The 57,671-nt window shown below is 40.3% G+C and carries 57 protein-coding genes, 1 tRNA gene, 1 rRNA gene and 1 other annotated feature (1 of these 60 running past the window's edge); of the genes, 53 read left to right on the top strand and 6 right to left on the bottom strand.

Going from position 1 to position 57,671, the window contains the following annotated elements:
* On the top strand, positions 1-461 hold the 3' portion of the coding sequence (gene rsmI / locus BK583_RS00355) for a 16S rRNA (cytidine(1402)-2'-O)-methyltransferase (RefSeq protein WP_055737719.1). Its footprint begins 412 nt before the window's first position; the window shows 461 of its 873 coding nt (coding positions 413-873); the start codon falls outside the window, past its left edge; it ends in the stop codon at positions 459-461.
* A 25-nt stretch (positions 462-486) separates the two neighbouring features.
* On the opposite strand, the gene abrB is transcribed toward rsmI, so the two are convergent.
* The gene (gene abrB, locus BK583_RS00350) at positions 487-768 is read right to left on the bottom strand and encodes a transition state genes transcriptional regulator AbrB (RefSeq protein WP_038484845.1); all 282 of its coding nucleotides are present in this window, start codon (positions 766-768) and stop codon (positions 487-489) included.
* A 231-nt stretch (positions 769-999) separates the two neighbouring features.
* Between abrB and BK583_RS00345 the strand changes: the two genes are divergently transcribed.
* The 5 genes from BK583_RS00345 to abc-f all read left to right on the top strand — a co-directional run bounded on the left by BK583_RS00345 (position 1,000) and on the right by abc-f (position 8,108).
* A complete protein-coding gene (locus BK583_RS00345; RefSeq protein WP_055737720.1) occupies positions 1,000-1,953 on the top strand; it encodes a DNA double-strand break repair nuclease NurA in 954 nt (317 codons plus the stop codon).
* Positions 1,954-1,967: 14 nt separating this feature from the next.
* On the top strand, positions 1,968-3,800 hold the full coding sequence (locus tag BK583_RS00340) for an ATP-binding protein (protein WP_055737721.1): 1,833 nt from the start codon (positions 1,968-1,970) through the stop codon (positions 3,798-3,800).
* Positions 3,801-3,846: 46 nt separating this feature from the next.
* Positions 3,847-4,070, top strand: a binding site (T-box leader).
* Between the two features lie 35 nt (positions 4,071-4,105).
* Positions 4,106-6,082 (top strand): methionine--tRNA ligase, encoded by a 1,977-nt coding sequence (gene metG / locus BK583_RS00335; protein WP_055737722.1) that lies wholly within the window; start codon positions 4,106-4,108, stop codon positions 6,080-6,082.
* A gap of 159 nt (positions 6,083-6,241) precedes the next feature.
* Positions 6,242-6,385, top strand: a complete 144-nt coding sequence (locus BK583_RS21355) for an RAxF-45 family protein (protein WP_367576360.1) — start codon at positions 6,242-6,244, stop codon at positions 6,383-6,385.
* Positions 6,386-6,485: 100 nt separating this feature from the next.
* Positions 6,486-8,108: a ribosomal protection-like ABC-F family protein gene (gene abc-f / locus BK583_RS00330; RefSeq protein WP_055737723.1), complete on the top strand. Its 1,623-nt coding sequence runs from the start codon at positions 6,486-6,488 to the stop codon at positions 8,106-8,108.
* Positions 8,109-8,321: 213 nt separating this feature from the next.
* Here the strand turns inward: abc-f and BK583_RS00325 are convergent, their stop codons facing one another.
* Positions 8,322-8,990: an adenine nucleotide alpha hydrolase family protein gene (locus BK583_RS00325; protein ID WP_038484863.1), complete on the bottom strand. Its 669-nt coding sequence runs from the start codon at positions 8,988-8,990 to the stop codon at positions 8,322-8,324.
* 140 nt (positions 8,991-9,130) lie between these two features.
* Between BK583_RS00325 and BK583_RS00320 the strand changes: the two genes are divergently transcribed.
* From BK583_RS00320 to BK583_RS00230, 19 genes are all read left to right on the top strand, one after another.
* Positions 9,131-9,904 (top strand): TatD family hydrolase, encoded by a 774-nt coding sequence (locus BK583_RS00320; RefSeq protein ID WP_055737724.1) that lies wholly within the window; start codon positions 9,131-9,133, stop codon positions 9,902-9,904.
* Between the two features lie 125 nt (positions 9,905-10,029).
* Positions 10,030-11,334, top strand: coding sequence for a resuscitation-promoting factor (locus BK583_RS00315; RefSeq protein ID WP_038484869.1), 1,305 nt, complete (start codon positions 10,030-10,032; stop codon positions 11,332-11,334).
* A gap of 96 nt (positions 11,335-11,430) precedes the next feature.
* Positions 11,431-11,994 (top strand): ribonuclease M5, encoded by a 564-nt coding sequence (rnmV, locus tag BK583_RS00310; protein ID WP_038484873.1) that lies wholly within the window; start codon positions 11,431-11,433, stop codon positions 11,992-11,994.
* A complete protein-coding gene (gene rsmA, locus BK583_RS00305; RefSeq protein ID WP_055737725.1) occupies positions 11,991-12,875 on the top strand; it encodes a 16S rRNA (adenine(1518)-N(6)/adenine(1519)-N(6))-dimethyltransferase RsmA in 885 nt (294 codons plus the stop codon). The genes rnmV and rsmA overlap by 4 nt, the downstream gene beginning before the upstream one ends.
* 55 nt (positions 12,876-12,930) lie before the next feature.
* Positions 12,931-13,812 (top strand): sporulation peptidase YabG, encoded by an 882-nt coding sequence (gene yabG / locus BK583_RS00300; RefSeq protein WP_038484879.1) that lies wholly within the window; start codon positions 12,931-12,933, stop codon positions 13,810-13,812.
* A 373-nt stretch (positions 13,813-14,185) separates the two neighbouring features.
* Complete coding sequence (gene veg / locus BK583_RS00295) at positions 14,186-14,449, top strand: biofilm formation stimulator Veg (RefSeq protein ID WP_038484882.1); 264 nt, start codon at positions 14,186-14,188, stop codon at positions 14,447-14,449.
* A gap of 99 nt (positions 14,450-14,548) precedes the next feature.
* On the top strand, positions 14,549-14,725 hold the full coding sequence (locus tag BK583_RS00290) for a small, acid-soluble spore protein, alpha/beta type (RefSeq protein WP_038484885.1): 177 nt from the start codon (positions 14,549-14,551) through the stop codon (positions 14,723-14,725).
* Positions 14,726-15,043: 318 nt separating this feature from the next.
* Entirely contained in the window at positions 15,044-15,937 is an 894-nt protein-coding gene (ispE, locus tag BK583_RS00285; protein WP_038484888.1) for a 4-(cytidine 5'-diphospho)-2-C-methyl-D-erythritol kinase, read from the top strand.
* Between the two features lie 31 nt (positions 15,938-15,968).
* Positions 15,969-16,796 carry a pur operon repressor gene (purR, locus tag BK583_RS00280; RefSeq protein WP_038484891.1) on the top strand — a complete coding sequence of 276 codons (828 nt, stop codon included), beginning with the start codon at positions 15,969-15,971 and terminating at the stop codon, positions 16,794-16,796.
* A 15-nt stretch (positions 16,797-16,811) separates the two neighbouring features.
* On the top strand, positions 16,812-17,183 hold the full coding sequence (locus BK583_RS00275) for a RidA family protein (protein WP_038484894.1): 372 nt from the start codon (positions 16,812-16,814) through the stop codon (positions 17,181-17,183).
* Between the two features lie 243 nt (positions 17,184-17,426).
* Positions 17,427-17,723, top strand: a complete 297-nt coding sequence (gene spoVG, locus BK583_RS00270) for a septation regulator SpoVG (protein WP_035395108.1) — start codon at positions 17,427-17,429, stop codon at positions 17,721-17,723.
* 149 nt (positions 17,724-17,872) lie between these two features.
* Positions 17,873-19,237 (top strand): bifunctional UDP-N-acetylglucosamine diphosphorylase/glucosamine-1-phosphate N-acetyltransferase GlmU, encoded by a 1,365-nt coding sequence (gene glmU, locus BK583_RS00265; RefSeq protein ID WP_038484897.1) that lies wholly within the window; start codon positions 17,873-17,875, stop codon positions 19,235-19,237.
* A gap of 24 nt (positions 19,238-19,261) precedes the next feature.
* Positions 19,262-20,212: a ribose-phosphate diphosphokinase gene (locus tag BK583_RS00260; protein ID WP_038484901.1), complete on the top strand. Its 951-nt coding sequence runs from the start codon at positions 19,262-19,264 to the stop codon at positions 20,210-20,212.
* A 117-nt stretch (positions 20,213-20,329) separates the two neighbouring features.
* Complete coding sequence (locus tag BK583_RS00255) at positions 20,330-20,986, top strand: 50S ribosomal protein L25/general stress protein Ctc (protein ID WP_038484904.1); 657 nt, start codon at positions 20,330-20,332, stop codon at positions 20,984-20,986.
* Positions 20,987-21,059: 73 nt separating this feature from the next.
* Entirely contained in the window at positions 21,060-21,620 is a 561-nt protein-coding gene (pth, locus tag BK583_RS00250) for an aminoacyl-tRNA hydrolase (RefSeq protein ID WP_055737726.1), read from the top strand.
* A 64-nt stretch (positions 21,621-21,684) separates the two neighbouring features.
* Positions 21,685-21,912: an anti-sigma-F factor Fin gene (locus BK583_RS00245; RefSeq protein ID WP_055737727.1), complete on the top strand. Its 228-nt coding sequence runs from the start codon at positions 21,685-21,687 to the stop codon at positions 21,910-21,912.
* Positions 21,913-22,035: 123 nt separating this feature from the next.
* On the top strand, positions 22,036-25,578 hold the full coding sequence (gene mfd, locus BK583_RS00240) for a transcription-repair coupling factor (protein WP_055737728.1): 3,543 nt from the start codon (positions 22,036-22,038) through the stop codon (positions 25,576-25,578).
* Positions 25,579-25,714: 136 nt separating this feature from the next.
* The gene (spoVT, locus tag BK583_RS00235) at positions 25,715-26,254 is read left to right on the top strand and encodes a stage V sporulation protein T (protein WP_038484916.1); all 540 of its coding nucleotides are present in this window, start codon (positions 25,715-25,717) and stop codon (positions 26,252-26,254) included.
* 94 nt (positions 26,255-26,348) lie between these two features.
* Positions 26,349-26,984: a YIP1 family protein gene (locus BK583_RS00230; RefSeq protein WP_055737729.1), complete on the top strand. Its 636-nt coding sequence runs from the start codon at positions 26,349-26,351 to the stop codon at positions 26,982-26,984.
* Positions 26,985-27,031: 47 nt separating this feature from the next.
* Here BK583_RS00230 and murG read toward each other — a convergent pair whose 3' ends face one another.
* Together murG and BK583_RS00220 are read right to left on the bottom strand one after the other, a co-directional pair.
* Positions 27,032-28,090, bottom strand: a complete 1,059-nt coding sequence (murG, locus tag BK583_RS00225) for an undecaprenyldiphospho-muramoylpentapeptide beta-N-acetylglucosaminyltransferase (RefSeq protein WP_038484921.1) — start codon at positions 28,088-28,090, stop codon at positions 27,032-27,034.
* Positions 28,091-28,116: 26 nt separating this feature from the next.
* Positions 28,117-28,725 (bottom strand): YIP1 family protein, encoded by a 609-nt coding sequence (locus BK583_RS00220; RefSeq protein WP_055737730.1) that lies wholly within the window; start codon positions 28,723-28,725, stop codon positions 28,117-28,119.
* A gap of 178 nt (positions 28,726-28,903) precedes the next feature.
* Between BK583_RS00220 and BK583_RS00215 the strand changes: the two genes are divergently transcribed.
* The 4 genes from BK583_RS00215 to BK583_RS00200 are packed head-to-tail and all read left to right on the top strand — an operon-like array spanning position 28,904 to position 32,856.
* Positions 28,904-30,496, top strand: a complete 1,593-nt coding sequence (locus BK583_RS00215; RefSeq protein ID WP_055737731.1) for a putative polysaccharide biosynthesis protein — start codon at positions 28,904-28,906, stop codon at positions 30,494-30,496.
* Positions 30,497-30,505: 9 nt separating this feature from the next.
* The gene (gene yabN / locus BK583_RS00210) at positions 30,506-31,954 is read left to right on the top strand and encodes a bifunctional methyltransferase/pyrophosphohydrolase YabN (protein ID WP_055737732.1); all 1,449 of its coding nucleotides are present in this window, start codon (positions 30,506-30,508) and stop codon (positions 31,952-31,954) included.
* 18 nt (positions 31,955-31,972) lie between these two features.
* On the top strand, positions 31,973-32,227 hold the full coding sequence (locus BK583_RS00205) for an RNA-binding S4 domain-containing protein (RefSeq protein ID WP_038484929.1): 255 nt from the start codon (positions 31,973-31,975) through the stop codon (positions 32,225-32,227).
* The gene (locus tag BK583_RS00200) at positions 32,227-32,856 is read left to right on the top strand and encodes an HAD family hydrolase (protein ID WP_055737733.1); all 630 of its coding nucleotides are present in this window, start codon (positions 32,227-32,229) and stop codon (positions 32,854-32,856) included. Before BK583_RS00205 ends, BK583_RS00200 begins: the two co-directional genes overlap by 1 nt.
* Positions 32,857-32,903: 47 nt before the next feature.
* On the opposite strand, the gene BK583_RS00195 is transcribed toward BK583_RS00200, so the two are convergent.
* Positions 32,904-33,875, bottom strand: coding sequence for a 2-hydroxyacid dehydrogenase (locus tag BK583_RS00195; protein WP_055737734.1), 972 nt, complete (start codon positions 33,873-33,875; stop codon positions 32,904-32,906).
* 213 nt (positions 33,876-34,088) lie between these two features.
* Between BK583_RS00195 and BK583_RS00190 the strand changes: the two genes are divergently transcribed.
* Positions 34,089-35,138: an NAD(P)/FAD-dependent oxidoreductase gene (locus BK583_RS00190; protein WP_055737744.1), complete on the top strand. Its 1,050-nt coding sequence runs from the start codon at positions 34,089-34,091 to the stop codon at positions 35,136-35,138.
* Positions 35,139-35,176: 38 nt separating this feature from the next.
* Here BK583_RS00190 and BK583_RS00185 read toward each other — a convergent pair whose 3' ends face one another.
* On the bottom strand, positions 35,177-35,662 hold the full coding sequence (locus BK583_RS00185) for a hypothetical protein (RefSeq protein WP_055737735.1): 486 nt from the start codon (positions 35,660-35,662) through the stop codon (positions 35,177-35,179).
* Positions 35,663-35,764: 102 nt separating this feature from the next.
* On the opposite strand from BK583_RS00185, the gene yabP reads away from it, so the two are divergent.
* From yabP to BK583_RS00070, 23 genes are all read left to right on the top strand, one after another.
* On the top strand, positions 35,765-36,079 hold the full coding sequence (gene yabP / locus BK583_RS00180) for a sporulation protein YabP (RefSeq protein WP_078439973.1): 315 nt from the start codon (positions 35,765-35,767) through the stop codon (positions 36,077-36,079).
* Positions 36,079-36,636 carry a spore cortex biosynthesis protein YabQ gene (yabQ, locus tag BK583_RS00175; RefSeq protein WP_055737736.1) on the top strand — a complete coding sequence of 186 codons (558 nt, stop codon included), beginning with the start codon at positions 36,079-36,081 and terminating at the stop codon, positions 36,634-36,636. Before yabP ends, yabQ begins: the two co-directional genes overlap by 1 nt.
* A gap of 2 nt (positions 36,637-36,638) precedes the next feature.
* Positions 36,639-37,025 (top strand): FtsB family cell division protein, encoded by a 387-nt coding sequence (locus BK583_RS00170; RefSeq protein ID WP_038484943.1) that lies wholly within the window; start codon positions 36,639-36,641, stop codon positions 37,023-37,025.
* Between the two features lie 76 nt (positions 37,026-37,101).
* Entirely contained in the window at positions 37,102-37,563 is a 462-nt protein-coding gene (locus tag BK583_RS00165; RefSeq protein ID WP_038484946.1) for a S1 domain-containing RNA-binding protein, read from the top strand.
* A 140-nt stretch (positions 37,564-37,703) separates the two neighbouring features.
* Positions 37,704-37,777: transfer RNA gene (locus tag BK583_RS00160), tRNA-Met, on the top strand.
* Positions 37,778-38,065: 288 nt separating this feature from the next.
* A complete protein-coding gene (gene spoIIE / locus BK583_RS00155; protein WP_055737737.1) occupies positions 38,066-40,588 on the top strand; it encodes a stage II sporulation protein E in 2,523 nt (840 codons plus the stop codon).
* Positions 40,589-40,651: 63 nt separating this feature from the next.
* Positions 40,652-41,377, top strand: a complete 726-nt coding sequence (locus BK583_RS00150; protein ID WP_055737738.1) for a vWA domain-containing protein — start codon at positions 40,652-40,654, stop codon at positions 41,375-41,377.
* Positions 41,352-42,317, top strand: coding sequence for a serine/threonine protein kinase PrkT (gene prkT / locus BK583_RS00145; protein ID WP_038484955.1), 966 nt, complete (start codon positions 41,352-41,354; stop codon positions 42,315-42,317). The genes BK583_RS00150 and prkT overlap by 26 nt, the downstream gene beginning before the upstream one ends.
* Positions 42,318-42,335: 18 nt before the next feature.
* Positions 42,336-43,718, top strand: coding sequence for a tRNA lysidine(34) synthetase TilS (gene tilS / locus BK583_RS00140; protein ID WP_055737739.1), 1,383 nt, complete (start codon positions 42,336-42,338; stop codon positions 43,716-43,718).
* A gap of 41 nt (positions 43,719-43,759) precedes the next feature.
* Positions 43,760-44,299, top strand: coding sequence for a hypoxanthine phosphoribosyltransferase (gene hpt / locus BK583_RS00135; protein WP_176463705.1), 540 nt, complete (start codon positions 43,760-43,762; stop codon positions 44,297-44,299).
* Positions 44,300-44,368: 69 nt separating this feature from the next.
* The gene (ftsH, locus tag BK583_RS00130) at positions 44,369-46,357 is read left to right on the top strand and encodes an ATP-dependent zinc metalloprotease FtsH (RefSeq protein WP_051667709.1); all 1,989 of its coding nucleotides are present in this window, start codon (positions 44,369-44,371) and stop codon (positions 46,355-46,357) included.
* Positions 46,358-46,407: 50 nt separating this feature from the next.
* The gene (locus BK583_RS00125) at positions 46,408-47,175 is read left to right on the top strand and encodes a type III pantothenate kinase (protein WP_038484964.1); all 768 of its coding nucleotides are present in this window, start codon (positions 46,408-46,410) and stop codon (positions 47,173-47,175) included.
* Positions 47,176-47,190: 15 nt separating this feature from the next.
* A complete protein-coding gene (gene hslO / locus BK583_RS00120; protein WP_038484967.1) occupies positions 47,191-48,069 on the top strand; it encodes an Hsp33 family molecular chaperone HslO in 879 nt (292 codons plus the stop codon).
* A gap of 134 nt (positions 48,070-48,203) precedes the next feature.
* Positions 48,204-49,142 (top strand): cysteine synthase A, encoded by a 939-nt coding sequence (cysK, locus tag BK583_RS00115; protein ID WP_055737740.1) that lies wholly within the window; start codon positions 48,204-48,206, stop codon positions 49,140-49,142.
* A gap of 99 nt (positions 49,143-49,241) precedes the next feature.
* A complete protein-coding gene (locus tag BK583_RS00110; RefSeq protein WP_078439972.1) occupies positions 49,242-50,684 on the top strand; it encodes an anthranilate synthase component I family protein in 1,443 nt (480 codons plus the stop codon).
* Complete coding sequence (gene pabA / locus BK583_RS00105) at positions 50,681-51,277, top strand: aminodeoxychorismate/anthranilate synthase component II (RefSeq protein WP_038484973.1); 597 nt, start codon at positions 50,681-50,683, stop codon at positions 51,275-51,277. Before BK583_RS00110 ends, pabA begins: the two co-directional genes overlap by 4 nt.
* Positions 51,262-52,110 (top strand): aminodeoxychorismate lyase, encoded by an 849-nt coding sequence (gene pabC / locus BK583_RS00100; protein WP_038484976.1) that lies wholly within the window; start codon positions 51,262-51,264, stop codon positions 52,108-52,110. Before pabA ends, pabC begins: the two co-directional genes overlap by 16 nt.
* Positions 52,103-52,927: a dihydropteroate synthase gene (gene folP / locus BK583_RS00095; RefSeq protein ID WP_055737741.1), complete on the top strand. Its 825-nt coding sequence runs from the start codon at positions 52,103-52,105 to the stop codon at positions 52,925-52,927. The genes pabC and folP overlap by 8 nt, the downstream gene beginning before the upstream one ends.
* A complete protein-coding gene (folB, locus tag BK583_RS00090; RefSeq protein WP_038484982.1) occupies positions 52,920-53,285 on the top strand; it encodes a dihydroneopterin aldolase in 366 nt (121 codons plus the stop codon). The genes folP and folB overlap by 8 nt, the downstream gene beginning before the upstream one ends.
* A complete protein-coding gene (gene folK, locus BK583_RS00085) occupies positions 53,278-53,808 on the top strand; it encodes a 2-amino-4-hydroxy-6-hydroxymethyldihydropteridine diphosphokinase (RefSeq protein ID WP_055737742.1) in 531 nt (176 codons plus the stop codon). Before folB ends, folK begins: the two co-directional genes overlap by 8 nt.
* The gene (locus BK583_RS00080) at positions 53,760-53,963 is read left to right on the top strand and encodes a helix-turn-helix domain-containing protein (RefSeq protein WP_055737746.1); all 204 of its coding nucleotides are present in this window, start codon (positions 53,760-53,762) and stop codon (positions 53,961-53,963) included. The genes folK and BK583_RS00080 overlap by 49 nt, the downstream gene beginning before the upstream one ends.
* Positions 53,964-54,184: 221 nt before the next feature.
* Positions 54,185-55,684: a lysine--tRNA ligase gene (gene lysS, locus BK583_RS00075; RefSeq protein ID WP_055737743.1), complete on the top strand. Its 1,500-nt coding sequence runs from the start codon at positions 54,185-54,187 to the stop codon at positions 55,682-55,684.
* 321 nt (positions 55,685-56,005) lie between these two features.
* Positions 56,006-57,554, top strand: a 16S ribosomal RNA gene (locus BK583_RS00070).
* Positions 57,555-57,671: the final 117 nt, after the last annotated feature.

The following is a 57,671-nucleotide window of genomic DNA, read 5'->3' as shown; positions in this document are numbered from 1 at the left end:
CTTTTCTGTTTATTGGATTTTTGCCTAGAGGAAAAAAAGAGCGTAAGCTTGAATTAGAACGTTTACAAAAACAAACGGATACGGTTATTTTCTATGAAGCCCCTCATCGGTTAAATCAGACACTTCAAGCGATTTATGATGTATTTGGAAACCGAAACATCGTCCTAGCGAGAGAATTAACGAAGCGCTATGAAGAATATAACCGAGGGACAGTAGAAGAGGCATTAGAGTGGATAAAAACGGGGCAAGTAAAAGGCGAGTTCTGTTTATGTGTAGAAGGATATAATGGAGAAAACCAAGAGGCTGAAACCGAATGGTATGACGCATTAACAGACATTCAACATGTAAAGCATTACGTGGAATTAGGTCTTTCTGAGAAAGAAGCGATCAAACAAGTTGCCAGTGATCGTGGATTAGTCAAACGAGAGCTGTATCAACAGTATCATGAGGCAAAAAAATAAACCCGCCATGGGCAGGTTCAAGTAATTATTTTTTTGTCACATAGTCTTGGAGTTGTTCGAGTACTGCTTCGGCTCCTTGAGGGCTAAGTACGATCTTTCCATTTGCCAATGATAAGTTATCATCAGATACTTCACCTGTAACTTGACATGTCATGTTGGCCTTGTATTTCTTCAAAATGATTCGGTCATTATCAACATAAATTTCAAGCGCATCCTTTTCAGCAATGTCCAACGTACGACGAAGCTCAATCGGAATAACAACGCGACCTAATTCATCGACTTTACGGACGATCCCAGTTGATTTCATTACGTTTCCCCCTTAAATATGAAGCCAGTGTGTAGTCAAGAAGAATTTTATGTCATATTTCGACATAATTCTATAGTAATCTAAGAATAACAATATTTCCAAAACAAGTCAATCGCTTTAAATAAAAAAACTTATATTTTGCGACAATTTATTTTAAGTACCACGAAACCCGGCACAGCAGTATTTGTAGAGAAAAAACATCTATTATAAAAAAGAGAGGAGCGCTTTCAAATGGATATTCATGCAGATGTAATTGTAAAATTGCAAGAATCAAATCAAAGATTAAAAGATACATATGCGCAGAGTCATAGAAACAAAGACCTAATTCGACAAAAATTGACGAAAGAAGCAAATGTTTTTCGACAAATGGAGCGACTATCTACAGATCATCTTGTAAAGACCTTAGCTGGTCGGAAATTAGCAGGAACCGATGGGTCCGTTAATCAGACGAAAGGTGAAGCACCCCATATTATTTATTTGTTTCAAGCCATTTCAAAGGCAACCGACGGTCGTGCCGAATGGACATCTGATTTATTTATTCCTTTATTAGAACATGGCGATGAAGAAGAGGAAGCAATTAGTAAACAACGGGCAAAACGTTTAGCGATTCTAGAGTTAAAGGCGGCGCGCTCTTTAATTGAAAAAGACGATATTGCTGTCATGTTAATGGACGGTGCGCTTTATCACTATCGAATTGATGCGAAAGAGGAGTGGGAAGAACTTCGAGAATCAGCGTTGAAACGAAATACGTTATTAGTGGGTGTATCTGAAGAAATTACAACAGAAAATCTTATTACGTTAGAAAGTTTTGCGACTTATGCGCGAAACCCTTATTCCTATGACCGAGATTTGTTATTTGGCATGCTTGATCAAAACGAAATGATTTATATTGATACGATTCAACATAAAGCAGGTTTACTTTCAACGTGGATGCGACTCGGATCAACCCCAACCATTACAGGCTTTGATCTATTAGAAGAGCAAAGGGATCATTTAAACTGGATTGGTGATTTACTCTGTACGCTTACTCCGTCTGAAGGTCGTGGTATACCACTCTGGCTAGATCATATTGATAAGGAAATTCGCATAACAGACAAGCTTGTTGAAGGGTTAGTAGAACAATATATTGATGAAGACATTCGTCGACAATTCTTTGTGAAATTGCGAACGGAACGGCCGTATTAAAAGGAGGGATCGCTTTGCAAGTTGTTGGAATTACTACTCAACATGAAGTGCATATTGCATCAAAATCACATAAGTTCCGCATGAATGAAATGCTTGTTATTGAAGATAAAGAGCTGAATGAACCTAAAGGTGAAGTTGTAGAAACCTTATCTTATAATCGCTATATACCAATGGGAATGGATAAAGGTTTAGTCGATCGAAATGTGTTAGAGACTCTTGAGGCCATTGGGTATGACATCGGTCAAGATGATATTCATCTTGCAAAGGTGCGTTTATTTGACGAGGCTCAAAAGCCCATTCAAACAGGCGTCCGTGTACGTCATCCAGCATTTAGTGAGATTGAGCATTTGCTTGTTTCAACGTCGAAAGAAAAAGGCATGGTATTAGGGGAAATTAAGTCTACTGATTTTATCGCAGAGTCGTTACCGGCACAGTTACATGACATTTTGCATATGCAAGAACACGGATTGGTGAGAGCACAAAATGGTGTACCGTTTATTTTCGATATTCGTGCTATGCAGCAGTACCCACATATTGGTGTGTTTGGTGGCTCAGGATCAGGTAAATCGTTTGGTTTAAGAGTAATGCTAGAAGAATTGATGAAATTAAAAATTCCTTCTCTTGTATTTGATCCACACTTTGAAATGAATTTTACTGGCAAAACAGAAGCAGATCGTGGGGACGTTAACTATGCTTCTAGGTATGAGGTTGTTCAAATTGGTCGGGACGTCGGTGTTGATTTTTCGGCATTATCAACTCGAGATGTAGAGAGATTGCTTGGAGCGGCAGGTCACCTTACTGAATCAATGATTAATGTTATTCAAACGATTCATAAACGAAAAGACAGTTATCAAACGTTTAGTGATCGAATTGCCAATTTAATAGATGCACTGGATATGGGTAAACAAAGGATCGAAGGCATGCTGCATGATGGTGGCATGACAAAAGATGAAATTAATCGCTATAGTGAATTCAAACGTTTACTCGATCAGTTTGGTAGCTTGCCCCCATCTTCTGTAAAGGGTATCCAATGGCGTGCAAATCGTTTACATCAGTCAGGGCTTTTTCAACAAAACATTCGAGCGATTGAGCACGGCATTCATAACGGCAAACTTGTTGTGATTCAAGGGGCTGTTTGGTTACTACAGGTGTTTGCCAGCTACGTGATAGGAACTCTTTACTTTAAACGTCGCGCTTATAAAGATGCAAAGCTACAACAACAGCAAAGCGAATTCTTTCCACCGTTTGTTGTTGTCACAGATGAGGCACATAACTTTGCACCTAAAGGATATGAAGCACCAGCAAAATCAGTACTGAAAGAAATTGCGCAAGAAGGAAGAAAGTATGGGACGTTTTTGATTTTTGCTACACAACGCCCAACCTTGCTGGATGAAACGATTACGGCACAGCTTAATTCTAAGTTTGTTTTTCGAACGGTTCGAGGAACGGATATTCAAACGATAAAGGAAGAAACAGATTTAACGGCAGAAGAAGGAAAACGGCTTCCGTATTTACAATCTGGGGATGTGTTTGTTTCTTCAGCCATTATCGGTAGAACCGTTGCTGTTCGAATACGGCTCGCTCACTCAACTAGCCCACATACGATGAACCCATTTGATGAGCTTGAACAAATGAATAATGCTGGAAATGAAGAATTAGTTGCAGCACTTGAAGATTTTCTTCCTCTGGCAGAAATGCACGTCATGCAAAAACTTGATGAATTAAATAAACAGTCAGGAAAATCGTGGGATGTATCAGAATGGAAACAATCGTTAGAACAACTGTGTGAAGATGGCCTTTTAACAAAACAAAAAACACCGTTTGCTACTCTTTATGATCGCACTTGACAGATAGATGTATAGTTCGCTATATTTTTGATAAGAATGAACGATATACATTTCTATGAATGGATGAGTATAAAGCAGAACACTTGTACAAGAGAGCCGGGTGAGGTGAAAGCCGGTCAAGTGTTGCTTTAGAAGATGGTCCAGGAGAATTTATCTTCGAGCCTCAATGGTAAGGGGATGACGTTTGCCAGCGTTAGTGGTCTTGAGCCTTGTCTACATAGATGAGGGAATTTTGGGTGGTACCACGTAAGTTAACCTTTCGTCCCGATTGTGGATGAAGGGTTTTTTGTATTTTATTTGAAGGGATGAGAACGTTGACAAAACCATCATTTTACATCACAACACCTATTTATTATCCAAGTGGGAAGCTTCACATTGGGCATACGTACACGACTGTTGCTGGCGATGCAATGGCACGCTATAAGCGTCTTCGTGGTTATGATGTGCGCTATCTAACAGGAACGGATGAGCACGGACAGAAGATTGAACAAAAGGCAGCAGAGAGAAACATTTCACCACAAGAATATACCGATGAAATGGTGAAGCCCATTAAAGAGCTTTGGGGAAAACTAGATATTACCTATGATGATTTCATTCGTACAACAGAAGATCGACACAAAAAAGTAGTGGAGAAAATTTTTAATCAACTTCTTGCCCAAGACGATATTTATTTAGGGGAATACGAAGGTTGGTACTGTGTATCTGATGAAACGTTCTATGGTGAAAGAGAGCTTGTTGACCCTTTAAAAGACGAAGACGGAAACATTATTGGTGGTAAGAGCCCTGATTCTGGTCACCCTGTTGAAAAAGTACGGGAAGAATCTTATTTCTTTAGAATGAGTAAGTATGCTGATCGACTGTTAACGTATTACGAAGAAAATCCTGATTTTATACAGCCGGCATCTAGAAAAAATGAGATGGTTAATAATTTTATTAAGCCAGGCTTGCAAGATTTAGCTGTATCTCGAACATCGTTTACATGGGGCGTAAAAGTGCCATCTAACCCAAAACATGTTGTCTATGTTTGGATCGATGCGTTAACAAACTATATTACCGCACTTGGTTATGGTACGTCACAAGATGAGCTATATAAAAAACATTGGCCGGCAGATGTTCACCTTGTAGGGAAAGATATCCTTCGTTTTCATACAATTTATTGGCCGGTTATGTTAATGGCACTTGATTTACCCTTACCTAAAAAAGTATTTGGTCATGGCTGGTTTTTAACAAAAGACGGAAAAATGTCCAAGTCAAAAGGAAATGTCATTGATCCAGTTCCACTAATCGATCATTTTGGGTTAGATGCCATTCGCTATTATTTGTTGCGCGAAGTACCATTTGGCGCAGATGGGGTTTTTACACCAGAAGCGTTTGTTGAACGTGTGAATTATGACTTAGCGAATGATCTTGGTAATTTATTAAACCGTACGATCGCGATGATTAATAAATATTTTGATGGTTCGATGCCAGCCTATATTAAAAGTGCAACACCTTTTGATCAGGAACTAGTAGATTTAATTGATGCAACGGCAGTAAAAGTAGAAAATGCAATGGAAGAAATGGAATTCTCGATTGCATTAACTGCCATTTGGCAGCTAGTAAGCCGTACGAATAAGTACATTGATGAAACACAGCCATGGATGCTTGCAAAAGACGAAGAGAAACAAGAGCAGCTCGGCTCTGTTATGTATCATTTAGCAGAATCACTCCGTATCATCTCTGTATTCTTACGTCCTTTCCTAACGAGAACCCCAGAGAAAATCTGGGAGCAGCTCGGAATTAGTGAAGAACAAGCACAATGGGAGTCGATTCGCACATTCGGTATCATTAAAGCAGGCACAAAAGTAAGCAAAGGCACACCTGTTTTCCCTCGTTTAGATGTGGAGAAAGAAGTCGAGTATATTGTTGAACTCATGGGAGGAAAAGCAGATCCTGAGCCTGAAGAAATTGAAGATGAAAACCAAATTACCATCGACGATTTTTCAAAGGTAGAATTAAAAGTGGCTGAAGTCATTGGTGCAGAGCCAGTCGAGGGCGCAGATCGTCTGTTAAAAATACAATTAGACTTAGGTAGTGAGAAACGGCAAGTTGTATCTGGTATTGCAAAATTTTATTCACCAGAAGAATTAAAGGGCAAAAAAGTCATCTGTGTCACGAATTTGAAGCCCGTTAAGCTTCGTGGTGAGGTATCACAAGGTATGATTTTAGCTGGATCAAAAGGGAAAAAGCTTCAACTTGCCACAGTAGACGGAAATTTACCAAACGGTGCTCAAGTTAAATAACATCATTACAAGGGAGCGGTGTTAACGAACCGCTCCCTTTTTACATTTCTTTTGTCGAAACGATCCAATAGAATGAACAGAAAAGATCACTTAGAGCTGGTTTAAATTCCTTTACATTTTTTCATTTTTCAGGTAACGTAAAAACAAATAAAGTAGGAGGTGAGTAGATTGAATTCTTTTAATGGTAGCCAGGCAAAACGATTAGCGTATTTATGGATTTGTCAGGCGATTTTTTCGGCGGTAGTTAAAAATTGGATCAGTCTGTCCGTTTTTAAACAACTGTATAGAAAAATAAACCATTAGAAAGAAACACGTCTGTCTACTCGCATACGTAACACATGCAGCAGCGATCTTTCGCTGCTTTTTCGTGTTTGTTTCTTTCTTGACTAAAAAGGAGAAGCAAATGATTGATTTTTACGGAAAAAATATAGCTCAAAATTATGCAGGGAATCAAATTTTTGAGCACGTATCCATTCAACTACATGTAGGGGCGCGCATTGGATTAGTTGGCAGGAACGGGGAGGGAAAATCTACATTAGCTAAGCTAATAGCTGGTATAGAAAAACCCTCAACTGGTGAAGTAGGTTGGCGCAAGGGATTGACGAAAGCCTTGTTAAACCAAACGCCACACTATGAGGGTCTTTCTGTAAAGGATGTGTTAGAACTTCCTTTTTCTTCATTAAAGGAAATAGAAAAAAAGTTGAAAGGCATTGAAGTGAAATTGAGTAAGCCGCAAAATCAGCAAGTGCTGTCCCAGTTGCTAAACGATTATGCCGAACTACAGGAACGATACAGCATAAGTGGAGGATATGACTACCATTCTACTATACGTAAAGTATCTACAGGTTTGGGTCTGCAACCATTGCTAGGTCAGCAGTGGGAGCAGTTAAGTGGCGGAGAACGCTCCAAAGTTGAACTTGCTTGTATGATCGCAAAGAGGCCAGACCTTATTATCCTTGATGAACCTACCAACCATTTGGATCTTCTTGCTGTAGACTGGTTAATTCAGTGGTTGAATCAATATGATGGTAGTCTTGTTCTCATATCCCACGACCGCTTTTTTTTGGATCAAGTGATAACAAAAGTATGGGAAATGGATCAAGGTGTGGTATATGAATATAATGGGAATTACACCAGTTTTATTCAACAGAGAGAAGAGCGATTGCTTACAGCATTTCAGCACTATGAGGATCAGCAAAAGAAAATAAAAAAAATGAAAGAAACCATCAAACGTTTAAAAGAATGGGCAAACCGAGCAAATCCGCCTAATGCAGGTATGCATAGACAAGCAAAAAGCATGGAAAAGGCATTAAATCGAATACAACTTCTACAAAAACCTGTTTATGGAAAGAAGGTAGATTTGAGCTTTACTGAATCTCACCGTAGTGGTGAAGAGGTGTTTCAAATTAAGGACGTCTTCTTTGCTTATCATACTAACGTTATTCTTAAGGAAGCTCACTTTCTTGCACGACATCAAGAACGTATTGCCATAACTGGCCCAAATGGGGAAGGGAAATCGACAATTTTCGAACTATTGCTCGGGAAATATTCTCCGCAAAAAGGGAATGTTAAGGTGGGAGCAAGTGTTTCAGCGGGCTATTTGTCACAGCATATTCCTGAATTAATGAATGAAAAGACCGTTCTAGAGGCTTATCGAGAATATGCCACTATTGATATTGGGGCAGCTCGTTCGAAGCTTGCACAGTTTTTATTTTATGGTATGGATGTTTATAAGAGAACAAAGGACTTAAGTGGAGGAGAACGAATGCGGTTACGGTTAGCGCAACTAATGGAAGAATCTCATAATGTACTTCTATTAGATGAACCTACCAATCACCTTGATATTGAATCGAGAGAAGTGCTAGAAGAAGCAATCGATCACTATGACGGAACGGTTATAACGATCTCTCACGATCGGTATTTTCTTAATAAATATTTTCCTATTACGTACTGGTTACAAGAAGGGGTACTAACACGGTATGAAGGGTCCATTTCATACGCACAAGATGTGAGAGCTAGACAATAATGACGCTTAATGTGGATTTTGAAAAAAAGGAAAAGAGGCTGGGACAAAAGTAGATAGACAGACCAAAATGACGAACATTCCTGAAAATAGGAACGTTCGTCGTTTGTTTTATATGAAAATGAGCAGAAGGATTCTCCTGTAGCGGTGCTACTCAGCATATTTTAGACTATTCGTCTTTTCAACTACTACTTTTCGTTATGTCCCAGCCTCTTTTTAAGAGTGGTCATCCTTTACTTCTTCCTCATCGATGTCGGTTAAACTAACTACTTTCCCATCGTCAACTCGCACTTCTAAAAGTTGGTCTTCTTTTTTTAGGGCGAAGATTCCACTATTAAAATCGGTTTGTAAATGTTTGAAGAAAATACCTTCATATGTTTGTCCATCTAGGTCATCAAAATGAAGAATAAAGGTGCCTTCTTCATCTTCTACTAAATAAGCATGAACACCGCGTTCAAAATTCCAGTCTTCTGTCTCCTCAGCACGTTCTCTCGGAACAACGTGAAGATCAGCAAATGGGGCACCCTCTAATAATTCGTGTACAATTGATCCACCAAGCAACTTCGCCCAAATGCTTTCAATAAACTGACCTATGATAATTTGTGAGACACGTAACTCTTTGGCTTTTGATGTAATGACTTTTGTAATATCGTGATAATGTGACTTTTCCACAAGAAGAGTAGCTTTATATGTATCAGCTAGTTCACGAAAAAAAGTCATATCTACTTCTTTATCATTTTTAAATTCTTCATCAGGTAAAGAATCAAAAACAAGTATAGTTAAAGGAGCGTTTAATTGTTTAGCTAATCCAGCACCTCTCGTAATAAGCTTTTTTCCATTATGTCCATAGTTTACGCAAACGAGTATGTTTTCTTCTGTTGACATGTCTATACACTCCTTCCATTACTAAGCGATATTATTCCCCGTTTCTTAGGGGTTAAACGCGTTTAAAGCACTAAACAGACTCCGAATTTGAAATGCTTCTTTATTTTATTTAAAATGCGAACAGAGAGGTGATAAAAATCATGTTAATTGATACACATGTTCATTTAAATGCAGATCAGTTTGAAGATGATGTAAACGAGACAATTTTGCGCGCAAGAGAAGCGGGTGTTAAGGAAATGATTGTCGTCGGTTTTGATGAGAAAACAATTAATCGAGCGATGGAACTTATTGAAAAAGATGACTATATTTATGCGGCAATCGGTTGGCACCCAGTGGATGCAATCGATATGACTGATGATCATTTAAGTTGGATTGAAGAACTTTCAAAGCATCCGAAAGTAGTGGCAATAGGCGAAATGGGATTGGATTATCATTGGGATAAATCCCCTAAAGATGTGCAAAAGGACGCTTTTCGAAAGCAAATAGCTTTGGCGAAAAAAGTAAATCTTCCGATTATCATCCATAATAGAGATGCGGATCAAGATGTAGTGGAATTATTAGAAGAGGAACACGCAAAAGAAGTGGGTGGCGTCATGCATTGTTTCGGGGGCAGTGTTGAAATTGCTGAACGTTGTATAAAGAATAATTTTTATATTGGTTTAGGAGGACCAGTTACGTTTAAGAATGCAAAGCGGCCAAAAGAAGTCGCTAAACAAATCCCACTGGACCGACTTTTAGTAGAGACAGACGCACCGTTTCTCGCACCTCATCCGTACCGTGGGAAGCGAAATGAACCTGCTTATGTAAAACGAGTAGCAGAGGATATTGCTGATATACGTGAAATGTCATTTGAGGAATTGTGTCAAAAAACAACTGAAAATGCAAAGAATTTATTTGGTTTTAATGAACAATAGAAAACAAATAATGCAGCGACAATGCAAAAGAATGTCAAAGATTACTTAAATGTTACGTTTATGTAACGTCTGTTGACAGTGTACAGGTTGGTCTTTATAATTCAGTCCTTGAGGAGGGGCTGAAAATGGACCAATTGTCAAAACACGTTGATTTAACAAATAATCGACTTCCATTACAAACAAAAACGTTTCTCGTAGTTGGCTTATTTATTGCTCTTATTTTATTTTTTACAGGCCTATACGAGTGGAACAAAAAATCCGTAACCATTAATGTTAACGGTGAAGAGTCGGTTATCACTACACATGCACAATCAATAGAAGAATTACTTCTTGGTTTAGACATAAATGTAACAGAGCATGATTTGGTTGTACCGCACCTTGAGACTGAATTATCTGATGACATGAATATTCTTTATAAGCAAGCCCATGTAGTCACCTTAGAAGTGAACGATGAACAAGTACAAGTACCAACTACGGTGGACACCATCTATGATTTTATAAAGGAACAAGGGTATGACTATCGCTCAGAAGATCAATTAGTACCTCATGGCGACGCTGCTATTGAAGACGGTTTGACTATTACATATAAACCTTCAGTTGAGTTTCATTTTGCATATGATGGAACCGAAGATACTTACTGGAGTGCATCAGCGACTGTCGCTGACTTTTTGAAAGAAGCAAATGTGGAACTAGGTGAAGAAGACCGAGTAGAACCAAGTCTTGATGAAGTTCTTAAAGAAGGGTTATCCATACAGCTAATTAGAGTTGAAAAAGTCACCGATGTCATTGAGGAGTCAACCGCCTACGAGACGATTCGTGAAAATGATGATACGCTTAAGACAGGTGTAGAACGAGTTGTTGAACAAGGCGAGCGCGGAAAGCAAGAGTTGCATTATGAGATTACGTATGAGAACGGCGAAGAAATTAGCCGTAAGGTAATAGATACAAAAATGGTAGCAGAGCCAAAAGAGCGAGTTATTGCCGTAGGAACAAAAGAAGAAGAGGCGAAACAGTTTATTGCCGAAACAAAAACAGCTAACGCCACCGCTACTGCTAGTCAACCGACAAAAACAAGTACGTCAAGTTCTTCAAGTGAAACTAATAAACCGAAAGAAACAAGCCAACCTAAAGCAACCCAGGCAAAAACCATTCAAATGACAGCAACCGCTTATTCAGCTGAATGTAATGGGTGTAGCGGGGTTACGGCAACAGGAATTAATCTTTTAAATGACCGAAACATGAAAGTTGTTGCCGTTGATCCAAGTGTGATTCCATTAGGATCAAGAGTTCATGTAGAAGGTTATGGGGAAGCGATTGCTGGGGATACTGGTGGTGCAATTACTGGCAACAAAATTGATCTTCATGTTCCAACGAGTAGTGAAGCAATGAGTTATGGGCGTAAGACAGTTAATGTCACCATCCTTGATTAATCAATGAAAAGAAGCGGACGCTAGTCGCTTCTTTTTTTTTTGGTATAAAACAGCTAAAATATAAGGAGTATATGAGATACATGAAAGAGGAGCAAAATGAAGATTAAAGAAATAATCGTTGTAGAAGGACGTTCAGATACAGTCGCTATTAAGCGTGCTGTCGATGCAGACACAATTGAAACGAACGGATCTGCCATTGGTGAAGCAGTACTTAAACGTATAGAGCTCGCTTATGAAAGAAGAGGCGTCATTATTTTAACCGATCCAGATTATCCAGGTACCCGTATTAGAAGAATTGTTAGTGAGCGTGTTCCAGGTAGTAAACACGCTTTTATTCCAAAGGAAAAAGCACGGAAAAACAATCGGACTCTTGGTGTGGAGCATGCAAGTGATGAAGCTATACGACAAGCGCTAGAAGAAGTGCGATCAATAGGGAAAGTAAATTATCAATCAGCTATTTCCATTAGTGATTTAATAAAGGCCGGTTTGTTGTCAGGTGCTGGAGCAAAGAAGAAAAGAGAAGCGTTAGGAGAACGACTAGCGATTGGTTATGCCAATGGAAAACAATTAAAAAAAAGACTGGATGCCTTTGAAATTACGGTGGAAGAGTTTACGCAAGCATTGAAGGACATTGAGGTAATGGAGGAATCACGCACGTGAAAAAAGACATTGCGACACCAGCTCGAACGAAAGAAATATTGGCAAAGCATCGCTTTCAATTAAAAAAGAGTCTAGGGCAAAATTTCTTAATTGATTTAAATATATTAAACGGAATCGTTGAAGCGAGTGGATTTACAGAAGAAGATGGGGTCATTGAAATTGGTCCTGGCATCGGTGCTTTAACGGAACAATTGGCGAAAAAAGCAAAAAAAGTCGTAGCGTTTGAAATTGACGATCGGCTTCTCCCTATATTAGAAGATACCCTATCCCCTTATCCAAATGTGGAAGTCATTCATCAAGATGTGTTAAAAGCCGATCTAACAGACATTATCACTTCAAAGTTTAACGATACAGAACATATTCATGTTGTTGCTAATTTGCCTTATTATGTGACCACACCCATCTTAATGAAATTATTAGAGGATCGTTTACCATTAAAAAGCATTACGGTTATGATTCAAGCGGAGGTGGCTGATCGTATTGCTGCTTCTCCATCTTCAAAAGAGTACGGCGCCTTATCCATTGCTGCTCAATATTACTCCGATGCAAAAAAACGTCTGCACGTGCCTGCAAGTGTTTTTGTGCCTGCGCCACGGGTAGATTCTGCAGTGTTAAAATTAACCATTCGAGAAAAACCTCTCGTGCATGTAACAGATGAAGCGTGGTTCTTTAAAGTGTTTCATGCCTGCTTCGCTAATCGTAGAAAAACCATTATAAATAACCTTGTTCACAATTTAGTTGGAAAAGAAAATAAAGCATTGGCGCAACAAGGGTTGGAACGAGCAACGATTGATCCAATGCGAAGAGGAGAAACCTTATCAATTGAAGAATTTGCTGCTTTAAGTAATGAATTAGATCAACTGTTAAACGAAAGCCATTAAAACGAGTCACAGCCCTCTCTATACTCACATAGGCTAGATGAGAGGGGGCAACGTGATGACAGTGAAAACGGGTGATATAGTTGGTCGTCTCTCTTATAAATGTGATCTTTTATTCCGAGTATTGACCATTTCGAATGATGTAGTAACCCTCGTTGGGGAAGAAATGCGTTTACTTGCTGATGCGCCAATGGCTGATTTAAAAGTGATGACGTTAAAGGAACGAGAAGAGGATAAGAATAAAGTGAAAGAGCAAGAAGAAGCCTCTTATCGTTTATTTCGTCAGGACGCTAAGCTCATGAAACGCAGACAAGATTATCAAACACATGCTGGATACGAAGAAACATCACATTTCTTTGAGTTAAGAGGGAGAGTATTACACCTCGATGGTGATGCAAACTATTTAAATCGATGTACAGATATTTACAATAAATTAGGTGTTCCCGTTTACGGTGTTCATCTTGCAGAAAAAGAAATGCCATCCCAATTAGCATCTTTATTAAAAATGGTGCAACCAGATATTTTAGTGGTCACAGGTCATGATGCGTATTCAAAAGCAAAAGGGAATCGCAATGACCTAAAGGCTTATCGTCACACGAAGTATTTCGCTGAATGTGTGCGTATTGCCCGTGACCATACAAAAGACCTCGATCGTTTACTGATCTTTGCTGGCGCCTGCCAGTCCCATTTTGAAACGTTAATACGGGCGGGAGCGAACTTTGCGTCCTCACCAGATCGTGTCAATATCCACGCCTTAGATCCTGTATATATTGCCTCTAAATTAAGTCGAACATCCTTTTCTGATACGGTTAATCTATGGGATATTATCCGAAATACCATTACTGGTCAAAAAGGTCTTGGTGGCATTGAAACAAAAGGCAGCATGAGACTTGGGTTACCTTATAAAGAAGAATACGAAGATGAAATCGATCCTTCTTAGCTAACAGTAAAGCGTACGAAAAAAACAACGTGACCTAAATGTAGGGCGCTGGCCATATTGTACTTTTATAAGCGGGTTTATCACTTAAAGCCGTTGTTAGCTGTTTCCGTGTGCGATTTTAACGTAAGAACGTTCCTTCAAAGCCTTTTAACCGTGGCGAGAGAAATGCTTGTGCATCATGATGGGGTATATTTTTTAAAAAAAATTAATGAAAAGATGTCAATTTCTAATAAAATAGGACACAAAACATATACTATCTACAACATATTACAATATTAGTCATTGACACAGGCATGGAACGTTGTTAAAATTATTTATTTTGACTTTCAAACCATTCCTTGGTATAATGTCTATAGTGAGGTGGTTGTGGAAAATGGCAAAGACGTTAATTGACATTAAGCGAGCACTAGATAGTAACATTGGAAAGAAAATAACAATTAAAGCAAATGGAGGACGTAAAAAATCGTCTGAACAATCAGGTATGATTGAAGAAACGTATCCATCTGTATTTATTGTTAAGCTAGATGAAGATCAAAATTCTGTTGAGCGCGTTTCTTATAGCTATGCAGATGTTCTAACGGAAACGGTACAATTACTATTACCAAGTGACGGCGGTAAGCCCGCAACGCTCATCTAAGAAACGAGACTTTCTTTCCAAAAAAAAGAAAGTCTTTTTTTATTGGATTTGTGCACACTATAAATGCAGTTAATAATCAAGCAAAGGGGCGGTTTTATCATGAGCAGAAGACGAGGCGTTATGTCCGATCGCTTAAAGGAAGAAATTGCAAAAGAGCTTGGCTTTTATGACACTGTAGAAAAAGAAGGTTGGGGCGGCATTAAAGCAAAAGATGCTGGCAACATGGTAAAGCGAGCTATCGAGCTGGCGGAACAAAACCTTCATTCACGAAAATAATCATTGTGGTCTATGGTTCAGTGGAATTTCCACTGAACCATAGATTTTTTTGTTTAAACAATCTCTATTTGGGAATAGTAATACTACTAACCTATTAAATTGGAGATGATGAACATGAGTTTACAAGAATACATTACCGAAATTAACAATATGTTGGAAGAAGCGAAAACACCTATACATAATGAGAATAACGATTAAATCACCCTTTTTTCACTAAGGGTGTTTTTTTATGATGCATCAAACAGGAGAAAAGGTGGTATGTTCGATTCACAAGTGATAAAATAACCTCAGCATTATGCATGTATAGAAGGTGAGAAAGTGAAGGTTTCCATTAAGGCACCGGCAAAGATTAATTTATCATTAGATGTATTAAGAAAGCGTAACGATGGTTATCATGAAGTAAAAATGATTATGACCATGGTTGATTTAGCGGACCGAATTGATTTAACGAATTGCGACTCTGGAAAAATAACAGTAGACGTTTCAGAGGGTTTTGTTCCAAATGACGAACGGAACTTTGCTTATCAAGCGGCGGCTCTGTTAAAGAAGAAATACAAGGTATCAGCAGGTGTTCATATTTATATTACAAAGCGTATACCTGTAGCTGCAGGACTTGCAGGCGGGAGTAGCGATGCAGCAGCAACGTTGAAAGGGTTAAATCAGCTATGGGAGCTTGGTTTGACGCTGGATCAACTAGCTGAATTAGGCGCCGAAATTGGCTCTGATGTTTCTTTTTGTGTGTATGGTGGAACTGCGCTTGCGACAGGCAGAGGTGAAATCATTGAATCCATTCCATCTCCTCCACCCTTATGGGTCATCCTTGCTAAGCCACCAATTGGTGTTTCCACAAAGGAAATATATGGTAATGTAAAGCTTCATCGGGCTAAGCATGCGGATACTGATGCCATGCTTACAGCGCTTGAGAATCAAGATACAGACGGCATTTTCGCCCATCTTCATAATACGTTAGAAGACGTGACACTCGAATTGTATCCAGAAGTAAAGCATTTAAAAGACCAGATGAAGCGATTTGGTGCAGATGCTGTGTTAATGAGTGGAAGTGGGCCAACTGTTTTTGGTTTAGTGAAAACAGAATCAAGAGTGAACCGAATTTATAACGGATTAAGAGGTTTTTGCGAAGAAGTTCACGCTGTTCGATTAATTCGTACAAGCAATACTTGTCCAAAACCGGATGAAAGTGATATCTTATAAGTATATAATTCGGTTATGGCTCGGAGGGATTATGAAAAAATTAAAACGTAGTTCACGTCTAGTTGATATGACGTATTTTTTGCTCCAACATCCACATGAAGTGATTTCATTAACGCATTTTTCGGAGCGTTACCAAGCAGCGAAGTCATCTATTAGTGAGGATTTAGTCATTATTAAAGAAATGTTTGAAGATGAAGGCTATGGAGCGCTGTTAACGATCCCAGGGGCAAGTGGCGGTGTGAAATACATGCCGAGAATGAATAAAGATGAAGCAGAAACTCTTGTTCATCAACTAGTCCTTGATCTTAATAAGCCTGAACGGATTTTACCTGGCGGGTATTTGTACATGATGGATGTATTAGGAAATCCTAAATTGTTACATGAAGTCGGTCGATTATTTGCGGCTGCGCTCTATGATAAAGAGATTGATGCTGTTATGACGGTTGCCACAAAAGGTATCCCACTTGCATATGCAGTAGGTCAGCACTTAGGAGTACCGGTTAGTATTGTTCGGCGTGATCATAGAATTACAGAAGGGTCGATGGTGAGCATAAATTATGCATCAGGATCATCAGACCGTATTCAAACGATGACATTAGCAAGGCGGAGCTTAGCAGCAGGATCTAAAGTGTTCATTGTGGACGATTTTATGAAAGCTGGTGGCACCATTCGCGGTATGGTCGATTTATTAGCAGAATTTGACGCAGATCTTGTAGGGATCGGTGTGTTAGTTGAAGCTGCTGAGGTTTCTGAACGATTGGTCGATGATTACGTATCGTTAACAAAGCTAACGAATGTCGATGCTCGTGAAAAGCAAATTGAATTGTTAAGTGGTAATATCTTAGATCGATTACATTAAAAGGGGACGATTCAAATGAAAATTGTTCATACGACAAATGCACCACAAGCAATTGGACCTTACTCACAAGGAATGATTGTAAACAATATGTTCTACAGTTCCGGTCAAATTCCTTTAACGGCCGATGGCGAACTTATAAAAGGGACTGTGGAAGAGCAAACGCATCAAGTTTTCCATAACCTTAAAGCGGTTTTAAAGGAAGCTGGTTCTTCTCTTGATAAGGTAATTAAAGCAACCGTATTCATTAAAGATATGAATGATTTTCCACGTATTAATGAGGTTTATGGCGAATACTTTTCTGAGCATAAGCCAGCCCGTTCATGTGTGGAAGTGGCTCGTTTACCAAAAGACGTACTAATTGAAATTGAAGTAATTGCTTTAGTGTAAAAAGAAAAAGCGTAGCGAAACGACGATTCCTCTGTTTTGCTAGCTTTTTTTTGTAAGTGGAGATGTGTAATGAAAGGTTGTTTTAACTGTCTGCACCGTGAAATGTCGAGGATAGATCATACTGGAAAAAGAATGATCGTATTTATTTTTTGAAAAATCGTAAAAAAAGTTCAATTCTTTGAAGGAAAAAGGAAACCTCTCTAGAATGTAGTATACAGATAATCTATAAGAGAGGTGACCATCATGGAAATTACTGACGTAAGGTTACGGCGTGTCCAAACGGAAGGGCGTATGCGAGCAATTGCATCTATAACAATTGACCACGAATTCGTTGTTCATGATATTCGTGTAATTGATGGAAATAATGGCCTATTCGTTGCAATGCCGAGCAAGAGAACACCTGACGGAGAATTTAGAGACATCGCACACCCAATCTCTTCTAAAACTAGGGAAAAGATCCAAGTGGCTGTTATAGACGAGTATGAGCGTGTAGGAGAATATGAAGACGCTACCAATTATGAGGAAGCTGGTGCTTCGTAACAATAGGTTAAAGCTAAACCAGTCTGCGCAAAACGCAGGCTGGTTTTTTGTATATTTTTCAAGTATGTAAAGACGTCCAGAGATATTGAAATACGTGGTGGTTTCAAGTATAGTTTTAATGATGAACATGAACGAGTGTGGAGGGGAATATGAGCGGACGATATGCAATTGTTCTTGCTGCTGGGCAAGGAACAAGAATGAAGTCAAAGCTTTATAAAGTGTTACACCCAGTTTGTGGTAAACCAATGGTCGAACACGTTGTAGATCAAGCGAAAGCGGTCGGCTTTGATGATATCGCAGTTGTTGTTGGTCATGGTGCGGAGCAAGTAAAAGAAGCAATCCCAACTGGCGCTTCCTTTGTACTGCAAAATGAGCAACTTGGTACTGGACATGCGGTACGATGTGCAGAACCCTTGTTGAAAGGGAAGAACGGTACAACCGTAGTCTTATGTGGCGATACGCCGCTAATAACAGCTGAAACGTTAAAGACTCTAATTGCGTATCATGAACAGGAAGCAGCAAAAGCAACTATTTTAACAGCATATGCAGACAATCCACACGGGTATGGACGAGTGATTCGTGGCTCAAACGGTGAAGTCGATAAAATAGTCGAACAAAAAGATGCATCTAGTGAAGAGCTTCTTGTGAATGAGATTAATACAGGTATTTACTGTTTTGATAACAATACGTTATTTGACGTATTACAAATGGTGACAAATGATAATAACCAAGGTGAATACTACTTACCAGACGTAATTGGACTCTTAAATAAAAAAGAGGAAAAAGTGTGTGCCTATGTAACACCAACAATGGAAGAAACCATTGGTGTAAATGATCGAGTTGCACTAGCACAAGCCGAAAAAGCGATGCAAGCTCGAATAAACACGTACTGGATGACACAAGGGGTTACGTTCATTGATCCGAACACCACATATATTTCCGTTGATGCAACAATTGCACAAGATACGACACTATTTCCTAACGTTAGTATAAAAGGGAACACTACCATTGGTGAAGATTGTATCATAGAGTCAGGTAGTGAAATTCACCATTCTGTCATTGAGAAAGGCGTTCACATTCGCTCCTCTTATATTTATAATAGTTATGTGCACGAAGGTGCTGCTATTGGGCCTTTTGCTCACATACGACCTGATTCCACTGTCGGTAAAGAGGTTAAAGTCGGTAATTTTGTGGAATTGAAGAAAGCAAGTATCAATGACCGCAGTAAAGTATCCCATCTAACATACATTGGGGATGCAGACATTGGCAAAGATGTTAACGTTGGATGTGGGGTCGTGACTGTTAATTATGATGGCACAAATAAGCATCAAACAACAGTGCATGACGGTGCGTTTATTGGCTCAGGATCAAACTTAGTCGCACCTGTTGAGATTGGAAAGCATGCCTTTGTAGCAGCTGGTTCAACGATAACGAATCATGTAAATGATTACTCACTGGCGATAGCACGAGCTAGACAAGTAGATAAAACAAACTATATAAAAAAAGATCAATAACATTTACTGGAGGTAACACAAGAAATGGCAAACTATAGCGACCCAAGCTTAAAGGTCTTTACTCTTAATTCTAACAAGGCTTTGGCTGAAGAAATCGCTCGACATATTGGAGTTTCTCTTGGAAAGAATTCTGTCATGCGTTTTAGTGATGGTGAAGTTCAAATTAACATTGAAGAAAGTATTCGTGGTTGTGATGTATATTTGATTCAATCAACATCGGCTCCAGCGAATGAACACTTAATGGAACTCTTAATTATGATTGATGCAGTAAAGCGAGCTTCAGCGCGTACGATTAATATCGTCATGCCTTATTACGGCTATGCGAGACAAGATCGCAAAGCACGGGCGCGAGAACCTATCACAGCTAAACTTGTGGCTAATCTGCTTGAAACAGCTGGTGCAACTCGGGTATTAACAATTGACCTCCATGCAACTCAAATTCAAGGTTTCTTTGATATCCCAGTTGACCAGTTAATGGGTGTACCAATTTTATCTGATTATTTTAGCAGCAAAGGGCTTGACGATATTGTTGTTGTTTCTCCAGATCATGGTGGAGTGGTGCGTGCTCGTAAAATGGCCGATCGCTTAAAAGCACCAATTGCTATTATTGATAAACGTCGACCAAGACCAAACGTGTCAGAAGTAATGAATATTGTTGGTAATATTGAAGGAAAGACAGCCATTATTATTGATGATATTATTGATACAGCAGGAACAATTACACTTGCGGCGAATGCTTTAGTAGAACAAGGAGCAAAAGAGGTATATGCTTGCTGTACGCACCCTGTTCTATCTGGTCCAGCAGTAGATCGAATTCGTAATTCTAAGATTAAAGAATTGGTTGTAACGAATACAATTGATCTGGAGGAAGAGAAAAAAGGTGCGAACATTACAGAGTTGTCTGTAGCGGAGTTGATGGCTGAGGCTATTATTCGTGTACATGAAGATGCTTCTGTATCAACTTTATTCGATTGATTTTTGTTATCAACCTAGAGAGAACTTACGAAAAAGAACAAGGAATTCTGTTTGAAAACTGACCTTTAAGGGAACACAATTAACAGACGTGTAAAACTAAGATGAGGTGAAAGAAAGATGACAGTATTACAAGCTCGTGATCGTAAAGACTTAACAGGACAAGAAACAAGAAATATTCGTCTAAATGGTTTTGTGCCAGGCGTACTATATGGTAATAAAATCGAAAGTCAGCCGGTTTCAGTAGAAAGTGTTGCTTTCTTAAAAACAATGAGAGAAGTAGGCCAAAATGGTTTATTTGATCTTGAATTAGAAAACGGTAAAAAGCATCACGTTATGGTGCAAGAAGTTCAAGTGGATCCTTTGAAAAATCATTACACGCATATTGATTTCTTCGAAGTGAATATGAAAGAAAAACGTGATGCAAATGTACCTGTTCATTTAGAAGGAGAAGCGCCAGGGGCAAGCGAAGGCGGTATCGTGAATCATCTTCTTTATGAAATTACGGTACATTGTTTACCAGCGGATATTCCAGAAAGCATTACGGTAGACATTTCAAGTTTAAACGTTGGTGATACGCTATCAATTTCAGAGATGCGTTCTACCGTTTCTGTGGACATCGTAAATGAAGATGACGAAGCGATTGTGACGGTACAAGCACCGACGGTAACAGAAGATCCAGATGAAACAGAAGAAGATGGAACGACTGCGCTAGGTGTAGAAGCAACAGAAGAGCGTGAGGATGACGACAAAGATCGTCCAGGTCGTGTTGAATAGTAAATAAAGTGACGAAAGGTATGACCCTTTGGGGTTATGCCTTTTTCGTCAAGTTAGAATAAAGGAGTTACACATGAAGTTAATTGTGGGGCTAGGAAATCCTGGTAAACAGTTTGATAATACAAGACACAATATTGGGTTTGACAGTGTTGACCTCATAGCTGAACAGTTCGATTCATCTCTTACCAAGCAAAAATTCAACGGCTTATATGGAGAAACGATTGTACATGGTGAGAAAGTAATGTTGCTAAAGCCTTTAACGTATATGAACCTCTCTGGAGAGTGTGTTCGGCCATTTATGGATTATTTCAATGTAAGCTTAGATGAGCTTGTTGTTTTGTATGATGATTTAGATATACCACCAGGAAAAATACGTTTACGCCAAAAGGGGAGTGCAGGTGGTCATAACGGAATTAAATCACTTATTCATCATTTAGGAACTCAAGAATTTAACCGGGTTCGTATTGGTGTGGGACGCCCGACTAACAATGAACCAGTCGTGAAATACGTCTTAAACCGCGCTGCAGGTGATGAGAAAGCGCTTTTAGAGGATGCCATTAAAAAGACGGCACAATCGATTGAAGCATGGATAACAAAGCCGTTCCTTGAAGTGATGAATGTATACAACCGATAGGATAATGTCTCATTCTTTTGATCATACTGTAAACAAGAATATCTGTTTACAAGGAGTGGTTAAAATGGCTGTGCATTATGGTTGTAAGTACTGTCAAAAACAAATGGCAACGCTGGAAGATCAATATACTTTCGATGAATTAGGGATAAGCAAATTAGGTGCGGTAGATCAGTTAGAAAGCGTTCGAGTAACTCAAGAAGGTGATATCCATATTGCGGCAATTTGCGAAGATTGTTATCAAGCTTTCCAATTAAATCCGCTTTTGCATGAAATTCAAAATGTGATTCATTAATAGCAACAAAGCTTTGGTATCCTTAAAGACCAAGGCATTTTTCAATTAAAACGAGCGTAGGATTGATAATATAAACGATGTAGTGAACTGCAAATCGTGTTAGCGAAACCAGGGGGAAAAGAAATGTTAGGATTGCAACAGTTTGTCAGTGGAACGAATGAGCTACAAACCATTGCTAACGGAATAGAAAAAGGTCAAAGTGAACAGGTGTTATCAGGCTTAACAGGTTCGTCGAGAACAGTTGCGAGCGCTTCTCTTTACCGGGAAACGCAGCGCAACCAGCTTATTGTGACACATAATTTATTCCAAGCACAAAAAATGTACGAAGATCTTGTTGATTTATTAGGGGAAGAAAAAGTTTATCTTTATCCAGTAAATGAATTAATCTCAGCAGAAATTGCTGTTGCTAGTCCTGAAATGAAAGCGCAACGCATTGATGTGTTAAATCGACTTGTAAATGGATTCTCAGGCATAATTGTCGTTCCTCTTGCAGGAGTTCGCCGATTACTACCGCCGAAAACAGTATGGGCTCAGTATCAACTGGATGTAACGGTTGGAACGGACGTTCAAGAACTTGATGCGTTTATTAGTCAGCTCGTGTCAATGGGCTATAGACGAACGGATATGGTCTCGGCACCTGGTGAAATGAGTGTCCGTGGTGGCATCATTGATTTGTATCCACTTACAGAAGAACATCCAATTAGGATCGAACTTTTTGATACAGAGATTGATTCTTTGCGATACTTCTCGTTAGAGACGCAGCGCTCCGAGGGACAGCTCGAAACCATTAAAATTGGACCAGCTGAAGAAGTATTATTAACATCAACACACTATAGTCATGCAGCGTCTGTTTTAGAAGAACAGCTAAACGTAACCACCAAAAAAATAGCGAATAAAAAAACACGGGAATCCTTGCAAGAGCGAATCCCGTTTGAAATTGCGCAATTAAAGCAAGGACAACCGTTCGAAGGTATGTATAAATACATGTCGTTTTATTATGAGAGTCCGCATACGCTTCTTTCCTATATGTCAGAGCACGCTGTTATTTGGATTGATGAAATGACTCGAGTAAAAGAGATGTCGGAAAACCTTATAAAAGAAGAAGCAGAGTGGCATACAAGCATGATTGAACAAGGGGCTATTGTGCACGGTGCAGAAATGTCTTATGAACTGCTAAATCGATTACAAGAAATCCCGCAATCAATAGTTTACTCCGCTTTATTTCAAAAACAAATTCCAGGGACAAAACCGCAGCAGGTGCTTAATGTCTCTTGTAAATCCATGCAGAATTTTCATGGACAAATGGATTTGCTTACATCGGAAATCAATCGCTGGATTGCTAATCATTATACGGTTCTGTTTATCGCTGGAACAGAAGATCGGGCAAAGCGACTTTCGTTAAATCTTTCTGACGAGAATATTGACGCTCATCTTATAGAAGGAAAAACAACATTAACCAGTGGAACGGTGCAAATTTACACAGGTCATTTGCATGCGGGGTTTGAATTACCTGAGCAAAAGCTTGTTGTTATTACGGAAGAAGAAGTGTTTGCCAAACAAGCAAGAAAGCCAAAGCGCCGTCAAACCATGTCCAATGCAGAACGAATTAAAAGTTACTCAGAACTCGCTGTTGGTGACTTAGTTGTTCACGTTAATCATGGTGTTGGGAAGTACTTAGGCGTTGAAACCTTAGAAATAAATGGCGTTCATAAAGATTACTTAAATTTGCGTTACGCTGGAAATGACAAGCTGTATGTTCCAGTAGAACAAATCGATCAAGTCCAGAAATATGTAGGATCTGAAGAAAAAGATCCAAAAATCTATGCCCTTGGTGGAAACGATTGGAAAAAAGTAAAAAGTAAGGTGAAGTCGTCTGTTGAAGATATAGCAGATGATTTAATCAAGCTTTATGCAGAAAGAGAAGCGAGCGTTGGCCACAAATTCTCAGAAGATGGGCCAGAACAGGCGGATTTTGAAGGTTCGTTCCCATATCAAGAAACAGAAGATCAAATACGTGCTATTGCAGAGATAAAAGAAGACATGGAAAAGCAACGTCCGATGGATCGTTTACTTTGTGGTGATGTAGGCTACGGTAAGACTGAAGTTGCAATTCGTGCTGCCTTTAAAGCTATTATGGATGGAAAACAAGTGGCGATCCTTGTACCAACAACGATATTAGCACAGCAACATTTTGAAACCATTTCAGAACGGTTTTCAGAGTTCCCAATTACGGTTGGTGTGCTTAGCAGATTCCGCTCGAGAAAAGAGCAAACAGAAGTACTAAAAGGCTTAAAGGCTGGTTCTGTGGACTTGGTTGTTGGAACGCACCGTTTATTGTCAAAGGATATTGTCTTTAAAGACCTCGGCTTGTTAATTGTTGATGAGGAACAGCGATTTGGCGTTACTCATAAGGAAAAAATTAAACAGTTAAAATCGAACATAGACGTATTAACGCTAACAGCAACGCCAATTCCAAGAACGCTTCATATGTCCATGTTAGGTGTACGTGACTTATCTATTATTGAAACGCCTCCAGAAAATCGTTTTCCTGTTCAAACATACGTGGTGGAGTACAATCCATCCATTGTACGGGAAGCTATTGAGCGTGAAATGACTCGGGGTGGTCAAGTCTATGTTCTTTACAACCGAGTAGAAGATATTGAAAGAATGACTGAACAAATAGCCATGCTCGTACCAGATGCAAAGGTTTCTTATGCGCATGGGCAAATGAATGAGCGTGAGCTAGAATCGATTATTTTAAGTTTCTTAGAAGGTGAAAGTGACGTACTGGTCACAACGACAATCATTGAAACAGGTGTCGATATTCCAAATGTGAATACACTCATCGTTAGTAATGCCGATAAAATGGGCCTATCGCAGCTTTATCAAATTCGTGGTCGAGTTGGTCGTTCAAATCGTGTTGCGTACTCTTATTTTACGTACCAACAAGACAAGGTGCTAACGGAAGTAGCTGAGCGTCGACTTCAGTCTATTAAAGAATTTACGGAACTTGGATCTGGATTTAAGATAGCGATGAGGGATTTAACAATTCGAGGCGCAGGTAATCTATTAGGAGCTCAGCAGCATGGGTTTATTGATTCCGTTGGTTTTGACTTGTACTCACAAATGCTAAAAGATGCAATCGACGAGCGGAAAGGAACGAAAACGAAAGAAGAGACGTTCCAATCAGAGTTATCCATTAGTGTAGATGCCTATATTCCAGAGCGGTACATTCCTGATGCTAAACAAAAAATTGAAATGTATAAGCGGTTTAAAGGTATTGAAACAATGGATGAACTAACCGACCTTCAAGATGAATTAATTGATCGGTTTGGTGAATACCCAAAACAAGTCGACTATTTGTTAGGTCTTACGAAAATAAAGCATCTTGCAGATCAATATAAAGTTGAAAAAATCAATGAAGCGAAAGATGCCATTGTTATACTCCTTTCGAACGAAACCACACAATCGATTAAGATTGCGTCATTCATGGAATCTGCACGCGCCATTGGTCGGTTTATAACAGTCGGAACTCAAGGAGATCAGTTGAAAGTAACAATAAAAACAAAGAGTATGTTAGCAGAGCAAATGCTAGACACGACGTTTGAAGTACTGCAAGCTGTGAAGCGAGCCCATCTAAGTCAAGGGCAAGTTACCGTTAGCTAGGAAGTAGTCATCAAATCAATAAGATATTTCATCAATTGGTGAATAGTTCTTAAAAAAGGAAGGATACTACAGTTATAACAAATTGTATTCTTCCTAAATGATTTGATTTTACATCTTAGAAAGCGAGGCTTTATGTATGAAAGCAACTGGAATTGTAAGACGTATTGACGATCTTGGCAGGGTTGTGATACCTAAAGAAATAAGAAGAACATTACGCATTCGTGAAGGTGATCCGCTGGAGATATTTGTCGACCGAGAAGGTGAAGTTATTTTAAAGAAATACTCACCAATCTCTGAGCTAGGTGACTTCGCAAAGGAATATGCCGAGGCCTTATACGATAGTTTAAATCAATATGTGTTAATATCTGATCGTGATACATATATTGCGGTAGCTGGCGCTTCTAAAAAAGAATACGCAAACAAGGCCGTTGGTGAAGTAATTGAAACGGTAATGGCTAACCGTAAATCCCATATGGAAGCGAATGCAGGCGAGTATAACCTTGTTGGCGATCACAAAGATGATTATAAAGGCTACGTGGCAGCACCAATCATTGCTAGTGGTGATCCTATCGGTGCAGTTGTGATTTTCTCTAAGTCAGAATCACTTTCAGGAAAACTAGAACAAAAAATGGCTGAAACAGCAGCCGGCTTCCTAGCCCGTCAAATGGAGCAATAGTGTTAAAAAACATATGAGCGCTCTCGCTCGTATGTTTTTTTTAATTTTATTTCGTAACCATTTAGAATAAAATAAAGAAAAAAGGGAGGATTATATGAGTACATTCTTTAAAGTTTGGATAAATCCAAGAGGAGTTATACGCAACAAGATAGAGGAGGAAGCAACCGTACAACCATTTGGGAAGTATTTACTTCTTGCCTACATATCTGGAGTTTTCTCGATTATGTTTTCTTTTGAAATGGAGGCTCCTTTTTCAGCTACCATCTTTAGTCTTTCGGTCTTCCTTGGAGCGATCGTTACGTCTGTTTTATCGGTCTTTTTAATGCCTGTTTTATTTAAATGGTTCGGTAGTTGGGTTGGTGGTAGAGGTTCATTAGCAGAAGTGAGAGTCGCTGTCATTTATACGCAAGTGTTACCTCAGATCTTCATTGGCATTTTACTATTACCGTTTATCTTATTAATTGGTGAGAACTTTTTCTTAGTTTATGAGAATTCTCTAGAACCCCAGCTAAGCGGCTTACAAAATTGGGCACTACTTGTAGCCTCGTTGCTTCTCATTCTATTATTTGTATGGCAATTTATTGTGATGTTACAAGGATTAGGGGAGGCACACGGTTTCTCTGCGTGGAAGTCATTACTCGTCTACATCATTTTTACTGTTTTACTAACCATTGTCTTAGTAATTGTTGGTTTGATCTTGGCGTTAACGATTGGTGTACTATTTATTTAGATAGGAAAGGCCCCTTGTCTGCTAGACAGGGGCCTTTCATGTATAGATTAGATGCGATTTAGTTGCTCAATTATAAGAGGAACGGCGTGAGTCGCTTTGCTTTGCTGCATTGTCGTTAGAATAGGCTCACGGTTCGCATACAATGCGTGGATTTCTTTTACGAGTGCATCGTCCTTCATGGATTCTTCCTCTAACATGTGGGCATAACCATTTTTTACAAACGTTTGGGCGTTTAAAATTTGGTCACCGCGACTGCTCTGTCTCGACAACGGAATAATAAGCATCGGAATTTGCAATGCAAGAAATTCAAAAATGGCATTTGACCCACCACGAGTGACAACGATATCAGCGGCTTGCATAAGGTGGGGCAGCTCTTCGTGCACATATTCATATTGTTTATAGCCACGTTTTCTTTCTAATGCAGGATCTAGATGACCCTTTCCGCAAATGTGAATGATCTGATACGTATTAAGCAGATCATCTAGTGATTGCCGGATGCCTTCATTAATCGCTTTAGCCCCCAAACTTCCACCCATCACGAGTAGTACGGGCTTTTGCTTAATAAAGTCAGTGAGTGCTAATCCTTGTGTACGTGAACCAGACAATAAGTCATCTCGAATAGGTGAACCGACAACGTTTGTTTGTTCGCTAGGAAAATGCTTTGCTGTTTCAGCAAACGACGTGTAGAACGTCTTTGTAAAGCGCTTGGCGATACGATTTGCTAATCCAGGTGTTAAGTCGCTTTCGTGTAAGTGAACAGGAATGCCTAGTGAATAGGCTGCAATCACAACAGGGACCGTTACAAATCCACCCTTAGAGAAGACTACGTCAGGCTTCTCTTTTTTTAAAATGTTTCGAGCCTGTCTAAGTCCGTTTGAGATTCGAGCAAGATCGGTTACATTTTTCATATCAAAATAGCGTCTTAACTTGCCGCTTGCTATTCCAAAGTAAGGAATATTGTTTTTCTCTACAAGTTCTCTTTCAATTCCATCATAAGAACCAATATAAGCGATGGACCATTTGCTTCGATCCATTTGATGAATAATCGCTAAATTTGGTGTTACGTGCCCTGCGGTTCCCCCACCGGTAAAAATAATTTTTTTCATTCCATACCTCTCCGTCTATTTCAATCTTAACCGATTAGTAAATGTGCGAGTAAATCGACAACAATGTATAGCCCTGCAAGACAACCAATCATGGCGATGATAACTAGCAGTGCTTTCATCATACCGATTTTCTGTGCTTCAGAATAAGCAATTAAAAAAATGCCAAATACCCAAACGACTGTTAAGTCAATCATGACTGAGCCAAAACTCACAATGGTTCGAAGTATTGGTGTTTGGGCTTGAAGAGTAAGTAAAGCGAGACCAAATAAGATTAAATTCAGTAAACCAACAAAAATCCCCGGCATAAACAAAGCATAAACAAATACTTTTCGTGTCGCTTTGATGTTACCGTTTCCTCCGTACCAACCGCCTACATGGCCAAACGCAAAACTAAAGCCATAATAAAGGATTGGTCCAGTAAATGCACCAATTAAAATGGTAACAATAAGTGGAAAAAAATTACCTGTAGAGGCTAGAAGCAATGTTTCACTTCTAGAAAACCAGAAACCGGTTAACCCTCCAAAAATAATGGATAGTATGAGAGTCGCTTGTTTATGTATGTCACTTTTCAATGTATCTTTCATTGTTTGGCGAGGCGCAACCCATATGGCGAGCCATGGATTTGTTTGTTTCAAGCAATCACCTACTATATCATATCTTTTGTTCTTATCATACCATGTTTTATGATTATGTATGAATAGGCTGAAAAAAGAATTAGACCCGGTAAGATTTTTAGATGACTTTTATTGATGAGATAAGTTCGACAACATGCCAGGATGATGCTATTTTATAAAGGTAAAGGGGGAAGAGTGCTTGAATACATCACACGTGTTAAAAGGGGCTTTTCTCCTTTCGGTTGCTGCACTCGTAACGAAATTATTAAGTGCTGTCTACCGCATTCCTTTTCAGAATCTGGCTGGCGATTTAGGCTTCTACGTCTATCAGCAAGTCTATCCTTTCTTTGGCATGATGACAATCCTCGCGCTATATGGTTTTCCTGTTGTACTGTCCCGTCAAATTGCTGAGAAAAAAGCACAAGGAAAAGACGAAGAGGTCAACGAATTATTAAGCTATACGTTTTTAGGATTATCAATCTTATCCATTATGATATGCGTTCTCTTTTTGGTTTTTGCACCTCAGCTTGCCTTTTTTATCGGGGATGAATCTCTGACAAGTGTCATTCAATTGGTTGGCTTTGGGTTTCTATTCTTACCTATTTTAAGTGTTTTTAGAGGAGCTGGACAAGGAATAAATCAGATGACACCGACAGCTTTATCTCAAGTAAGTGAGCAATTTGTTCGGGTGGTGGCTATTCTTGTTCTAACCTATGTGCTAGCTTCTCAAGGATATGATGCCTATGTGATAGGAGAGGGTGCAATTTACGCCTCTCTTCTAGGGAGCGCAGTTGGCTGTGTTTTCTTACTAATGCTAGCGAATAAAAAAGAGATGCGTTTTTATACTCACTTTTCTTTCAAAACGTTTTTTCGTCATCAGGCTGTTTTTTTAAAGCAAAGCTTGTTTATTTGCTTAAATTCACTTATTTTATTGCTGTTTCAAGTGGTAGACGTTTTGACTGTTGTACGTTCCTTGCAAGCAACACCCATGTCCGATGTCGCGATTTATACAGCAAAAGGAGTTTATGATCGTGGACAGCCATTGATTCAATTAGGAACCATCTTAATTACAGCGATTGCTTTAGCTGTAGTACCTTTGTTATCAAACGCCCTTGCTTCGAAACGATACAAAGATGCACGCCGCTATCGCGATGTCATGATGAGGCTGACGATCTTGTTAGGTGGCGGGGCAACAATTGGACTCTTTTTATTGATGGACTCAATAAACGCAATGCTTTTTACAAACCAAGCAGGAACAGATGTATTAAGAGTCTTTGTTTTGTCTATTTTCCCTTGTTCTATCTATTTGGCTGGAGCTGCTATTATTCAAGGATACGGACGAATTCATATTCCGGTGTATGCAATTATTGCAGGTATAGGAACAAAAATAGTAGGAAATGTGTTGTTTATAACATTTATGAAATCGACGATGGGCGCAGCCCTTTCAAATGTGCTTGCTTTTTCAGTGATGATGGGTATTGTACTGTATTCGGTCAAAAAGATTGATCAGCGACTGTTTGTGCAAAAGCAATCATATGTAATGTTGCTTGTAGTGCTCTTCAGTATGGGAGTACTCGTGTTTGGAATTCAGGTAGGAATGAATCAATTGCTTTCTTTACCAAATCAACGAAGTGTACATGCCATTCAAGCCCTTACCCTTGCAGGAATTGGTGCAGGTTATGTTGGAGTGGCTGTATTATTTACCCATATTTTTACGTTAAGAGAATGGGCTAGTGCGCCTAAATTAGGGGCTCTTCGAAAACAAGTTATTCAAAAGTTTATTAACAAATAGAGGTGTACCATGGGAATAATTAAAGTAGTCGGTTTAGGAGCAGGAGAATTAGATCAGATGCCATTAGGTGTGTATCGTACCTTGAAGGAAGCACCAACTGTTCGTGTACGTACCCTTGATCATCCAGTTGTGAAGGACTTGCAGCATGAGGGTGTGACGTTCGAGTCCTACGACGAAACGTACGAGCAGTTTGATTCGTTTGAAGCCGTATACGAAACAATAGTAAACGACTTAATCGATCGTGCTCAAGTAGAGGATCTGGTTTATGCCGTACCAGGCCATCCGTTTGTGGCAGAGAAGACCGTTCAACTTCTGCAAGATGCAACCGATCACCATCAGGTAAAGCTAGACGTTGTTGGAGGGACATCTTTTCTTGACCAAATGTATTCGAGTCTAAGAATTGACCCAATCGAAGGCTGTCAAATCCTGGATGGAACAGTTTTGAAGCAAGAGGAAATTCAAATGCGTCATCATCTTATTATTGTCCAAGTGTATGATAGCCTCATCGCTTCTGATGTTAAACTTACGCTAATGGAAACCTATCCAGACGATTATGAGGTGACAATCTGTACAGCGGCGGGTACGGCAGAAGAAAAGCTTACGAGAGTACCGCTTTATGAGCTCGATCATCAAACGGAAGTAAATAATTTAACCGCTGTGTACGTGCCGCCAGTTCACAACGAAAAACTCCTTTATGGAGACATACAGTATTTAAAAAGCGTTATTGCTCAGTTACGGAGTCCAGAAGGGTGCCCTTGGGATCGAAAACAAACGCATCAATCGTTAAAGCGATTCTTATTAGAGGAATCCTATGAAGTACTAGAGGCAATTGATCAAGAAGATGATGAGCAGTTAACTGAAGAACTTGGGGATGTGCTCCTGCAAGTGCTCCTGCACGCACAAATTGGTGAAGAAGCAGGTTATTTTCAGCTTGGAGATGTTATTAAGACGTTGACAGAAAAAATGATTCGTCGTCACCCACATGTATTTGGAGACAAGCCTGTGCAGTCTGCTGAAGAAGTGACTTCGGTTTGGGAAGAAGTGAAGCGAAAAGAAAAGGCAGAAAGTGAAGCGCTTCAGCCAAAGCGATCCATCTCTTCTTTTCCTTCTATGTTGGCAGCTGCGGAGACGATGCAGAAAGACATTGCAAAAACCGGTTTTGAATATGAAGCAATTGAGCAAGTGTATGATAAAGTGTTAGAAGAACTAAATGAAGTAAGAACAGCTGACGCTTCAGAATTGGAGAAAGAATATGGTGATTTGCTGCTTGCAGTTGTGAGCTTAGGTCGATTTATTAGGCAATCACCAGAAGTAGCTCTGCATAAGGCACTAACAGTTTTTCTAACACGATTTGAGTATGTTGAAGCTCAAGCAGAAAAAGCAAACATGACAATTGATCATGTGAATATGACTACGCTTGACGCATGGTGGGAAGAAGCCAAACGATTAGAAAGATAAGGATAAAGGAGCTAACCTATGAGACTTGATAAATTTTTAAAAGTATCCCGTTTGATTAAAAGACGAACATTAGCAAAAGAGATTAGTGATCAAGGAAGAATTACAGTGAACGGTCAAACAGCAAAGGCAGGTACAACGGTTAAGCCTGGAGATGAGCTTTCGATTCGCTTTGGTCAAAAGCTTGTTACCGTTGAAATTAACGATTTAAGAGAGACAACAAAGAAAGAAACAGCAGCAGAGATGTATACAATTGTGAAAGAGGAATCGGTCTAATGAAAGCATTTATTTTTGATATGGATGGGGTCATTATTAATAGCGAACCACTACATTTTGCTGTTGAAGCGGAGCTCGCAAAGGAAAACGGTATCATTCTAAAAGAAGGGGAGCTGGAATCTTACGTTGGTACACGTGCAGATGAGATGTGGTCGTCCTTGAAAGCTGCACATCAGGCAGATTTTGATGTAGACACGCTGTTAAAAGAGGCTAACGAAAAAAAATTAGCCTATTTACACGATGCCAACATGGAACCTATAGATGGTATTCGAGAGTTACTTGAACAATTAAAAGAAAAAGGGTACAAGATTGGCCTAGGATCGTCGTCAACGGTTGCTTTTATTGATGCAGTCTTAACCGCATTTTCAATAAAAGACCAATTCGATGTTGTTTTAAGTGGAGAACAAGTAGCAAAAGGAAAGCCTGCGCCAGACATTTATTTAGCAGTTGCCGATCGTTTAGGGGTTAGCCCTCAGCACTGCACGGTTTTAGAGGATGCTGCACACGGTGTTCAAGCAGGAAAAGAAGCTGGAATGACTGTCATTGGGTATGTGAATCCATATTCAGGAAATCAAGACTTGTCTAAGGCTGATTTACGCATTGAAGACATTGCAGCTATTACTATCTAAGAAGTAAAAAAAGCGTACCCTACTTTTGCAATGGGTACGCTTTTCTTTTAGCCTTTTACAACATCCGTTGGTGTTTCGCCTTTGGCACCAGCAACTAGGTTTTCAATGGCGCGCATCGCCATCGCTTCTCTCGTAGCAGCAGTAGCCGAGCCAATATGAGGAGTAAGAGTAACATTTTTCATCGTTAAAAATGGGTGATCCTGCGGTAATGGTTCCGTTTCGAATACATCGAGGGCGGCACCAAAGATCTCATTATTTTGTAACGCATCAATGAGGGCTTTTTCATCAATGACATTTCCTCGAGCACCGTTAATGAGTAATGCAGTTGATTTCATCTTGCGCAATGCTTCCTTATCTATTAAATGCTTTGTTTCATCAGACAGAGGAACCATTAATACGACGAAATCTGAGCGTGAAAGTAGAACATCTAATTCCACTTTTTCCGCGTTATAGCGTTTCTCGGCTTCAGGTCGGTGAGAGCGGTTATGATAGAGAATATTCATGCCAAATCCTTCCTTGGCTCGGTGAGCAATTTTTTCACCAATCCGCCCCATTCCAACAATTCCGATTGTCTTCTCATGAACATCTTGTCCAAATAATGCACTTGACGGCGTTCCCTTGTGCCATTCCCCTTTTTGAATATGAGTATGTAATTCAGCGATTCTTCTGGCGCCTGACAAAATAAGACCGAAAACAAGATCAGCTACCGTTTCGTCTAATACATAAGGGGTATTTGTCAACAACACACCCTCGTTTGCTAATTCTGTAGGATCAAATTTGTCATAGCCAACTGTTGCCGTACTAATTACTTTTAATTGGTCACACCCTTCTACAAGTGCTGCATCCACTGCATGACCGGTAAGTAACGCCCCATCAACCTGTTTCAAAATGTTTCTTAAATCATCCTTTTGAAGTGGCTTGTGTTGATCCCATATCGTATACGAACAATGCTGGGAAAGGTACGTTAATGCGCTTTCAGGAACAGGGTGTGCTAAGAATACTTTAGGTTTGCTCAACATAAATCACTCCTCAGAATGCTTTTTCTAGTAACTATAAAGGTAACGCAAATAGAAATCAAAAGAAAACCTTATCGTCGCGACTGAGGGATTGACACGATTGTGTAAAAGATTTGACTTGAAATTCAGGCGATTGTTGCATACACTGTATTTATATATGAGAATGATTTTCATTATCCTAGCGAAATTGGAGGAAGGACCGTGCAACAAAACGAGATGTACGATCTTACAATTATTGGTGCTGGGCCTGCTGGGCTTTACAGTACGTTTTATGCGGGAATGCGAGACTTAAAAGTGAAATTAATTGAATATAATAGCGAATTGGGCGGAAAGATCCTCTTTTATCCAGAAAAAATCATTTGGGATGTAGGCGGCATGCCACCTACACCGGGAGCGACTCTTATTGATCAATTAGTGAACCAAGCAAATACATTTGATCCAACAATCTGCACAAACGAACATATTGAGAAGATGGTGCGTGAGCCTGACGGAACGTTTACACTTTTTAATGATAAAGGTGAGAAGCATTACAGTAAGACGGTGTTGCTGGCTTCAGGTCACGGCATTCCTGTGATGCAGAAGTTAGAGCTAGAGGGTGCGGATCGTTTTGAGGTGGCTAACCTTCATTACACGGTGACTCAAATTGAAAGCTTTCGAGATAAGCGGGTGTTAATATCAGGAGGCGGAAACGCTGCGGTAGATTGGGCAAATGAATTAGTGGGTGTTGCAAAAGAAGTCATTGTCTGCCACAGAAGGCACGATTTTGGAGGGCACGAAAAAAACGTTGCTCATATGAAATCAAAAGTGGAGCTACGAACGCCATTTCAAATTAAAGAGCTACATGGTGAGCGAACATCCATTGATTCAGTGACTCTTTCGCATTGTGATTCAGAACTTGAGGAGCGATTTGACATTGACGCTGTGATTGTTAACCACGGCATGAAGATGGACGGGTGTTTTCTAATGGAAGCGGGCTTAGAGTTAGAGGCAGATGGATTTGTCCGTGTTTCACCATGTATGGAAACCAGTCAACCTGGTATCTTTGCTGCTGGAGATGTGACAAGGCACGCAGGTAAGCTTCAGCTGATCTCCGGTGCATTTGTTGAAGGTGCTACAGCTGTGAATGGCGTTAAGCAATATCTAGATCCAGCTGCTACTAAACAAGCATTTGTTTCTTCTCATAATGAAAAGTTTAAACAGCGAAACCAAGAAATAAAAATTGAACACAAACATAAAGATAAACGTAAAAAACTTGAATTTACGTAAGATATGTAGGGCGTCTCTGTCCACTACATATCTTTTTTTTATAAGTCGTGTTGAAGCTCAGTAATTACTTGTTGAATGGACCGAGGTTCTGTCCCATTCGTAGAATTTTTTGTGAAACGAACATACGTCTTTTGATGAGATAAATAGAGGGTTGTAAGCTGTTGGTTTTGAAAAATTTTACGGATGGCTTGCGACTCATTCTGTTCACCTGTTAGTTGTTGTAGCATCAGGTTAGGCAGTATGATGGCTCTCATATAGCGGATAAAAGAGAGAAGTGTGATATGGACGTTATAAGAAAGAACCGTGTCATCGTTAATCATAAGAACGGCTTGATTAGGCCAGCTGCTTTTTTGTAAGGCGTCGTAAAGTAAAGCTGCGTCGTCTGATTCCGTCAAATAAGAAGATGTACACAATACAATATTAGCATGTGCACGTATAGAGTCTTTGTGTTTCCGGATGTGCTGTACCTGTGGCGACATCGAACTCTGCTCATCAAACGTCTCTGTAAGTAAATAGACGGTCATTTAACACTCTCCTTGTTCTCGTAAGAAATAGCTTGTTCTACCATACTTAAGCATTGCATAAGTATCAAGTAAAGAACTGTTTTTTCGAGGAGCGTGCATAGAATGGATCAAACAAACTACGAGTTTGGAGCACCAATGGGAAGGGAAAGAAAAAACAACGACCACGATATTACCATTAAAGGTCGCAAACAATTAGATATTACAGGTGTTAAGCAAGTAGATAGTTTTGACAATGAAGAGTTTTTATTGGAAACGGTCATGGGTTACTTATCGATTAAAGGTCAAAATTTGCATATGAAAAATTTAAATGTCGAGCAAGGGAATGTGTCAATAGAAGGAAAGATTTACGATCTTATTTATGTAGACCAGAATCAGCAAGGGAAATCAAAAGGATTATTTGGAAAGCTATTTAAATAATGACACTCACTGTGCAGTTTCTATCAATGTTATCAATGGCCGCGATGGGCGTATGGCTCGGAGCGGCTTTAGATACCTATCATCGGTTTATTGGTAAGAAACATTCCTTCGACATTCAAACAGCAGTAGCAGACTTTTGTTTTTGGACGGTACAGGCTCTACTCGTTTTCTATATCCTTTATCAGGTCAATTTTGGAGAAGTTCGCATTTTTGTATTCATTGCTCTTATGCTTGGGTTTGCTGCATATCAAGCCATGTTTAAACGTTTATACAACAAGGTGCTTACTGGGATAATCTTTTTCTTCAAAAAACTTTTTGCTTTCTTAGTGATTGTTATAAAGACGCTGTTGTTTAATCCTGTAAAATGGTTATTGCACATTTGTAGGCGTTTCGCTATGATGATAGTACTTACATTGTGGAGTCTTATCTTCTATTTGTTATGGAAGCCTCTTTATTTTGTTCTGTCTCTTCTAGGCGTTGTCAAAGTTGCCAAGAAAGGACAGCCTATCTTTGAAAAAATAAAGGGTTTCTGCGATCGTTTAATGAAGAAGAAGTAGAGGTGAGTAGTGTGGCGTCTAAACGAGCAACAATAAGAGAAATTGATACAAAGTACATGGAACAACGGCAACAGGAGTTAGATCGACAATCAAAGCGGCGTAAAGGACTATATAGACGCTTGACATTTATGGGCGTCGTGTTCGGGATTCTAATGATTGTATGCGGTATGACACTGTTTAAACAATCAGCTCAAATTAGTGAAAAAAAGACAGAGGTTGAGCACTTGCAAACCGAGCAAGCTTCGTTATTGGAAGAACGAGATTTCTTAAAGCAAGAAATTGAAAACTATCAAGACGTAGAGTATATTATGGAAATTGCAAGAAGAGATTATTTCCTTACATTGCCTGGTGAGCAAAGAATTAACGTAACGAAGCAAAACAGCGATTGACACGTTTTTTTGCTGTCGAGTATAATGTTTTCAAGTATGGAATTTACCTAAAATTTTAAGGAGGATGTACGTTTTCATGTCCATAGAAGCAGGCAGCAAGCTGCAAGGCAAGGTTACTGGTATTACACACTTTGGTGCATTCGTTGAATTGCCAGAAGGAAAAACAGGACTTGTGCACATTAGTGAGGTTGCGGATCACTATGTTAAAGATATTAATGAACTATTAAAAGTCGGCGATGAGGTTACCGTTAAAGTCGTCAATGTAGAAAATGATGGCAAAATCGGACTCTCTATCCGCAAAGCCATTGACAAACCAGTAGAAGAAAAGAGACCGCCTCGTCCGTCTCGCCCTTCTCAATCTGATTCACCGCGTCCGAATCGTCAGTCAGGTGGTTTCCGAGGTGGTAGCAAACCGCGTGTCACACCATCTTTTGAAGATAAGATGAGCCGTTTCTTAAAAGATAGTGAGGAACGCCTAACGACGATTAAACGTCAAACAGAATCAAAACGTGGCGGCAGAGGTGCGAAACGAGGTTAACATGCAGCTTGTGTAACGTATCGTCCGTTATATAGAACGAATGGTTAAGAGAAAGAGTGAGATGATCACTCTTTTTTCTTTTAATTCCTATTGACTTCAATAAAAAAAAGAAGTATATTAATAAGCGTCGTGAAAAACATGGCGGTGTAGCTCAGCTGGCTAGAGCGTACGGTTCATACCCGTGAGGTCGGGGGTTCGATCCCCTCCGCCGCTATCAAAGAAAAAAGATGACTCTCCTATAGAGGGTCATCTTTTTTTGTGCCTTAGAACCAATTTTTCTATTTTTAAACGTACTTTTGTCCGTCATTTGTTGGCAAAGCTAGTGTAAACTAGCAAGAATATGCTAGTCACCTTCTTTTAATTGCTACTTTTTGTGAAATTTTTTTGCTAGTTAAGCCGAAGAAGGTCGAAAGTCTTTTTAATAATGTTTCGTAATTCTGACAAATTCTGTTGTTTACAGTTGGTATAGTGACACTACGATATCTAAATAGGTGGTGGCGCAATCGTGAAAACAGAGAAGTCAAACGGAACGCTTTTAGCTACAGGTGCTTTTGAAAGAATAAATCATGTACAAGCCCGGTTACAAGTAAGTGGACAAGCTTTGAAAAACATGAGTAAAACACTTTTCTTTGAATGGGGTTTATTAATTGCTCTTGTCGGATTCCTTCTAGGAAGAGCGATGATCTTAGCTGAGCTTACACCGTTTATCTTACCATTTTTGGCCTCGGTTTTTTTACTGCGGCGAAATCATGCGCTGATAGCTGGTGCGGCGTTACTAGCAGGTACAGTATTTAGTTATCATGGAGAAATAATCTTCGCTTTAATAGGAATGGCGATCTTTCTTTTATTATATAGAGGTGCGAAAACATTCTTAGACCAACCAGGAAAAGCCCTACCTTACTTAGTATTTGGAGCGAGCATAGTAACTCGACTTGGTTTAGTCTTTGTAACAACTGGAACCATTAGTCAATATGCCTTAATGATGGCAACTGTTGAGGCAGGATTAAGCTTTATTTTAACAATGATCTTTGTGCAGAGCATTCCGCTTATTACAGGAAAACGGGGCGGACAAGCTTTGCGAAATGAGGAAATCATTTGTCTTATTATTTTGCTTGCTTCTGTCATGACGGGGACGATAGGCTGGGCATTAAATGATGTAGTCATGCAGCATAGTCTTGCTCGCTATTTAGTGTTAATTTTCGCCTTTGTAGGCGGGGCGGCGATTGGATCTACCGTCGGCGTTGTAACGGGATTGATATTGAGCTTGGCTAGTGTGGCGAGCTTGTATCAAATGAGTTTGCTCGCATTTGCTGGTTTATTAGGTGGATTATTAAAGGAAGGGAATCGCATTGGCGTAGCTTTTGGGTTACTAGTCGGTACCTTATTAATAGGACTGTATGGTGATGGAGGCGGTAGTATTTTCGCAACTGTAGCCGAAACAGGTATTGCCATTGCGTTGTTTTTACTAACCCCAAGAAGTTGGCTTCAGTCGATAGCGAAGTATATACCTGGTACAGTTGAACATGCTCAAGAGCAACAGCAGTACTTACGAAAAGTTCGAGATGCAACAGCCGGACGAGTCGAGCGCTTTTCTTCGCTTTTTCAAACGCTCTCAAACAGTTTTAAAGTTCAGCAAAAAAGTGACGAAGAACAGCATTCAAACGATGTGGATGTGTTGCTAAGTCACGTCACGGAAAAAACATGCCAAACGTGCATGATGAAGGAAAAATGCTGGGTTCAAAATTTTAACCAAACGTACGACTCAATGGCGAAGATGGTTGAACACATTGAAGTGAATGGGACAATGAGTGATCCAAAATTGCAACGCCAATGGAGAAGCCATTGCCGTAAGCCTGATCAAGTAATTGCAGCGATTCATATGGAGACAAATCAGTATCGAGCCAATAAGGAATTAAAGCGGCAAGTTCAGGAGAGTCAACGCTTAGTAGCAGATCAATTGTTAGGCGTGTCAAGAGTGATGGGGGATTTTGCTAAAGAAATTCAAAAAGAGAAGCAGCCTCATTTAATTCAAGAGGAGTACATGGTTGATGCATTACGTGGAGCGGGGATGGACGTTGGTCACATCGACATCTACAGCATTGAAAGCGGACGAATTGAAATTGAGATGAGCGTTCAATGCGATCATGACAACGGAGAAGCAGAAAAAATTATTGCACCAATGCTGTCGGACTTGGTGAAAGAAACAATTATATTAAAACGGGAGGAACCGCAATTTTATGCAAATGGCTACAGTCATCTATCGTTTGGTTCCGCTCAAGCATTTGTGATGGAGTCAGGAGTAGCAAAAGTGGCAAAAGGAGGCGAATGGTTATCTGGAGATAATTATTCAATGATTGAGCTTAATAGTGATAAATACGCCATTGCCATTAGTGATGGAATGGGGAATGGTGAGAAAGCGTACTTAGAAAGTAGTGAAACGCTAGCACTACTGCAAAAGGTGCTTCAATCGGGTATAGAAGAAACCGTAGCGATAAAGTCGGTAAACTCCATACTGTCTCTACGTAATACGGAGGAAATGTTTTCGACATTAGACTTGGCGATGATTGATATGAATGATGCCCATGCTAAATTTCTGAAAATTGGATCGACGCCAAGTTTCATAAAACGTGGAAACCGAGTCTCAAAAGTGGAGGCTGGTAACTTACCGATGGGAATCATTCCCGAGTTTGAAGTGGAAGTCGTACAAGAACAACTGCGAGATGGAGACTTACTTATTATGTGTAGTGACGGCGTGCTAGAAGCGAAGCGATCTGTGGAGAATCGAGAACAGTGGATGAAACGCATTATTTCTGAAATTGCTACAGATGATCCACAAGAAGTGGCCGATATCATTTTAGAGCGGGTCATTCGCTCAGAAGAAGGTAACATTATAGAAGATGATATGACGATTGTCGTTACGCAAATAAAGTTACACAAGCCGAAGTGGACTTCTATTCCCATTCATCCTAAAGTTCAAAAACAAAAGAAAGGAAGAACATTCTTTAAGCAAGCAACTGGAACGTAAGCGTATAAAAGGGCACCTTCATGGCGATGCTTGTAAGACTAAAAGCTAGCTGGAGGGAATGCAATGAAAGGGACTTTAAAGCAAATCTTACTTATAACAGACGGTTATTCAAACGATGGGGAAGATCCAATTGCCATTGCTCGACTGGCAAAGGAATTCGGAATCGCTGTCAACGTTATCGGAATTATGGGTGATCAAAAGGAAAATGCCCATGGGTTAAACGAAGTAGAAGCCATTGCAGATGCTGGTGGTGGAGTAAGTGAGATTGTGTATGCAAGACAATTATCGCAAACGGTTCAAGTAGTAACGCAGAAAGCGATGACGCAAACCTTACATGGTGTTATCAACCAAGAATTGAAGCAAATCTTAGGTAACGGAGAAGAAATGGATTCACTACCTCCTGAAAAAAGAGGGGAGGTAATGGAGGTCGTTGATGAAATTAGTGAAACGGCTCATCTGGAAGTCTGTATTCTCATTGATACGAGTGCAAGTATGGGAAACAAACTCACTAAAGTTCAAGAAGCATTGGAAGATCTCTCAATTGGTTTACACTCTAGAACAGGGGATACGTCTTTCGCCGTTTATACATTCCCTGGACGAAAACATCCTATCGAAAAAGTGATGGATTTTTCACCGACGTTAAACCGTTTAAATAAATTACTAAGTAAATTATCTTCGGGTGGGATGACACCCACTGGTCCGGCATTAAAAGCAGCTCTTTCTGTTATGAGAGAAAGCCGCTCAAGAAGGAGAGTAATGGAACATGAAGACGACCAACTCTTCGGCTAAGCAAAAACGGTTTACTCCTGGAACAGTTGTTACTGGAAAATGGAATCAACAGCAGTATTCAATTGTGCGCAAGCTAGGTGAAGGGGTAACAGGTACGGTTTATCTTGCACACTCAAGTGAACGGAAAGTGGCAATAAAGTTTGGTATTGATCACATGTCTATCGCTCAAGAAGTCAATGTACTGAAAGAGTTAAGTAAGGTTCAAGATACTTGTCTTGGGCCTTATTTATATGAAGTAGACGATTATGTACAAGCAGGAAGCAAGTCAATCGTTCCTTTTTATGTGATGGAATATATTCAAGGGATCGATTTTTTACGCTTCATGGAAGGGAAAGGCAGTGAATGGCTCTCTGTTGTTGTTTTACAGCTGCTTGACCAACTGCAAGCTCTACATGATCATGGATGGATATTCGGTGATATAAAACCAGAAAATATTATTGTCACAAAAAATGCGACGAGCGTCCGTTTGTTAGATGTAGGTGGTACAACAAAAAAAGACCGGGCCATTAAAGAGTATACAGAATTATATGATCGAGGATACTGGCTTGGTGAAAGCCGAAAGGCAGAAGTGAGTTATGATCTTTTTTCTGTTGCCATTTTAATGATTCACTGTGCCTATCCCCAGCAGTTAAGAAAACAGCCAGAAAAGCCGCTTGCACAGTTGAAAAAAATGATTGAATCGTCCGATCAGTTAAAGCCGTTTAAGAAGAGTATGATTGGAGCACTCCATGGACACTATATACAAGCAGGTGAGATGAAACAGGATCTGCTGCGAAGCCAGTATCAAGCAGAATCCTCACCTACACTTAATCGTCATTCTACTACAAGAATGTCACGGGTCAATAAGCAGAAAAAAAGCTATGGATATACAGAGTTATTTATGCTCATGACTTTTGTTGGCCTATTAATTACACTATACTTAGTATTAAAGATGTTTTAAGTAGGGCGTGATTGAACAGTGGAGCAAGAAGTGCAGCGTTTTATGATAGAGAATCAATTGCTGGAAAAAGGGCAGACAGTACTTGTAGCTGTCTCTGGCGGTGCGGATTCAATGGCTCTGTTGTCGTTGCTATCTGATATGAGGGCGGAATGGTCATTGACGATTCATGTGGTTCATGTAAATCATCAGCTACGAGGAGATGAGTCTGAGGAAGATCGTATGTTTGTTCAGAATTGGTGTCAACAAAGGAATATTCACTTTCGAGAGTATCGCGTTGATGTGCTTGCAGAAAAACAGACAGAGAAAGTAGGGACACAAGCTGCGGCTCATACGCTCCGCTATCAGGCGTTTGCTGCAGAAATGAACCGTGTGAACGCCGATGTTTTAGCAACAGCCCATCATGGAGATGACAATACCGAATCTGTTTTAATGAAGTTAAACCGCGGCACATCCCCTTATGTAAGGTTAGGAATCGCTATGGAAAGACAATTTGAACACGGGAGACTCATCAGACCCCTTCTATGTGTAACAAAAGAAGCTATACTTAAGTATTGTACTGAAAAAAAAATTCTTCATCGGGACGATTCAAGTAATGAGTCTGACAGCTATACAAGAAACCGATACCGAAAATACGTTGTCCCTGAATTAAAAAAGGAAAATCCATTAAATACCATACATATTAGACGTTTTGAAGAATGGCAACATGACGATAATAAAGTACTAATGGGGCTTGCAGAAGATCAATTAGCCGAAATAATTATAGTAAAAGAGAAGGATACAGTCACAATTGACAAAGATCGCTATCTTAAACTAGCGATTCCTTTACAAAGAAGGGTGATTCATCTAATATTAAATTGTCTGTATAACAAAGGGATAGTCCGTGACTTCTCTTCATACATAGAGCAAATTGAGCTTTTCCTGCAAAGCCATTCGAACTTTGCTTCAATTGACTTACGCAATGGGTTAAAAGTTTACCGAGAAAACAATTGCTACAGGTTTACGCAAGAGGTTTATGTGGAATCAGATAATTACTGTTTAGAACTGGCTGTGCCAGGGATCATCACTACGCCGTTAGGAAGGATTCGTACGGAAATCGTTTCTACTTGTGGTGATGAAACAGTGGAATGTATGTATATCCCAGTATCAAGTTTTTCGTCCCCCTTATTCATAAGGAATCGACGATCAGGGGACCGTTTTCATCCAAAAGGCGTGAACGGTTCAAAGAAAGTAAGTCGTGTGTTCATTGACCGAAAAATTGATTTACCCCGTAGGCATGACTGGCCTTTACTGGTTGATTCGGCAGGTAACATACTGTGGATTCTTTTACTACATAAGGCGGAGTTGCCTAAACAACAAGCAGTTGACCACTATGTACGAATCGCGTTTGTAGGGAACACTTAAAAAAAAGCAAATGGTTTATAACAGGAGGTAAAAGACGGTTGATGAAGAACGACATGAAAGAGATTTTACTAACCGAAGAACAGATCCAGGAGAAAATTAAAGAATTAGGGCATACTATTACGGAAGAGTATAAAGACCGCTTTCCTTTGTTCGTAGGTGTCTTAAAAGGTGCGCTTCCATTTATGGCTGATTTAGTTAAATCTGTCGATACACACCTGGAAATGGATTTTATGGATGTGTCAAGTTATGGAAAAAGTATGGTTTCCTCAGGTGAAGTGAAAATCGTCAAAGATTTAGATACAAAAGTAGAAGGTCGAGATGTCCTCATTGTAGAAGATATTATTGATAGTGGTTTAACGTTAAGCTATTTAATTGAGCTTTTTAAATACCGCAAAGCAAAGTCTGTAAAAGTGGTTACCCTTCTTGATAAGCCTGAAGGAAGAAAAGTTGATTTAGTGCCGGATTTAACCGGGTTTATTGTTCCAGACGAATTTGTTGTTGGATATGGATTAGACTTCGCAGAACGCTACCGAAACCTACCGTATGTAGGCATCTTAAAGCCAGAAGTTTATGAAGGCTAATTATTGGTGTCCACGAACGTGTTATGGTAAGATAGGTGCAGTTTTGTTGGATGTGGGAGGAGGTAAAGGATGAAAGGACGTACGTTGCGTACTGTCTTAATTTTAGTTCTTGTCATGGTCGTTGTAATTGCTGCAGTGAATGCTGTGACAAGTGATCAATCTGAGACAACTCAAGTACGATACGATGAATTTATTGAAAGACTTGAGCAAGGCGAGGTTGAAAGCATAAATGTTCAACCAGAGCGTGGTGTTCTTATTGTAACAGGACGTTTCACAGATCAAAATGAAGATGAAAACTTCTCTACATCTGTTTTTAACTCTGAGGTTACGACTGGTTTCTTAGCAGAGATTGATAACGTTGAGATCTCGATCGAACCAGAAGAAGAGCAGAGCAACTGGTTTACAACTATATTATTTATTGCCCCATTCTTACTTATCGTTTTAATTATTATCTTTATGATGAGTTCGGCTCAAGGTGGTGGCGGCGGTGGTGGAAACCGCGTCATGAACTTTGGTAAGAGCAAAGCGAAGATGGTTAGTGATGAGAAGAAAAAAGCGAAATTTAAAGACGTTGCTGGTGCAGACGAAGAAAAGCAAGAGCTTGTTGAAGTGGTTGAATTCTTAAAAGACCCAAGACGGTTCTCGGCGATTGGCGCACGTATTCCGAAAGGTGTCCTCTTAGTAGGTCCTCCAGGTACGGGTAAAACATTGTTAGCTCGTGCTGTTGCAGGAGAAGCTGGTGTTCCTTTCTTCTCTATCAGTGGTTCTGACTTCGTTGAAATGTTTGTCGGTGTTGGTGCATCACGTGTGCGTGACCTTTTTGAAAATGCGAAGAAAAACTCTCCATGTATTATCTTTATTGATGAGATTGATGCAGTTGGACGTCAACGTGGAGCAGGTCTCGGTGGCGGTCACGATGAACGTGAACAAACCCTGAACCAATTGCTTGTTGAAATGGATGGTTTTAGTGCAAATGAAGGAATTATTATCATTGCTGCAACAAACCGAGCAGATATTCTCGATCCGGCGTTATTACGTCCAGGTCGTTTTGACAGACAAATTCAAGTTAATGCTCCTGATGTAAAAGGACGTGAAGAAGTTCTTCATGTACATGCACGTAACAAGCCTCTACGCGAAGACGTTAAGCTTGATTTAATTGCTGTACGAACGCCAGGTTTCTCAGGTGCTGATTTAGAGAATCTTTTAAATGAAGCGGCGTTGGTCGCTGCAAGAGATAATAAAAAAGAAATAGGTATGGAACACATCGAAGAAGCTATCGACCGTGTTATTGCTGGTCCGGCTAAGAAAAGCCGTGTGATATCCGCGAAGGAGAAAAACATTGTTGCGTGGCATGAAGCTGGTCATACCGTCGTAGGTGTGAAGCTGGAAAGTGCTGACACTGTTCACAAAGTAACAATTGTTCCTCGAGGTATGGCAGGTGGGTATGCGATGATGCTTCCAAAAGAAGATCGCTACTTTATGACAAAGCCTGAACTACTAGACAAGATTGTCGGGCTTCTTGGTGGACGTGTAGCTGAGGAAGTGCAATTTGGAGAAGTATCTACTGGCGCTCACAATGACTTCCAACGTGCAACCGCTATTGCGAGGAAGATGGTAACAGAGTATGGTATGAGCGATAAGCTTGGACCAATGCAATTCGGTTCAACTTCTGGTGGTCAAGTTTTCTTAGGAAGAGATATCCAAAACGAGCAAAACTATTCAGATGCGATTGCCCATGAGATTGATCTAGAAGTACAGCGCATTATTAAGGACTCTTATGAGCGTTGTAAACAAATTCTTATTGAAAATAAAGATAGTCTAGATCTTGTAGCGCAAAAGCTAATTGAATTAGAAACGTTAGATGCGGAACAAATTCAGTCTCTTATTAACGAAGGAAAGCTTCCTGAAAATCATCATTCAAATCGAAAAGATGATGACGTGAAAGTGAACATTCAATCGAAAGACGAGTCAGAGGATTTAACAGGTGCATACGAGGAGACGACGAATATGGAAGAAAATCGTCCAGCATCTGAGGATCCAAACGATCGAAAAGAATAACACCTAAAGAGAGTGCAGCCGCACTCTCTTTTTGTTCAGGGGGAGACGACATGATTTTAACGATAGACATTGGAAATTCATCCATTGTAACGGGAATCTTCCGAGAAAATGAGCTTGAAACTCTATTTCGAATGGCAAAGGCAACAGAAAAAACAAGTGATGAATACGGTATGCTTCTATATAGTTTTTTTCAACATCGGGATTATTCTTTTTCAGAAGTAGAAGGCGTGATTCTTTCATCAGTAGTGCCAAGCATGATGCATCGTTTTAAGCGAATGTGCAGAGACTATTTTAACGTTGAACCCGTTATAATTGGCCCGGGCGTAAAGACTGGCCTAAACATTCTTTACGAAGATCCTAAAGAAGTGGGGTCGGATCGAATTGCAAACGCTGTTGCCGCTTTATCGATGTATCAAGCTCCTTGTATTGTGGTTGATATAGGTACAGCCACAACGTTTTGTTACATTGATGAAAAACACCGTTATCGAGGTGGCGTGATAGCGCCAGGTCCCGCCCTCTCGGTTGATGCTTTGTCTCAAAATGCTTCCAGACTACCGCGTGTCGAATTACAAAAACCGGAAAGAGTCATTAATAAGACAACACTTAGTTCCATTCATAGTGGTACGTATTACGGGTATTTATGTTTAATTGATGGTATGATTGAACGCATGAAAAAAGAGGTATCACAACCTCACGCCGTTGTGATTGCAACTGGAGGCCTTGTGCATTTGTATGCAGAAGATTCCAAGCAGATTCAATATGTGGATCAGAATTTAACACATAAAGGTTTAAAGCAAATATATGATCGAAATAAGTAAGAAGGAGTGTACGCAATGAATGATTATTTAGTAAGAGCTACAGCATACAACGGAGAAGTGAGAGCCATTGCTTTAACAGCTACCGACATGGTGTCTGAAGCATGTAGAAGGCAAGGAACGTGGCCAACGGCATCAGCTGCTCTCGGTCGTGCGATGATGGGCGGTACAATGATGGCTTCTATGCTGAAGGGCGAGGCGAAATTAACGGTTCGAATTGAAGGAAACGGTCCGATTGGGCAAGTGATTGTTGATAGCCACGCAGATGGATCAACAAGAGGAACGGTAACGAACCCTCATGTCAGTCCTGATTTAAATAGCCAAGGTAAATTGGATGTAGCCCGTGTCGTTGGTACAGAGGGAACGTTATCTGTTGTGAAAGACTTAGGCATGAAAGAGCCTTTTACAGGTAGTGTACCACTTGTATCTGGTGAAATTGGAGATGATTTTACCTATTACTTTGCTAATTCCGAACAAACGCCTTCCTCTGTAGGTGTTGGTGTGCTCGTTAATCCAGATGAAACGATTCTGGCTGCTGGAGGATTCGTCATTCAAATGATGCCAGGCGCTCAAGAACATACCATTTCGGATATTGAACAACGTCTATCCAATGTTCCTGCTGTTTCGAAGCTTGTTGAAAAAGGTTTATCACCAGAAGAAATCCTTCACACGCTCTTAGGAGAAAGCAATGTAAAGCTACTAGAAACCAAACCTGTACAGTTTAACTGTTCATGCTCAAAGGAAAGGATAGCCAATGCTATTATAAGCCTAGGTCAAGCAGAGATTGATGCAATGATTAAAGAAGATCAAGGAGCCGAGACGACGTGTAATTTCTGTAACGAAACGTATACATTTACAGAAGACGAGCTTGTATCGCTTCTCGATTTCGCAAAATAAGAGGTTGGAACCTTAGCGTTCCAGCCTTTTAATTTAGCTCTGTTCTTTTTAATTGACTTATCAGAAAATGTCTGCTATTATTTTTGTAAATCGCATAAAAATACTAGGAATTAATCTAGAGGAGGCTTTTCAGTATGACGGTCGTCAACAACATTACTGAATTAATTGGTAATACCCCATTGGTTAAGTTAAATCGTTTAACATCAGAAGAGCATGCAGATGTTTACTTAAAGTTAGAATATCAAAACCCTGGAAGCAGTGTTAAAGACCGAATTGCCCTTGCTATGATTAATGCAGCCGAAGAAGCTGGAGAATTAAAGCCTGGAACTGTTATTGTTGAGCCTACTAGTGGGAACACCGGAATTGGTCTAGCCATGGTTGCAGCGGCAAAAGGATATAAGACTAAGCTTGTTATGCCGGAAACGATGAGCTTAGAAAGAAGGAACTTATTAAGAGCTTACGGTGCAGACCTTGTACTAACTCCTGGACCAGAAGGTATGGGCGGAGCCATTCGTAAAGCAACTGAACTAGCTAGTGAAGAAGGCCATTTCATGCCACAACAGTTTGAAAACGGTGCAAATCCTAAGATTCACCGTGAGACAACTGGTAAAGAGTTATTGCAGCAAGTAGATGGTCAATTAGATGGTTTTGTAGCTGGTATTGGAACCGGTGGAACGATTACAGGGGCTGGCGGCTTGTTAAAAGAGAACTTTCCACACTTAAGGATCGTTGCTATTGAACCCCAGGATTCACCAGTTTTATCTGGTGGAAAGCCTGGTCCCCATAAATTGCAGGGAATTGGACCTGGATTTATACCCGGTATCTTAAATACGGAAGTTTACGACGAAGTGTTAAAAGTATCAACGGATGAAGCGTTTGAGTATGCAAGAAGAGCAGCAAAAGAAGAGGGAATACTAGGGGGAATATCTTCTGGTGCAGCTATTTACGGAGCGCTCCAACTCGCGAAGGAGTTAGGTCCAGGTAAAAAAGTGGTCGCGATTATTCCTTCAAATGGTGAGCGTTACCTTAGCACGCCACTTTATCAATTCGAAGAAGAAGAAGCAAAAGCATAATAGGGGATTTTTTACTCCCCGGGAAATAAAAAGAAGCAGGCTCAATAAGAGTCTGCTTTTATTATTGTTAGTAGTTTAGTAAAATGAGTCCATATAGTTATGGACGGGGGAAAGAATGTGTCTGATCGTTTAACAAAAACAATGACGTTGCCAATGCCAGAAAGTGAATGGTTTTGCGCATTTCGACGATTAACAGAAAAAGAACAACACTATGCTGTCTTAGAGAGTGGACGTTCTGGACGATATAGCATTATGGGCTTAAAACCAGAAGCCATTATTGAAGGGAAAGATAGAACGTTAACTGTACAAACAAATGGAACAACGAAAACGTATGACGGGGAATTATTAGAGAGTGTTGAACTTGTTTTAAAATCGTATCAAGTAAATGAACCATTGTTAGAGGGAGGCCCTCCTATTCAAGGCGGCGCGCTAGGCTATATTAGCTATGATTATGTACGTCAAATTGAAACATTAGCAACGAGTGCAGTGGACGATTTACATTTACCAGAAGTGTATTTTATGGTCTTTGAACATGTTTTTGTGTATGACCATGTACAAAAAGCACTTTGGATTTGTGTGAATGGTAATGACGGAAAGAAGTTAGATAACTGGTTAAGGACGTACGAAGCCATTTGGTCTCAAGAAGGGGTACAAGCTGCAGCAGAGCATGACACGTTTTCTTTTTCTGAGGAATCGTCTCCATTAGCTGGTACGATGAGTGAAGAAGAATTTTCAAAAGCGGTTGATCGAATTCAGACGTACATTAGTGAGGGTGACGTCTTCCAAGTCAACTTGTCTGTTCGACATCATAAACGAAATGACATTCCGCCCATCTATATTTATGAAGCACTACGAGAGCTTAATCCTTCTCCGTATATGAGCTACATTCATGCTCCTGAACGTCAGATTGTTAGTGCCTCTCCTGAATTGCTTGTGAAGAAAAGAAACGATGAACTGAGTACACGGCCCATTGCCGGTACACGGTCAAGAGGCAGAACCGAAGTAGAGGATCAACGGCTGAAAGAAGAACTTCTCTCCAATGAAAAAGAGATTGCGGAGCACGTGATGCTTGTGGATTTAGAGCGAAATGATCTTGGAAGAGTGAGTGAATATGGGAGTGTTGAAGTAGATGAGCTACTGGTAGTGGAAAAATACTCTCACGTTATGCACTTGGTTTCAAATGTAAAAAGCAAGCTTGCGGAAGGGTACTCGTTATATGACTGTATTCGGGCAGTGTTTCCCGGAGGTACGATTACCGGAGCGCCAAAAGTGCGAACGATGGAAATAATCGAAGAGCTCGAACCTGTTAGAAGGGGTTTATACACAGGTGCAATCGGGTGGATTGGTTTCCATGGCGATATGGAGTTGAATATTGTCATTCGAACAATGATTTGTCAAGGTGACTATGCATATGTTCAAGCAGGTGCCGGTGTTGTCATTGATTCAAATCCAATAGCCGAGTACAAGGAATCCCTAAAAAAAGCAAAAGCACTGTGGCGTGCGTATGATATTGCTAAAGAGAGGGCGAAAATCAAACAATGATTTTAATGATTGATAACTATGATTCCTTTACGTATAATCTAGTGCAATATTTAGGTGAAATGGGAGAAGAGCTAGTCGTTCGACGTAATGATAAAATTGACATAGAGGAAATTGAAACGGTGTTGAAACCAGCGATGATAATGATTTCGCCAGGTCCTTGCACGCCAAATGAAGCGGGTATTAGTTTAGACGTCATTCGTACATTCAGTGGCAGGATACCAATATTAGGCGTCTGTCTTGGTCATCAGGCGATTGCACAAGCATTCGGTGGCGTTGTAAAGAAGGCAGACCAGCTCATGCATGGAAAAACGTCTTACATCCAACATGACAAACGAACGTTGTTTGAAGGTTTGCCCGAGTCACTAAGAGTAACGCGCTATCATTCTCTTATTGTTGAACGAGAGACGCTCCCGTCTTGCTTTGACATAAGTGCAGAAACAGCTTCGGGAGAAATTATGGCAATTCGTCATAAAGAGTATGCGTTAGAGGGCGTACAATTTCATCCGGAAGCAATCCTGACCACTGAAGGAAAGAGGATGTTGCGTCAATTTGTCGAAACGTATAAAGGTGGGGTTTCGTGTACATTAGTGTAAATGGTCAAATTGTACAGGATACAGAAGCATCCATATCACCCTATGATCATGGATTCCTTTATGGATTAGGGTTGTTTGAAACATTTGCTGTAAGAAATGATGCTATTTTTCTTTTAGATCATCATCTGGCGAGGCTTAATGTAAGTGTTCAAGAACTAGGCTTTGAATACGTACTTACAGAGGACGTTGTCTATCGCACTGTTCGTAAGCTTCTTAAGAAAAATGATTTACAAGAAGCTTATATACGCTGGAATGTGTCAGCTGGTATTCGAGAGATTGGATTGGCTAACGAGCCGTTTCTCGACCCACAGGAAATTGTATATGTAAAAGCATTACCACCATTGCCAGCCGCAGCCAAGAGCTTAGTGTCGCTAAAGCTTAATAGGAATTCAATTGAGGGTAACAGGCGATATAAGTCACATCATTATTTAAACAATGTGCTGGCCAAAAAAGAACTAGGTAATCAACCGAATACAGAGGGGCTTTTCTATACAGCTGAAGGATATGCAGCAGAGGGTATTGTATCGAATCTGTTTTTTGTGAAAAACGGTAGCGTGTATACACCTAGCCTTGAAACGGGTATTTTAAATGGAGTGACTCGCCAATACGTATTGGCGTGGTGTAAAAAGAATCGAAAAAAAGTCGAAGAAGGTTTTTATACAAAAGAAGAGCTCGCTCAAGCTGACGAAGTATTTTTAACAAATGCGATACAAGGCATTGTAGCCGTTCATTCAGTCGATCATCAATCGCTAGCGAGTTATACAATTACAGAGCAATTAGCAAAATCGTACCAATTAGCGATAAAGATGGAAGAGAGGATTGGAAATGAGTAAGGGGCTTGATATGGAAGTGAAACAAGGGTCAAGGACAAAAATAATGGGAATTCTTAACGTGACGCCAGATTCATTTTCCGATGGAGGTAAATTTAATCACGTCGATGCTGCAATTAGTCGAGTAGCCGATATGATTGAAGCAGGTGCTGATTTAATTGATATTGGCGGTGAATCCACTCGCCCTGGTTACACGCCAGTCTCTATTGATGAAGAAATGGAGCGAACTTGTCCGGTCATTGAAAAGTTAGTTGAGCGCTTTGATATTCCGATTTCCATTGATACATTTAAAGCCAAAACAGCTGAAGCGGCATTACAAGCAGGAGCCTCGATTATTAATGATGTTTGGGGTGCAAAGGCCGACCCGCAAATGGCTTATATAGCTGCTAAATATGAAGTACCCATTATATTGATGCATAATCGGGATGAAGTCCCGTACGGCGTTTTTATGGATGATGTGTTAGCCGATTTGTCGCAGAGTATCTCAATTTGTACAAATGCAGGTGTGAAATCCGAACGAATTTGGCTAGATCCAGGTGTTGGATTTGCGAAAACATATGAACAAAACTTAGAGGTGATGCGAGAGCTAAACCAAATTGTTGATTTAGGGTACCCTGTTTTACTTGGGACATCCAGAAAATCATTGATTGCTAAAACGCTACAGCTACCAGTCGATGAAAGAGTAGAAGGCACTGGCGCAACTGTTTGCTTAGGCATAACGAAAGGTGTGAGTGTTGTAAGAGTTCACGATGTAAAAGAGATGAAGCGAATGGCGTTGATGATGGATGCTATGCTACAAAGGAGTGATGAAGTTGGATAAAATTTATATGAATCAACTATCTTTTTATGGTTATCACGGAGTGTTCACCGAAGAGAATACATTGGGACAACGATTTTTAGTTGATTTAATTCTCGAATTAGACTTAGAAAAGGCTGCAGCAGATGATGAGCTAAAAGAATCGGTTGATTATGGAGAAATTTATAAAAGCGTTAAGAAAATTGTTGAAGGAAAGCCTGTTAAACTTGTGGAAACAATCGCAAAAGCAATCTGCGACGAGCTGCTCGACTCCTATGAAAAAGTAGTAGCGTGTACAGTTAAAGTAACGAAGCCAGATCCGCCTATACCAGGTCACTATCAGTCTGTGGCAGTGGAATTAAAAAGAGGTCGCAATGAGTAGTCAAGTATTTATCGCCATCGGATCGAATTTAGGAAATCGGGAACAGAACTTAATGGTAGCGGTTGAACGCCTGCAAGCTGATGAAAGCATTCAAGTTGTTCGTGCATCTTCCATATATGAAACAGACCCCGTCGGCTACGAAGATCAAGGCCCATTTTTAAACATGGTTATTGAGGTAGCAACTAGTTACCATCCCCTTGAACTCTTGGAAATAACGCAAGACATTGAATTAGTGTTGGGCCGAGAGAGAGAAATAGTGAACGGACCAAGAACAGTGGATCTTGATCTTTTACTATATGAAGGGGTAAGACTCGATATAGATGATTTACAAATTCCACATCCAAGAATGTGGGATCGTGCGTTCGTTTTAGTTCCTCTAGCTGAAATTGCACCTAAGATAAAGAGCGAGAAAAGCGGTTTACCTCTAAGTGAAGTCATAAACAAGCAGTTTAATGATAAAGAGGGTGTGAGATGGTGGAAGCAATGGAATGGGGTAGGAACATACGAGCCTATCGAAAGTTAAAAGGATATACACAGCAGGATTTTGCAAAAGAAATCCATGTATCTGTTTCTTTACTAGGAGAAATTGAACGTGGTATTCGAAACCCTGATGATGAATTAATTAGTCGAATTTGTACAAGTTTAGATGTTACAAAAGAGGATATGATGCAGCTCTAACTGGGATAGATGATATGTGTGAAGGGTAAAGTGTTCCTAAAATGAGAGGTAGAGCTGTCTGTGTAAGTGACGGCGTTTATCGATTTAATTTTTAACGAGGATGAACTAGCAAAGGCGCTAGCTTTATAGTACACTTCTAAATAACTTGATGAATAAGGGGTTTGATTGACAGATCTGTTAATCTGCCCTTTTTCGATGAAAGAGAACAGGGGTTGAGAGTGTTGACGGAAGAATTAGAGCTACATGATTTATTAGCTGTAAGAAAAGACAAGCTAAATCAGTTATATGAACAAGGTGTTGATCCATTTGGTGGGAAGTTTAATCGCACTCATACATCACAGCAGGTGGTTGACCAGTTTGATGCATATACAAAAGAAGAGCTAGAAGATAAAGAAGAACAAGTCGTGTTGGCTGGCCGATTAATGACAAAGCGTGGTAAGGGCAAAGCAGGATTTGCACACATTCAAGATTTAACTGGACAAATTCAAATATATGTTCGTCAAGATGCAGTTGGCGAAGCTTCTTATGATCTATTTAAGTCTCTTGATATTGGAGATCTAGTTGGGATTGTTGGGGGTCCTTTTAAAACCAAAGTAGGCGAGATGTCTGTAAAAGTGACAGAGCTGACACTATTAGGTAAATCATTACGTCCTTTACCTGATAAATATCATGGTTTAAAAGATGTAGAGCAACGTTATCGTCAGCGCTATCTTGACCTTATTACAAGTCCAGATTCTCGAAAAACGTTTATAACCCGTAGTAAAATTATCCAAGTTATGCGTCGCTATCTTGATGATCAAGGTTTCTTAGAGGTCGAGACACCGATGATGCACAGCATTCCAGGTGGAGCGTCTGCGCGTCCATTTGTGACGCACCATAATACGTTGGATATGGAACTCTATATGAGAATTGCCATTGAACTTCATTTGAAGCGTCTAATTGTTGGTGGTTTGGAAAAAGTATATGAAATTGGCCGTGTATTTAGAAATGAGGGAGTATCAACCCGTCATAATCCTGAATTCACAATGATTGAACTATATGAAGCTTATGCAGACTACAAAGACATCATGGCGTTAACAGAAGGGGTTATTGCGCATATTGCAAAAGAAGTGCTTGGTACAACCACAGTTCCATATGGTGACGATGAAGTAAACCTTGCTCCTGGTTGGACACGAATTCATATGGTAGATGCTATTAAAGAAAAAACAGGTGTTGATTTTTGGCAAGAGATGAGTGACGAAGAAGCTCGCGCTCTTGCAAAAGAACATGGTGTCCCTTTTAAAAAAACAATGAGCTTCGGACATGTCGTAAACGAATTCTTTGAACACTTTGTTGAAGAGTCTCTTATTCAGCCGACATTTGTTTATGGACATCCACTGGCCATTTCACCATTAGCAAAAAAGAACGAAGAGGATCCTCGCTTTACCGACCGATTTGAATTGTTCATTGTTGGTCGGGAACACGCAAATGCATTTTCTGAGTTAAATGATCCAATTGATCAGCGTAAACGTTTTGAAGCTCAGTTAGTAGAACGCGAGCAAGGAGACGATGAGGCCCACATGATGGATGAAGACTTTGTGGAAGCGCTGGAATATGGTATGCCTCCAACAGGTGGTTTAGGAATCGGGATTGACCGATTAGTTATGTTGTTGACGAATGCGCCGTCAATACGTGATGTCCTGTTATTTCCGCAAATGAGAAACAGAGAACAAGGAGAATAACCACAATGTTACTTCTGCTGTTCTTGCTTTAAAAGAGCAGCAGATCTTTTTTATAAAAAAACTTTTAAAAAAGCCTTGCGCATTTATTTATAGGGTGGTATATTATTTCTTGTCGCCGCGATAGACACAAGCGGCACGAAAGAAATTAAGAAAAAACATGATTGACTTTCGGGTTAGCTTCTGATAAGATATAAAAGTTGCTAAAACAATAAGAGTTCTTTGAAAACTGAACAAAAGCCAAGCGTAAAAAGAGATACAAGGTATCTCGTCAATGAAGTTAGACACAGCTTTAAATTGTGCAAATGAGCAAGTCAAACACTTTTAACGGAGAGTTTGATCCTGGCTCAGGACGAACGCTGGCGGCGTGCCTAATACATGCAAGTCGAGCGGACAGAAGGGAGCTTGCTCCCGGACGTTAGCGGCGGGCGGGTGAGGAACACGTAGGTAACCTGCCCCTTAGACTGGGATAACTCCGGGAAACCGGAGCTAATACGGGATAATAAAGAGAATCACCTGATTCTCTTTTGAAAGACGGCGTCTAGCTGTCACTAAGGGATGGGCCTGCGGCGCATTAGCTAGTTGGTAAGGTAACGGCTTACCAAGGCGACGATGCGTAGCCGACCTGAGAGGGTGATCGGCCACACTGGGACTGAGACACGGCCCAGACTCCTACGGGAGGCAGCAGTAGGGAATCTTCCGCAATGGACGAAAGTCTGACGGAGCAACGCCGCGTGAGTGAGGAAGGCCTTCGGGTCGTAAAGCTCTGTTGTGAGGGAAGAACAAGTACCGGGGTAACTACCGGTACCTTGACGGTACCTCACCAGAAAGCCACGGCTAACTACGTGCCAGCAGCCGCGGTAATACGTAGGTGGCAAGCGTTGTCCGGAATTATTGGGCGTAAAGCGCGCGCAGGCGGCTTCTTAAGTCTGATGTGAAATCTCGGGGCTCAACCCCGAGCGGCCATTGGAAACTGGGAAGCTTGAGTGCAGAAGAGGAGAGTGGAATTCCACGTGTAGCGGTGAAATGCGTAGATATGTGGAGGAACACCAGTGGCGAAGGCGACTCTCTGGTCTGTAACTGACGCTGAGGCGCGAAAGCGTGGGGAGCAAACAGGATTAGATACCCTGGTAGTCCACGCCGTAAACGATGAGTGCTAGGTGTTAGGGGTTTCGATGCCCGTAGTGCCGAAGTAAACACATTAAGCACTCCGCCTGGGGAGTACGGCCGCAAGGCTGAAACTCAAAGGAATTGACGGGGACCCGCACAAGCAGTGGAGCATGTGGTTTAATTCGAAGCAACGCGAAGAACCTTACCAGGTCTTGACATCCTTTGACCACTCTGGAGACAGAGCTTCCCCTTCGGGGGCAAAGTGACAGGTGGTGCATGGTTGTCGTCAGCTCGTGTCGTGAGATGTTGGGTTAAGTCCCGCAACGAGCGCAACCCTTGATCTTAGTTGCCAGCATTTAGTTGGGCACTCTAAGGTGACTGCCGGTGACAAACCGGAGGAAGGTGGGGACGACGTCAAATCATCATGCCCCTTATGACCTGGGCTACACACGTGCTACAATGGATGGTACAAAGGGCAGCGAAACCGCGAGGTGGAGCCAATCCCATAAAGCCATTCTCAGTTCGGATTGTAGGCTGCAACTCGCCTACATGAAGCCGGAATTGCTAGTAATCGCGGATCAGCATGCCGCGGTGAATACGTTCCCGGGTCTTGTACACACCGCCCGTCACACCACGAGAGTTTGTAACACCCGAAGTCGGTGAGGTAACCTTTTGGAGCCAGCCGCCTAAGGTGGGACAAATGATTGGGGTGAAGTCGTAACAAGGTAGCCGTATCGGAAGGTGCGGCTGGATCACCTCCTTTCTATGGAGTATTTACTCTAGTCGATGTATGACCTCGGGTCATATAGCGCTTTGGATCTTTTGTTCAGTTTTGGAAGAATTCTTCTTCCAATTGAAAATGCGAAGGTAATCGTATAAC

The organism is Shouchella oshimensis (assembly GCF_002019765.1).
GTDB lineage: Bacteria > Bacillota > Bacilli > Bacillales > Bacillaceae_D > Shouchella > Shouchella oshimensis.
The sequence above is the reverse complement of the archived record's forward strand: the minus strand, read 5'-3'. Positions and strand labels throughout refer to the sequence as shown.

Bases quoted from the DNA above. Each gene is read 5' to 3' on its own strand.
- BK583_RS00125 (WP_038484964.1), top strand. From the start codon at position 46,408: ATGATTTTAACGATAGACATTGGAAATTCATCCATTGTAACGGGAATC.
- pabA (WP_038484973.1), top strand. From the start codon at position 50,681: ATGATTTTAATGATTGATAACTATGATTCCTTTACGTATAATCTAGTG.
- BK583_RS00325 (WP_038484863.1), bottom strand. From the start codon at position 8,990: ATGTCAACAGAAGAAAACATACTCGTTTGCGTAAACTATGGACATAAT.
- cysK (WP_055737740.1), top strand. From the start codon at position 48,204: ATGACGGTCGTCAACAACATTACTGAATTAATTGGTAATACCCCATTG.
- yabP (WP_078439973.1), top strand. From the start codon at position 35,765: ATGGATCAAACAAACTACGAGTTTGGAGCACCAATGGGAAGGGAAAGA.
- rnmV (WP_038484873.1), top strand. From the start codon at position 11,431: ATGAAGATTAAAGAAATAATCGTTGTAGAAGGACGTTCAGATACAGTC.
- abrB (WP_038484845.1), bottom strand. From the start codon at position 768: ATGAAATCAACTGGGATCGTCCGTAAAGTCGATGAATTAGGTCGCGTT.
- yabQ (WP_055737736.1), top strand. From the start codon at position 36,079: ATGACACTCACTGTGCAGTTTCTATCAATGTTATCAATGGCCGCGATG.
- BK583_RS00275 (WP_038484894.1), top strand. From the start codon at position 16,812: ATGAAAATTGTTCATACGACAAATGCACCACAAGCAATTGGACCTTAC.
- hpt (WP_176463705.1), top strand. From the start codon at position 43,760: ATGAAGAACGACATGAAAGAGATTTTACTAACCGAAGAACAGATCCAG.
- BK583_RS00245 (WP_055737727.1), top strand. From the start codon at position 21,685: ATGGCTGTGCATTATGGTTGTAAGTACTGTCAAAAACAAATGGCAACG.
- yabN (WP_055737732.1), top strand. From the start codon at position 30,506: ATGGGAATAATTAAAGTAGTCGGTTTAGGAGCAGGAGAATTAGATCAG.
- BK583_RS00255 (WP_038484904.1), top strand. From the start codon at position 20,330: ATGACAGTATTACAAGCTCGTGATCGTAAAGACTTAACAGGACAAGAA.
- BK583_RS00200 (WP_055737733.1), top strand. From the start codon at position 32,227: ATGAAAGCATTTATTTTTGATATGGATGGGGTCATTATTAATAGCGAA.
- BK583_RS00260 (WP_038484901.1), top strand. From the start codon at position 19,262: ATGGCAAACTATAGCGACCCAAGCTTAAAGGTCTTTACTCTTAATTCT.
- hslO (WP_038484967.1), top strand. From the start codon at position 47,191: ATGAATGATTATTTAGTAAGAGCTACAGCATACAACGGAGAAGTGAGA.
- BK583_RS00110 (WP_078439972.1), top strand. From the start codon at position 49,242: ATGGACGGGGGAAAGAATGTGTCTGATCGTTTAACAAAAACAATGACG.
- BK583_RS00315 (WP_038484869.1), top strand. From the start codon at position 10,030: ATGGACCAATTGTCAAAACACGTTGATTTAACAAATAATCGACTTCCA.
- folP (WP_055737741.1), top strand. From the start codon at position 52,103: ATGAGTAAGGGGCTTGATATGGAAGTGAAACAAGGGTCAAGGACAAAA.
- BK583_RS00230 (WP_055737729.1), top strand. From the start codon at position 26,349: ATGAGTACATTCTTTAAAGTTTGGATAAATCCAAGAGGAGTTATACGC.
- metG (WP_055737722.1), top strand. From the start codon at position 4,106: ATGAGAACGTTGACAAAACCATCATTTTACATCACAACACCTATTTAT.
- mfd (WP_055737728.1), top strand. From the start codon at position 22,036: ATGTTAGGATTGCAACAGTTTGTCAGTGGAACGAATGAGCTACAAACC.
- BK583_RS00165 (WP_038484946.1), top strand. From the start codon at position 37,102: ATGTCCATAGAAGCAGGCAGCAAGCTGCAAGGCAAGGTTACTGGTATT.
- folK (WP_055737742.1), top strand. From the start codon at position 53,278: ATGAGTAGTCAAGTATTTATCGCCATCGGATCGAATTTAGGAAATCGG.
- BK583_RS00185 (WP_055737735.1), bottom strand. From the start codon at position 35,662: ATGACCGTCTATTTACTTACAGAGACGTTTGATGAGCAGAGTTCGATG.
- pth (WP_055737726.1), top strand. From the start codon at position 21,060: ATGAAGTTAATTGTGGGGCTAGGAAATCCTGGTAAACAGTTTGATAAT.
- glmU (WP_038484897.1), top strand. From the start codon at position 17,873: ATGAGCGGACGATATGCAATTGTTCTTGCTGCTGGGCAAGGAACAAGA.
- prkT (WP_038484955.1), top strand. From the start codon at position 41,352: ATGAAGACGACCAACTCTTCGGCTAAGCAAAAACGGTTTACTCCTGGA.
- ftsH (WP_051667709.1), top strand. From the start codon at position 44,369: ATGAAAGGACGTACGTTGCGTACTGTCTTAATTTTAGTTCTTGTCATG.
- yabG (WP_038484879.1), top strand. From the start codon at position 12,931: ATGACAGTGAAAACGGGTGATATAGTTGGTCGTCTCTCTTATAAATGT.
- BK583_RS00190 (WP_055737744.1), top strand. From the start codon at position 34,089: ATGTACGATCTTACAATTATTGGTGCTGGGCCTGCTGGGCTTTACAGT.
- BK583_RS00195 (WP_055737734.1), bottom strand. From the start codon at position 33,875: ATGTTGAGCAAACCTAAAGTATTCTTAGCACACCCTGTTCCTGAAAGC.
- murG (WP_038484921.1), bottom strand. From the start codon at position 28,090: ATGAAAAAAATTATTTTTACCGGTGGGGGAACCGCAGGGCACGTAACA.
- abc-f (WP_055737723.1), top strand. From the start codon at position 6,486: ATGATTGATTTTTACGGAAAAAATATAGCTCAAAATTATGCAGGGAAT.
- BK583_RS00150 (WP_055737738.1), top strand. From the start codon at position 40,652: ATGAAAGGGACTTTAAAGCAAATCTTACTTATAACAGACGGTTATTCA.
- veg (WP_038484882.1), top strand. From the start codon at position 14,186: ATGGCAAAGACGTTAATTGACATTAAGCGAGCACTAGATAGTAACATT.
- spoVT (WP_038484916.1), top strand. From the start codon at position 25,715: ATGAAAGCAACTGGAATTGTAAGACGTATTGACGATCTTGGCAGGGTT.
- BK583_RS00320 (WP_055737724.1), top strand. From the start codon at position 9,131: ATGTTAATTGATACACATGTTCATTTAAATGCAGATCAGTTTGAAGAT.
- BK583_RS00345 (WP_055737720.1), top strand. From the start codon at position 1,000: ATGGATATTCATGCAGATGTAATTGTAAAATTGCAAGAATCAAATCAA.
- BK583_RS00205 (WP_038484929.1), top strand. From the start codon at position 31,973: ATGAGACTTGATAAATTTTTAAAAGTATCCCGTTTGATTAAAAGACGA.
- BK583_RS00290 (WP_038484885.1), top strand. From the start codon at position 14,549: ATGAGCAGAAGACGAGGCGTTATGTCCGATCGCTTAAAGGAAGAAATT.
- purR (WP_038484891.1), top strand. From the start codon at position 15,969: ATGAAAAAATTAAAACGTAGTTCACGTCTAGTTGATATGACGTATTTT.
- spoVG (WP_035395108.1), top strand. From the start codon at position 17,427: ATGGAAATTACTGACGTAAGGTTACGGCGTGTCCAAACGGAAGGGCGT.